Raw genomic sequence first — 50,257 nt, 5'->3', positions numbered from 1 at the left:
GCACCACGCTGAAGACCTACTCCAACGTGGACGCCGCGGCCGGCTACCAGCAGCGCACCTTCGACCTCTCGTCCTACGCGGGCCAGACGGTCACCGTGAAGTTCAACGGCGTCGAGGACTCCTCGCTGCAGACGAGCTTCGTGATCGACGACACCTCCCTCCAGACCAGCTGACGCTTCGTCGCCACCGGCGCTGACGCCGCCGCTGACGCCGCTGCGCAGTCCGGCCCCGGGGCTCCGTGCCTCCGGGGCCGGACTGCGCGGCACGTTGAGCAGACCCGTCCAGCGGTCGGGGATCGGAACGGTGTCTATTCTGTCGGAATGATCAATTCGACAGAGGCGATAAAGCTCGTGATCTTCGACTGCGACGGGGTCCTCGTCGACAGCGAGGTCATAGCCACCCGCGTCCAGGTGCGGCTGGGCGCGGAGCTGGGCTGGCCGGTGACCGAGGCCGAGGTCATCGAGCGGTTCATCGGCCGCTCCCAGGCCTCGATCGAGGAACTGCTCGTCGGACAGGTCGGACCCGAGAAGACCGCCATCTGGTGGAAGCGCTTCGAGGAACTCCACGCCGAGGCCGTGGACGCCGGCCTGACCCCGGTCGACGGCCTGCCCGAGGCACTGGCCGCGCTCACCGTCCCCACCTGCGTGGCCTCCAGCGGCTCGCACGAGAAGATGCGCCACACCCTCGGCCGGACCGGCCTCTACGACCACTTCGCCGGCCGGATCTTCAGCGCCACCGAGGTCGAGCGCGGCAAGCCCGCCCCCGACCTGTTCCTGCACGCCGCCCGGACGATGGGCGTCCACCCGTCCGCCTGCCTCGTCGTCGAGGACAGCCGGCCCGGCGTCGAGGCCGCCCGCGCCGCCGGAATGCGCTCGCTCGGCTACGCCGGCGGTCTCACCCCGGCGGAGCGCCTGGTCGGGCCGGGCACCTGCGTCTTCGACGACATGCGCCGGCTGCCGGAGCTCATCGCCGGGGGCGGCCGGGAGTAACCCGGGGCGGCCGGGGGGTGGGGTGCTCGGGGCGGCGCGGGGAGTGGGTGGCTCGGGGCCGTAACCCCGTTGCGTTCGGTGCTCCGGCGCTGGCAAGGTCATGCCCCATGCCCACCTTCACCGCGCCCGACGGCACCGACCTGGCCTACCACCTCACCGGGGAGGGCGACGGTGCCCCCGTCCTCTGCCTGCCCGGCGGGCCGATGCAGGACTCCGCCTACCTCGGCGACCTCGGCGGCCTGGCCGCCCACCGGCGGCTGGTCCGGCTCGACCTGCGCGGCACCGGGCGCTCCGCCGTCCCGGCCGACCCCGGCAGCTACCGCTGTGACCGGCAGACCGCCGACGTCGAGGCGCTGCGCGAGCACCTCGGGCTGGAGCGGATCGACCTGCTCACCCACTCCGGCGGCGCGAGCCTCGCCCTGCGCTACGCCGAGCGCCACCCGGAGCGGATCGCCCGCCTCGCGCTGATCACCCCGGGGGTGTTCGCGCTCGGCATCGACGTCCCCGGCCAGGACCGGCGGGACGCCGCGCTGCTGCGCAAGGACGAGCCGTGGTTCGCCGAGGCCTTCGCCGCGCTGGAGGAGATCACCGCCGGGCGCCCCTCGGCCGCCGCCTGGCAGGCCATCGCGCCCTTCGGGTACGGCCGCTGGGACGACACCGCGCGCGCCCACCTGGCCGCCGCCGACCACCAGCGCAACGCCGAGGCCGCCGCCGCGTACGGCGCCGAGGGCGCGTTCGACCCGGCGGCGACCCGGGCGGCGCTCGCCCGGCTGGCGGCGCCGGTGCTGGTCCTGGCGGGGGAGTGCGACCTCAACTCGCCCGTCCCGGCGATGGCGGAGGTGGCCGCGCTGTTCCCGCACGCCGAACTCGCCGTTCAGCCGGGCGCCGCGCACTTCCCGTGGCTCGACGACGCGGAGCGCTTCACGGCGGTGGTCGGGGCGTTCCTGCGGGCCGGGCAGGGCGGTTGACGGGCGGGGCGGTTCGACGGGCAGGGCGGTTGACGCTGGTGGCGCGGTTGAGGGGTGGGCGCCCGCGATAAATCCCGGCGGCCTCGGCGCTCGTTCCGCGACAATGGCCGACATGGATGAGGTCGAGGTCGTCGTCGCCCATTCCGAGCGCGCGACCCTGCGCGTCGGCGACGTGTTCCTGAAGGTGGACGCCGATCAGGCGCGCATCGACGTCGAGATCGAGGCGATGGCCCTCGCGCCGGTCCCGACTCCGGAGGTCCTGTGGCGCAAGCCGCCCGTGCTCGCGCTCGCCGCGCTCCCGGGGACGACCCTCGGGCGCCTCGGCGGGCCGTCGACCGGGTCACCGGCGGCGTGGGCCGCGGCCGGCGCCGCCATCCGGAAGCTGCACGACGCGCCGCTGCCGCCCCGGCCCGGGCGGGCCGGCCGGAGCATCGCCGCGCTGGCGGCGGAACTCGACGCCGAGTGCGAGGTGCTCGTGACGAACGGCCTCCTGCCCGCCGACCTGGTCACCCGCAACCGCGAGGTCGCCGAGGCCGCGCTCCGGCCGTGGACTCCGGTGTTCACGCACGGCGACCTCCAGATCGCGCACGTCTTCGTCGACGGCGGCGAGGTCACCGGCATCATCGACTGGTCCGAGGCGGGCCGGGGTGATGCCCTGTACGACCTGGCCACCTTCACGCTCGGACACGAGGAGCACCTCGACGACGTCGTCGCCGGCTACGGCACCGACATCGACCTCGACGTGATCCACGCGTGGTGGTCGCTGCGAAGCCTGCTGGCGGTTCGCTGGCTGAGCGAGCACGGCTTCGACCCGTTCGCGCCGGGCTGCGAGGTCGACGTGCTGAGAGCCCGGATGTGAGTCCTCGGGCCTGGCCGGCTCCTCAGGCCTCGTCGGCGGGCAGCCGCCACTCGTACGGGAAGAGGTCCCGGTCCCACTGCGGCGAGGCGGCGGTGAGCGCGGCGACGGCCTCGGGCGTGCGAAGGAGGCAGCGGTGGCGCAGCAGTTCGCGCCGCTCGGCCGGGGTCAGCAGCCGCTCCTCGGGGCTCAGGTTGCCGGGGTGGTCGGGGTGCAGGTCGGGGCGGCCGTCGACGGCGCCGGTCTCGGCCACGTTCAGCAGGTCGCCGTCGGCCGTGCGGTAGTCGAGCCGCAGGTCGGTGCGCCACTGCGAGTTGCTCCCCCAGCCGTGGGAGAGGTCGAGGGCGGGCCGGTGGGCGCGGCGGTGCGTCCAGTACAGCGGCGAGCGGTCGGCCACCCCGCGCTCGGCGTGCGCGGCGCCGGCGCGGACCCGGACCCCGGCCCGGCCGAACAGCAGCCCGCCGAGCATCAGGCCGGGCCACCGCACCCCGGCGAGCCGGATCGGCGCGTGCCGGTCCTCGTCCTGCTCGACCTCGACGATCTCGTGCAGGAAGGGGTCGAAGCGCTCGTCCCCCTCGCGCTCCTCGTGCTCCAGGTCCTCGACGCCCTCCTCGAACGGCGTCATCCCGAGTGCGCCGAACAGCGCCGCGTACCCGGGCACGTCCGTGAGCAGCAGGTGGTCGCCGACCCGGCGCAGCGCGTACAGCTCCCGGAGCAGCAGCTGCCCGTCCTCCTCGACCCACCACGGCTGGTGCACCCCGGCGACGGCGATCCGCTCGCGGTACCCGGCCCGCCCGGCCCGCTCCAGCCACGGCGCGACGACCGCCTGGTACGGCCGTTGTCCGTCGTGGTCGAGCAGCGCCTCGTACAGCGCGCGGGCGTTCGTCGTCTCCGTCATGGCCGCAGCCTACGGTCCGACCCGGACGGGTCCGAGGTTTTACCGAACGGTCGACCAACGAGGGGTGCGGTTCGGATAGCGTCCGAGGCATTCACTGATCACGACGTGCGGGCGCCTCCTGGGCGGACCGCTGGGGAGGCGTGTGCGATGGGCCTGGTCGATGTGTCCGGGACGGCGGCGGAGCTGCCGGAGGCCTGGAAGTCCCTGGTGCTGGGGCGGGTCGGGACGGCGGCGGTGAAGGTGCTGCGGATGGACGGTCGCTCGTTGGCGCCCGAGCTGCACGGGACGGCCGAGGTGCTGTTCGTCCTCGACGGGCGGCTCGAACTGCTCGCCGGCGGGGCGGCGGTGACGGTACGGGCGGGCGAGCTGTACCGGGTGGGTGCCGGGGTGCCGCACGCGGTGCGGACGGGGAGCCGGGGGACGCTGGTCATCGTGGAGGTGCCGGAGGCTTCGGCGGAGGGTGAGTGATCGATACGATCGTTGTATGACCGCAGACGACCGCCTTCGCGTTGCCGAACGACTCTACGAGCAGGCCGTGTTCGGCGGCGACGACGGCGCGCTGGCCGAGTCCGACCGCTGCCTCGACGCCGTCGAGGCCGACCTGGCGCTGGCCCGGGGTCGGGTGATCCACGCCCGCTTCCTGGCCGAGAAGGCGCCGGCAGACGGGGAGTTGGAGCTCTTCGAGCGGGCCGACGCGCTGTACGAGCGGCTCGCGGACGTCCGGGGGCGCGGCGAGGCGCAGTTCTGGATCGGCGCGTACCACCAGGTCGTCGGCGGCGACGGGGGAGCGGCTCGCCCGGCCTTCGAGCGTTCGCTCGAACTCGCCGACCAGGCGGGGGACTTGCTGACCGCCTCGTACGCCCTGCGGCACCTCGGCATCCACGATCACCAGGCCGGTCGGCTCCCCGAGGCCCGCGCCCGGCTGGAGGAATCGACGCGGCTGCGGCGGGAGTTGGGCTTCGACGCCGGTGCCGCGGCCAACCTGATCGGGCTTGCCTACCTCGCCGCGCAGCAGGAGCGGCACCAGGATGCGGTCGAACTGCTGGGTGAGGCCGAGGAGTTGGCCGTTGGTGCGGAGGCGGGTGGGGTGCTCGGCTGGATCGCCGGGGCCCGGCGGGACCTCGGGATCGGGTGAGGAGACCGGCGTCGCGTTCACGACGACGAGCCGCCCGCGTCGGGGTGCTGCGCGGGCGGCCCACCAGCGCGGCGGTTCAGGAGTAGCGGGCCAGGCCCTCGGCGAGGGGGCCGAACAGCAGGCCCCAGTTGCCCGGGAGCGCGGCGACCGCGGCGGTGAGGTAGCCGCGGACGACCGTCCACTCGTCGGGGTGGTGGAGCGGGCCGTGGGTGATGATCGCGTCCAGGCAGTCGTCGACCGAGTCGGCGAATTCCTCCTCGTCCGGCTCGGCGTAGTTGAGGCGCTCGCAGGCCTGCGCGACCTCGGCGGGCAGGTCGGTCTCCTCGTCGAGGTCGGTGGCCGCGTCGAGGAGGTAGAGCAGATGGCTGTCCGGATCCGGGAGTTCGTCGCGCAGCTCCTCGGTGGTGAACTGCCGCTCGGCGTCGTCGTCGACCAGGTCCGAGCTGTCGACCGCCTCGGCGACCAGGGCCGCCCAGTACGCCGGGTCGTGCGGGCCGTCGCTCTGGCGCAGGTGGGCGGCGGCGAACGCGGCCATCGCGGCCGGGTCGTCGATCAGGGGTGAGACGACCAGGTCGCTGCGGTGGTCGAAGCCGAAGAAGTAGCGGCGCCCGTCGAGCATGAGCGACTCGATGGCGGCGACATGGCCGACCCGCCCGGGCAACGGCTCGTACGAGGTGGCGAATTCGGTGGTCATGGGGACGACCGTAGCGGGGGCCACTGACAAGGACCGCTGACGAGGACCGCTGACGAGCCCGCCCGGCCGGGCCCACCGGGCGGCTCCCACCCGCGACTTCGAGGTGCTTCGAGCTACTTCGACGAGGCCCGCACCGCGGCGCCGGCGGATGCGACGTCGAGGTCCACGATCATCTCGTTCCCCTCCCAGCGGCCGTTCCGCTGGATCGCCAGGCCGATGAGCGCCAGCTCGGCCGCGCGGTCGTGCAACACGTGCTGCTCGTGCGTCTCCTCGCCGCTCCCGTCCAACTCCCAGCGGTCCCAGGCCGCCAGGGCCGCCTGGGCCAGCCGCCTCGGCAGCCGGACGGTGATCGGCCCGACCTGGGCGCCGACCCGCCCGCCGATCGCGGCCAGCGCCTTCGAGTCCTTCCGGAGCCGGGTGTCCCTCGCCGTTTGATCGCTCACGCGGCCGAGGCTATCCGGCGGCCCGGGATCGTGCCGGTGCGCCGGGTCGGGGCCTGCTCGGCGGGTCGGGGGCTTGCTCGGTGGGGCGGAGCCTGCTCGACGGGGGCAGGGCGATCTCGGCGGCGTCGGCGAGCCGGAGCGGAAGTCGAACGCCGGCGCCCGTCCGCCCCTCAGGCTTTCGGCCGGGCCGCGCGGGCCATGACGAGGAGGAAGAGCCCACAGCCCACGACCAGGAGCCAGCCGGGCCGGGAGGCGTGCGCGATCCCGTCCGGGGTGGCGTGTCCGACCAGGCCGCCGGCCAGGGCGATGCCGATCGCGGCGCCGAACTGCCGTGCGGTGGAGGTGATCGCGCCGGCCACCCCGGCCCGGGCGGGCGGCAGGCCGCTGACGGCGGTGTTGGTGATCGGCGCGTTGGCGAAGCCGACGCCGATGCCGAGGAGCAGGTAGGCGACGAGCAGCAGGGGCACCGGGGTGTGCGGATCCAGCGCGAGGAGGCAGAGACCGCCCGCCGTGATGAAGCCGCCGGCCAGGAGCAGCGGCAGTCGTGCTCCGGTCCGGGCGACCATCCGGCCGGACCACGGCGCGCAGACGGTGGCCCCGACGGCCATCGGCAGCGTCGCGACCCCGGCGGCCAGCGGCGTGAACCCCCGGGTGTGTTGCAGGTAGAGGGTGTTGGTCAGCAGCGTCAGGTTCAGGGCGACGAAGACCGCCACGGCGCCCAGGGCGGCGCCGCTGAACGTTCGGCTCCGAAAGAGCTTCAGGTCCATCAGCGGCTCGGCCCGGCGGGACTCGACCCGCACGAACCCGGCCGTCGCCACGGCCGCCAGGCCGTAGCAGGCCAGTGCCGCGGGCGAGGCCCAGCCGATGCGCGGCCCTTCGATGAGGACGCCGACGCAGACCCCGACCACGACCGTCAGCAGCAGCTGCCCCGGCAGGTCGAGCCGCCGGGCCCGTTGCCCCCGGGACGCGGGGACGAACAAAGCGCTCAGCACCAGGGCCAGCAGGACGACCGGCGCGTTGACCCAGAACAGCGACCGCCAGCCGAAGGCCGCGACCAGCGCGCCGCCGGTGACCGGCCCCACGGCCATGCTGAGCCCGAAGACCGCCGCCCAGACGCCGATCGCCTGGGCCCGCTCGCGCGGATCGGGCATCGCGTTCACCACGATCGCCAGCGCCACCGGGCTGAGCATCGAGGCGCCGATCCCCTGGACGGCACGGGCCGCCACCAGGGCGCCGGCCGAGGACGCCAACGCGCAGACCAGCGAGGCCGAGCCGAACACCACCAGTCCGCACTGGAACACCCGCCGGCGCCCGAAGCGGTCGGCCAGCGCGCCGGAGGAGATCAGCAGCGCGGCCAGGACGACGGTGTAGCCGTCCACGGTCCACTCCAGGCTGCGGATCCCCACGCCCAGACCGCTGCCGATCGCGGGCAGCCCCACGTTGACGATGGTGGTGTCCAGGCCCACCAGGAACATGCTCAGACAGCAGACGGCCAGGACCGTCCACCGTCTGCGGGCGCTCAGCTCGGACTGAGCCGGGGACACCGGGGGTGCCGTCGTCGTTGCCGTGGTCATGGTCGGCCTCTCGGGTCGGGGAGTGGATGCCCGGCCAGATTCGGCCCCGGGCGGCGCCCCCGACCAGCGTTCTTGCGGAAACCGCAAAGAGCGCCCGATCGGCGTGCACACTGGGCACGTGGACCCGGAACTGCGACAGATCCTCGACGACATCGGCCCTCGACTGCGCGCCCTGCGCCATGACCGGGGGCTCACCCTGGAGACCCTCTCGGCCGCCACCGGCATCTCCGTGAGCACGCTGTCCCGGCTGGAGGCGGGCCTGCGGCGCCCGACCCTGGACCTGCTCATCCCGATCGCCAGGGCGCACCGCGTCGCCCTCGACCAGCTGGTGGCCGCGCCCGCCACCGGCGACCCCCGCGTGCACCTGACGCCACTGCGCAAGGACGACCACAGCGTCCTCGTGCCCCTGACCCAGTACCCGGGCCGGGTACAGGTGTTCAAACACGTCCTCGCTCCGCGCGAGCCCAGGCTGGTGACCCACGAGGGCTACGAGTGGCTCTACGTCCTCGCCGGCGAACTGCGCCTCCTGCTCGGCCCGCAGGAGTGCATCCTCCGCCCCGGCGAGGTGGCCGAGTTCGACACCAGGCAGCCGCACTGGTTCGGCCCGGCGGGCACGAGCGCGGTGGAGATCCTCCACCTCTTCGGCCCGCACGGCGACCAGGCCGTCGTCCGCGCCACACCGTCGGCCCCAGCTCCCCCGCCGGAGGCGGCGGGCCGGTGAGCAGGTCGCAGCGCAACGATATCGACGTCCACCGCTGGAGCACTAGCCTGTGCAGGTGACCGGGACCTGGGACGCACAACAGCTGATCGCCGACGGATTCGCGCACGTCCGTGCCGAGTTGGCCTGGTGGGACGGCCCGTGGCGCGGGCTCGTCGAGCTCGGCGGGGTGCCGCACTACTTCGAGCGCCCCGACCTCGACGCCGACCGGTACCTCGTGTGGCCGGTGCCGGCGGATGTGCTCGCGCTGGAGTGCGAGCAGTGGGCGATCTTCGCCGACTGGTACCGGCGTGCGGACGCCGGAGGGCTGGAACCCCACCCCGGTCAGGGCGGCGTCGACGCCCGGTACGACGAACTGAACGCCCTGCTGGCCCCGTACCGGGACGCCCCGGCCGATGCGCGGCAGCTGGCCGCCGAGTGGCGTTCCGATGGTGGGGCCCGCTACCGGGCCGACGGGGCCGACTACTGGGTCCGGTGGCAGGCGTGACCCCCGCCGCCGGTGTGGCCCCGGGCAGACTTCTGACCGGGGAAGAAATCGCACTGCTCCGCCGCGCCCTGCTGGAATGGGGCGGCCCGGCCCGGTGCAGCGACCAGCTCGCCGTCGGCATGGGCTTCCCGGGCGGCGCGCAGGACCTGCTCGACCAGTGCGCACGGCTGCGCGACGCGCTCCGCGACGACGCCCCGCTCGCCCCCGAGGACTGGGCGCGCACCCTGCTCGCCGTCGAGATCGTCTTCGTCAGCGACCTCGCCGGCTCCGGCGTCGAATGGTCGACGACCACCGGCCGCGACGACGCGGCGACCATCCGGACCCTGCGCGCCGTCCAGCGGAAGCTCGCCAGGACGGTCTGCCCGTTCTACGGGCGGACCCCTGGTCCCTGACCCCCGGGCTTCACCCAGGTCAGCGAGTACCGCCGCAGCACGTGCCGCCGGTACCGCACCCCGGGCAGCAGCCGCCGCGCGGCCGCCCGGACCTCGGCGTAGCTCATCCGCGCCTCGGCCACCGGCATCCCCTCCGGACCACCCGCCCGCCGCAGCACCTTCACCGCCCGTACCAGCGGCGCCGCCGCGACCAGCAGCGCCCAGTCCGCCACCGACTGCTCCCGCGCCAGTCCGACCACCACCAGCACGCCCCCGGGTCGCAGCAGCTCCCGCATCCGGACCAGCGCGGGCTCGAAGTCCAGGTGGTGGATCGCGGTCACCGAGCAGACGAAGTCGAAGCCCCCGACCGGCAGTCGGGCGTCCTCGACGGCGAGGAAGTCCCCTTCGACGAACTCCGGCCCGGCCGCGCCCCCGGCCCGCTCCCGCGCCGCCGCGATCATCACCGGCGAGGCGTCCACCCCCAGCACCCGCCCGGCCCGCGCCGCCAGCTTCCACGCCAACAGCCCGTCCCCGCAGCCGACATCCAGCGCCGCCCGACACCCGGCCGGCACCGCCCGCAGGATCCCGCGGTGCCGCGCCACATTGGTGTTCCAGTACGGCCTCGTCTCGGATCGGTACATGGGGCCTCCCGGGAACCCTGATGATGCGCTCGATGCCGCCGGTGCGGCGGGCCCACCAAGGCTTCCATGTGATCTGCATCACGTGCGACGCGGGGTCGGGGTCGGGTTCCGGGCCTCGCGCGGAGTCAGCTTCTCATCCCCTCATGAGACTTGACGAAAGGTCGTGGATCCCGGACCGCAAGCGCACCATGACGGACCGTCAGATCGCCGAGTGCCTCCCACTCCGTCCGGGGATAGGATCGCTTCACCTCCCGGCGGGCCGGTTGCTCTGGCCAGGTACCCGGCGACGGGGCCGCGTGAACCGACGGACGGTTCGCAGGTCACAGGGAGGGAGCTTCACCATGGACGGCGACGACCAGGTGGAGCGCCGCGACGACTCGCTCGCCGTGGCGACGCAGGAACTGGCCGAGGAGACTCGGCGGCTGGGCGAGGAGACCAGGAAGGCCCGGTGGTCGACCTGGTTCCTCGTGGGGGTGACCGGCGTGCTCGCGGTGCCCACCGCGGTCCTCGCCGCCCACGAGGCCGGCATCCTGTCGTAGCCCCGGACAAGCGAAAAGCCCGGTGGGGACCGGGCCTTCGCGGTGCAGGACGCGAGGGCCGTTTCTGCTGCCAGGCGGGGGCGGCCCTTCGTGTCGTCCCCACGCTAGCAGCCGAGTTCACCCCGCGCCCGCGTGTCGGCTCCGTCGGCCGCGCATCGGGCGTGACCGGCACTGTCGCCGCGGCCCGCCCGACCGAACCGCTGACGGTACGTCATATTCCACTGGAATGCCGGGTGCGCAGCGAGCGGCGCAGGCCAGGGAGTGGACGTACCGGCTGGCGGAACTCGGCGACGCCGACGCCTGTGCCGACGTGGGGCGCGACATTCGACAGAAGGCCGAGTTCCGGTACCTGCACGGAGCGCGGAAGGCGGACTGCGTCGGCGAGCTGGAGGAGGCGCTGGAATGGTTCCGGAGGGCGTACGAGGCCGACTGGGAGAGCGCTGTGAAGGACGTCGCCGAGGTCCTCTGCGAGCTGGAGCGCTACGAGGAGGCCGTTCCCTTCCTCGAACAGGCCGTTGAGATCGGCGAGCGGGACGGCGACTTCGTTCACGAGCTGAAGTCGAACCTGAAGTCGGCGCGGAACCACGTGGCGCGGCAGGAGAAGCGGGCCGCCCGGAGTCAGGCCGGTGCACCGAAGCCGTCATGGTGGCGCCGCGGCGGCTGAGGCCGGTCGGCGGTCGACTGCTCCTGCGAACCGTCGGGGCAGCTCCAGGCTTGGAATCCATGATCGTTCTCCGGCACACTGTCCGTCATGACACGGGGGCGCAAGAGTTCGATCATCGGTGGGGCGTTCGGCCTCGCATTCGTCGCGATGAACGCGGGCGCGATCGCGCCGCTCGCCGTCCCGCTGCGGCTGCTCGCGGTGGCCGCGTTCGTCGGCCTGTTCTTCACCCCGGTGCGCGAGGTGGACAGCACGGAGGTTGCCGATGGCGCTGGAGGCACGCTCTTCGGGCGGCGCTACTGGCTCGTGGTGGCCGCCGAGGCGGCGGGCGCGGTGGGCGGCATCCTTGCCCTGAAGTGGGTGTTCGACGCCCCGGAGCTGACGGTGGCCTGGATCGCCCTCGTCGTCGGGCTGCACTTCTTCGCCCTCGGGGCCGTCTGGCGGCAGGCCTCGCTGCACGTGCTCGCCGCCGCGATGTCGGTCTGCGGCGCCGCCGGCCTGATCCTGGGCGCGGTCGGCGTCGGCACCCCGGTCGTGGCGGCCGTGGCCGGCATCGCCCCGGGCGTGCTGCTGCTCGCCTCCGTCTGGTGGTCCGTCCTCGGGGCGTCGCGGGCCCGCGCCACCGCCGGCCGCTGACCGGCGTGGGCGCGGTGGGCCGCCCCCTGCCGCACGATCTCGCCGCCACCGTCCGGGCCGGGCTCGGGCGGGGGGTGGACGGGGCCGAGCGGTTGCGCGGAGGCAGCAAGAAGGGCGTCTACCGGCTGCGGCTGGACGACGGCTCGACCGTCGTGGCGTACGTCTGGGCCGAGGCCGAGGACTACTGGCCGCAGGCGGTGCGGGGAGCGGACGACGCCGACCCGCTGTCGCACTCCTCCGGGCTGCGGCTCTTCGAGGCGGCCCACCGGCGGCTGACCGCGCTGGGAGTCCGGACGCCCCGGCTGTACGAGGTGTCGAGGAGCGGCGACGGTGACGGCGACCGCGGCGCGGACGTGGCGCTGGTCGAGGACGTGCCCGGGCCGAACCTGGAGGCGCTGCTCGACGCCGACCCGGCCGCCGCGCGGCGGCCGTTGGAGCGGCTCGCCGAGGTGCTGGACACCCTGCGGAGCGACACCGGACCCGGCGTCGGCAAGGTCGCCCTGCTGGACGAGCACGTGAACGGGCACCAGGTTCAGCACGTGGACGAGCACGCCCCTGCCCGGACCGCCGAAGCGCTCGTCCTCGCCCGGGCCCTCGCCGACCTGGACGAGGCCGCCGCCCGGGACACCCGGATGGCGGCCGCGCGCGACCGGCTGGCGGAGCGGCTGCACGAGCGCGTCGAGCGGGTGCCCCGGCGCGCCCGCCACGGCCTCGTCCACGGCGAACTCGGGCCCGACCACGTGCTGGTGGGCGCGGACGGCGAGCCGGTGCTGATCGACATCGAGGGCCTGATGCGGTTCGACGTCGAGTGGGAGCACGCCTTCCTCCGGATCCGCTTCGGTACGCATTACGAGCTCCTGCGCCCGCGCGGGCTCGACGAACACCGCCTGGCCCTCTACGACCTGGCGATGCGCCTGTCCCTGGTGGCGGGCCCGCTGCGGCTGCTGGACGGCGGCTTCCCGGACCGCGCCGGGATGCTGGCGATCGTCGAGCACAACCTCCGGGCGGCCCTCGCCGCGGCGGCGACCGCCTGGCGTGATCCGAAAGGCGCGCCCTCGCCGCTCAGCCGTGCCGCGGCACCCGGTGCTGCCACTCCCGGGTGAACACGACCGATCCGGCCTCCAGTGCCCGCACCTGCACGATGCTGAGGAAGTGCCCGGCGTCGCAGCGGAGTTGGGTGCGGGTCTGGACGGTGACGTCCCAGCCCAGGTCGGGCCGTTCGAGCCGGACGGTGTGGTCGGTGCGGGCCTGGGCGCTGAGCGGGGCGTCGGTGAGGATGCGGTAGGCGGTGACGGTGTGCTCGTCGCGGACCAGGCCGTCGGGCTGGGTGCGGGTGCCGTCCGTGGCGGGGGTGAGTTCGGTGCGCCACTCGTGCCGCCCGAGGTCGTGCACGGTGAGGCGCTCGGGCCGGGCGGTGAGCGGTTCGGTGAGGTGGACGGCGAGCGGGTCGGGCAGCGCCGGGGTCTCGAAGGTGACGGGCGCGGCGCCGATGTCGGCGGCGAGGTGGCGCACCGGCAGGGTGAGGGTGGAGCGGGACGGGTCGAGGGCGTAGCCGGTGGGGTCGGGGGCGGGCCAGACCCAGGGCCAGTAGACGGAGGAGAGGGCGAGGCGCAGCCGGTGCCCGGCCGGGACGGTGTGGGCGCAGGCGGCGAGTTCGACGGTGACGTCCGTCCCGTCGGCGACCAGCACGCCCCGGGTGATCAGGGCGGAGGTGCCGTCCGGGCCGACCGCGCAGAGCCGGGCGGTGAGCTGGGCGGGCGGCCCGTCGTCGCCGCGCAGCCGGAGCCGGACGGACGGGGCGCCGAGCAGTTCGACGGGTTCGGGCAGCGGCTGGGAGTCGAAGCAGACCGAGCGGCCGTCCTCCTCGCGCTGGTCGGGCGGCTGGTCGGCGGGGCGGCCGAGCGGGACGTAGGCGCCGGCGTTGAGGCCGGTGTGCTGGGGGGAGCGGACCGGGACGTACCGGTCGTCGGCGGCGGTGCCGGCGGTGCGCAGCGGTCCGTCGAGGCCGTAGTGGATGTCGCGGACGTCGGGGGAGGGCCAGACCTCCTCGCCGGCCCAGCGGGTGCCGATCCAGCTGCGCAGGGCGGGTTCCTTGAGGATGCCGGTGTCGATGTCGCGCAGCCAGTGGTCCCACCAGCGCAGGGTCTCGGGGAGGACGTCCTCGGGCAGGCCGTGCGGCCAGGGGCCGAGCAGGGCGCGGGCGGGGGCGGAGGTGGCGAGCAGGCGCAGCACGAAGGAGCAGGACGGGTCGCCCCAGCCGGCGATGGCGAGGACGGGGGCGGAGACCGGGACGGTGGTGTCGCCGGGGGCGAGCCAGGTGTCGGCGGGCGGTTCGAGGGATTCCAGCCGGGCGAGCCAGTGGGCGCGCCAGGCGTCGCCGACGTGCCGCGGGTCCGGCGGGAGGGCGGCGCCGGCGACGAGGGCGGTGAGCCGGGTGTGCAGGTCGTCGGCGAGGACGGCGCCGCCGAGGCGGTGGCCGCCTTCGGGGCAGGCGGTGACGACGGCGCCGACGGTGCCGTTGGTGCGGGCGGCGAGCTGGAGGGCGGTGGTGCCGGCGGCGCCGACGCCGAGCAGGCCGACCCGGCCGCTGCACCAGGGGCGGCGGGAGATCCAGTCGACGACGGCGGCGCCGTCCGCGAGTTCCTGGTCGCTGCCGGGGGCGACGGGCAGGCCGAAGGAGTTGCCGTGGCCGCGGGTGTCGACCCGGACGGCGGCGTAGCCGTGGCCCGCGTACCAGGGGTGGCGGCGGGCGTCCTCGGCGGCGGTCCAGTCGCTGAGCCGGCCGGCCGAGTACTCCAGCAGGGCGGGCACGGGCTCGTCGCTGACCGGGCGCCACAGCCGGGCGTACAGCGCGGTGCCGTCGGGCAGCGGGATGCGGACGTCCTCGCGGGTGGTGTGGAAGGGGTACGACGGCATGGCCGCTCCCATCGGGTCCCGGGCCGGTGAGCGTCGACGGGCCCGCGGCGCGCACGGGGAGGGGCGCGCCGCGGGCGTCGGCATTCCGACCCTAGGGGAGGAACGGCCGCATTTCCTGGTGAGAGCGTCCTGACGGGAGAGCCGGGCCGGTCAGGCCTTGCTGAGCCAGGCGGTGGCGTTGAGCGCGAGGGCGGCGTCGGTGCCGGCCGGGTCGTCCCACCCGTCGAACAGGGTGTTGCCGGTCTGGCCGGTGCCGTCGTCGACGGTGGAGCTGTCGCCCCAGACGGCGACGCGGCCGTTGCCGAAGGTGCTGGTGACGAAGAACGCGCCGGTGTTGCCGCTGGAGCCGGTGCGGTAGACGAGGCCCTTGACGGACGGGTTGTCGGCGGGCTTGAGGGTGAAGGTGGTGCCGTTGCGCAGGATCGAGCCGGTGACGGTGCCGAACGGGCCGTGCAGGACCGGGTCGGTGGGGGCGTTGACGGCCCGCGGGTTGTCGGTGGTGATGTTGAGCAGGTCGACGGAGAACCCGAAGGGGTCCTTGTTGTTCACCCCGTTGTTGGTCATCAGGTCGTTGATGATCGCGGGGGAGTCCCAGCCGTCGTTGTTGCGGTCGCTGCGGGTGTGGTCGGAGATGAGGAAGAGCCCGCCGCCGTTCTGCACGAAGTGCATCAGCGCGGCCTTCTCGCTCGGGCTGAAGCGGACGTTGGGCTCGGGGACGACGAAGGTGTCGAAGTTGGCGAGGTCGAGGGCGGCGCCGGTGCCGAAGCTGATGGTGGAGCCGGCCGGGAGGGTCTTGAGGCTGTACTGGCCGGTCTTCTGGAGGGCGACGCCCCACGCGGAGAGCGCGCCGGTCCAGCTCTTCTCGGTGCTGGGGGCGGGGTTCTGGACGAGCGGGTCGGGCTGGCTGGTGCTGATGATCCAGTCGGCGTTGCCGGCGGTCTCGGCCTTGCTGTTGTCGAACAGCACCCGGTGCGGGGTGGTGCCCGCGGTGACGGCCCGGGTGGCGGTGGGGGCGGCCTTCGCGGTCGGGGCGGCCTTCGCCGTGGTGGCGGCGGTCGCGGTGGGGACGAGGCCGGTGGTGAGGCCGGTGCTGACGAGTAAGGCGGCGGCGAGGGCCGTCGCCGTTCTGATGGGAAGCATTGCCGTTCCTCCGTGGGGAGTTGAGGTGTCGGCGCCCGAGTATCCGCGCGTAGAACGGAGTATCCGCGCGGAACGGGGTCACTGAAAGGCCCCGGAGGTTACGAGGTCCTGTCCAGTTCATGGTGGCGCGCGACAGGCGGGGAGACCAATCAGTAATTGCACACAACTTGCAACTACGCGGGGTGAGGCGGAAAGATGGCCCGGCTCCACCAGCACCCGCTCCACCAGCACCACCGAAAGGACCCGACGATGACCGGCCCCCGCTGGCGCGACCGCCTCACCCGTGAGGAGTGGATGCGCCTGGCCGGCATGGGCGGCTTCATCCTCGCCCTGCACGTGATCGGCTGGTTCACCCTGCTCGCGCTCGTCGCGCCCGAGCACTACGACGTCGGCGGCCAGGTGTTCGGCGCGGGCATGGGCCTGACCGCCTACACGCTCGGCATGCGGCACGCCTTCGACGCCGACCACATCGCCGCGATCGACAACACCACCCGCAAGCTGATGGGCCAGGGCAAGCGGCCGCTCTCGGTCGGCTTCTGGTTCTCGCTGGGCCACTCCTCGATCGTCTTCGGCCTCTGCGCGCTGCTGGCCTTCGGCATCAAGTCGCTCGCCGGGCAGGTGGAGGCGGACGACTCGACCCTGCACGAGGCCACCGGACTGATCGGCGTCGCCGTCTCCGGGACGTTCCTGCTGCTGCTCGGCCTGATCAACCTGGGCGCGTTCAACGGCATCCTCAAGGTGTTCCGCCGGATGCGCGAGGGCGAGTACGACGAGGCCGAGCTGGAGCGCCAGCTGGAGCGGCGCGGACTGATGAACCGCATCCTCGGCCGGGTGACCAGGGCCGTCACCAAGCCCTGGCACATGTACCCGGTGGGCCTGCTGTTCGGCCTCGGCTTCGACACCGCCACCGAGGTGTCCCTGCTGGTGCTGGCGGGCGGCGCGGCGGCGTTCTCGCTGCCCTGGTACGCGCTGCTCACGCTGCCGGTCCTGTTCGCGGCCGGGATGAGCCTGCTGGACACCATCGACGGCTCGTTCATGAACTTCGCGTACGAGTGGGCGTTCTCCAAGCCGGTCCGCAAGATCTACTACAACCTGACCGTCACCGGCCTGTCGGTGCTGGTGGCGCTGGTCATCGGCGCGATCGAGCTGATCGGCCTGCTCGGCGAGAAGCTGGACATCACCAGCGGCCCGATCGCCTGGATCGGCGGGCTGGACCTCAACTTCGTCGGCTACGCGATCGTCGGCCTGTTCGTGCTCACCTGGGCCGGGGCGATCGCCTACTGGAAGTACGGCAAGGTCGAGGAGAAGTGGTCGGCGGGGCTGGCCGCGGCGGCCGCCGAGTCGGAGTGAGCCGGCTCTGAGCAATGGCAAACCGGAGGGCGGTGACCGGGGTCTGGTCACCGCCCTCCGGCGTTCTCGTGGCTACCGGCTACCGGCTACCGGCTACCGCAGCGCGGCGAGCACCGCGTCCGCCATCACCTGCTCACCGGTCGCGTTCGGGTGGAACGGTACCGCCGGCGAGCCGGGCAGCGCGCCCTCGATCCAGCGGTCGTCCGAGCAGACGTCGTGACCCAGGGTCGGCGTCGCGGTGTCGACGTACGTGGCGCCGTTCGCCGCGGCGGTCGACTTCAGCATCGCGTTGAGCTTGCCGAGGACGCCGTGCATGTACTCGACGTCGCCCGGGGTGACGGGCTGGCGCAGCACGCAGCTGCTGCCGTCGGCGGGCAGCACCGACGGGTAGCCGACCAGCAGGATCCTGGCGTTCGGCGCCTTGGCGTGGATGCGGTGCAGGGTGTCGGTGATCTGCGGCGCGATGGTGGTGGTGATCCGCTCGGCCAGGTCGTCGTTGCCGTACTGCCAGGACCAGGTGCTCCAGTCCCAGTAGCCGTGGTGGTAGACGTCCTTGCAGGGCGTGCCGAGCGGGTTGACGACCGCGCCGGCGATGCAGGTGGCGACCAGTTCGCCGAGGCCGAGGTCGCTGGCCGCGAGGTCGTTGCCGCCGATCCCGAGGGTGACCAGGTCGGTGTCGGACGTGACGGCGTCCAGCTGCGGGTCGTTGACCCGGATGAACGCGTCGTACTGCGGCTGCGTCATCGCCTTGACCTTGGCCGCGGCGCAGGTGACGTCGGTGTACGCGGCGGCCTTGAGGGCGCCGGCGACCAGGTGACCGTAGTTCTGGTCCGAGCGCAGGCAGAGGCCGGCGTACTGACCGGGGACGCCCGCGCCGGCGGCGTAGGAGTCGCCGAGCGCCACGTAGTGCCGGGGGGCCGGGGTGGCGGCCTGGGCGGTGGTGGAGGTGAGCGCGAGGGCGGCGCCGAGGGCGACCGCCGCGAGCGCGGTGGACTTGCCGAATTCCCTGGTGGTGCGGGACGCGGTGCGGGATTTCCTGGTGGTGGTACGGAGTTTCCGGGCAGGGCGGAGCACGGTTCCTCCTGGGGGAGAGAAACGACGGGTGGGGGTCGTACCAGCCGGGCCACAGCTACTCGCAGGTAAGTTACTGCGAGGTTTCGCGCCCGTCCATGCTTCGGGCGGAAATTCCCGAAATTCCGTCAGGTGGTATTTCGAATTTCGCTCCACCGCGTATCGGAGATATTTCCGAAACGCCGTGGAGCGGAATTGCCGTCGTCGCTTGTTACCGGCCGGTTGACTGCTCGTCACCGCAGGCCGCAGTATCGGGCGCACAGCGACGGCGTCCCCGTACCGCCGTCCGCCCCGCCGCGACGGAGGACTGCGCATGGCCCTGGACGCCGACGTCATCGTCATCGGAGCAGGGCTCGCCGGCCTCGCCGCCACCGCCGAACTCACCGACGCCGGACGGAAGGTGATCCTGCTCGACCAGGAACCGGCCGCCTCCCTCGGCGGCCAGGCGCACTGGTCCTTCGGCGGCCTCTTCCTGGTCGACTCGCCCGAACAGCGCCGGATGCGGATCCGCGACTCGCACGCGCTGGCCTGGCAGGACTGGCTCGGCACGGCCGGCTTCGACCGGCCCGAGGACGCCTGGCCGCGCCGCTGGGCCGAGGCCTACGTCGACTTCGCGGCCGGGGAGAAGCGTTCCTGGCTGCGCGGCATGGGCGTGCGGTTCTTCCCCGTCGTCGGCTGGGCCGAGCGCGGCGGCCTCCTCGCCGACGGGCCCGGCAACTCGGTGCCGCGCTTCCACATCACCTGGGGCACCGGCCCCGGGCTGCTCGCACCCTTCGTCCGCCGGGTCCGGGCCGCCGCCGACCGCGGACTGGTCGACCTGCGCTTCCGGCACCGGGTCACCGGCCTGGCCGCCACCGCGGGCGTCACCGACACCGTCACCGGCGAGGTGCTGGTGCCCAGCACGGTCGCGCGCGGCGAGGCCAGCTCGCGCGAGGTCGCCGGACGCTTCGAACTGCGCGCCCAGGCCGTGGTCGTCACCTCCGGCGGCATCGGCGGCAACCACGACCTGGTCCGCAAGGCCTGGCCCGCCCGGCTCGGCACCCCGCCCGCCAAACTGCTCTCCGGCGTCCCCGCGCACGTCGACGGGCTGATGCTGGACATCACCGGCGCCGCCGGAGCCAGCCTGATCAACGGCGACCGGATGTGGCACTACACCGAGGGCATCGAGAACTGGGACCCGATCTGGGCCCGGCACGGCATCCGCATCCTGCCCGGCCCCTCCTCGCTCTGGCTGGACGCGCGCGGCAACCGGCTGCCCGTCCCGCTCTTCCCCGGCTTCGACACCCTCGGCACCCTCGACCACATCATGTCCACCGGCCACGACCACACCTGGTTCGTACTCAACCAGCGCATCATCGAGAAGGAGTTCACCCTCTCCGGCTCCGAACAGAACCCCGACCTGACCGGCAAGTCCGTGCGCGGCGTGCTCGGCCGGGCCCTGCCCGGCGCCCCCGGTCCCGTCCGGTCCCACCTGCGGCACGGGCCCGACTTCGTCGTCGCGAGCACCCTGGCCGACCTCGCCCGCGGCATGAACGGCAAGACCGGCCAGGCGCTGATCGACCCGGACGAACTGCGCCGCACCGTCGAGGCCCGCGACCGCCAGCTCGCCAACCCCTTCGCCAAGGACCTCCAGGTCACCGCCATCCACGGCGCCCGCCGCTACCTCGGCGACAAGCTGATCCGCACCGCCGCCCCGCACCGCATCCTCGACCCGGCCGCCGCCCCGCTGATCGCCGTCCGGCTCAACATCCTCACCCGCAAGTCCCTCGGCGGCCTGGAGACCGACCTGGCCGGCCGGGTGCTGCGCCCCGACGGCGAGCCGCTGCCCGGCGTCTACGCGGCCGGCGAGGCCGCCGGCTTCGGCGGCGGGGGCGTGCACGGCTACCGCTCGCTGGAGGGCACCTTCCTCGGCGGCTGCCTCTTCTCCGGCCGCACCGCGGGCCGCGCGGCGGCCCGGGCGGTGGCCTGACGCCGGTCGCCCGAGGCCGGGACGGGCCGTCGGCGGGCGAGGCGGACGGCGGCGAGGACCAGGCCCGCGCCGAGGATGAGGTCGACGAGCGCGGTGACCAACTTGCCCGGCAGCGGGTGCGTGTCCGCGTGCGGCCAGACCACCCGCTCGCCGACCTTCGCCAGGTCGACGGTCCCCTGCCGGTCCCCGAGGAAGCGGCGGGAGTCGACGGCGGTGTCGCGCCGGTCGCCCAGTAGGAAGGCGCGGCCCGGCGGCACGGTGACGTCGAAGTCCAGGGGGTCGGCGCCCGAGGCGTAGGGCTCGTCCAGGGGCCGCCCGTTGAGGACGAGGCGGCCGTGGTCGGAGACGAGATGGTCGCCGCCGATGGCGATGACGCGCTCGACGGCCGGGCCCCGGACCGTCCACGGGGAGTCGACCAGATAGACCTCGCCGCGCTGCACGTCCGCCGCCTGCACCCGGTCGGTGATGACGTGCTCGCCCGGCTCCACCCCGCCCGCCATCGCCGCGTCCGCGACGGAGCGCGGCGAGTAGCCGGTGAGGACGACCGCGAGTCCGAGCGCGGCCGACAACGCTCCGCCCACCCCGCAGGTCCAGGCCGACACCTTCCGCAGTCGGGTCCTCATCGCTCGTCGGTGAGGCCCAGCCGCAGGTGTTCGACGTGGTGGCCGGCCTGGTCGAGGAGGGCCGCCACGTGGTCGTTCTGTAGGGAGCAGACCACCGAGCGGCCGCGGCGTTCGCCGACGACCAGGCGCATCCGCGGTACGGCGTCGTCGGTGGTCGGATGTCCCATGGGGGCATCCTACGGACCGTCCGGGACGCCGGGCACCCGCAGGTCGCCGGTGACCGGCCCGGTACGCTGCGCGTGCAGAGCATGTCCCTGACCAGGAGGAGTTCCAGAGCCGATGAGCGAGCGGAGCGAGCGGGCCATCAGGAGGTGGGCATGGGCGAATGCCCCTGCTGAGCGAAGCGAGGCGGGCGCATGAGCCGCCGAGACCGTGACCGTGCGCAGACCGCCGGCTCCCCGGTGACCGTCACCGTCTGCCGCGGCTGCTGCTGCGGCACGGAGCAGAAGCACCCGGGCGTCGACCACGCCGGGCAGTACGAGCGGCTGCGGCAGGCCGTCGGGTCGGCGGGCCGGGTCCGCGCGGTGAAGTGCCTGGACGTGTGCACCCAGTCCAACGTGGTCGTGGTCGGCCCGTCCAGCGCGGGGCGCGCGGCGGGCGGCCGGCCGGTCTGGCTGGGCTTCGTCCTGGCCGACGACATGATCGACGAGATAGCCGACTGGGTGCACGCGGGCGGCCCCGGCCTCGCCGAGCCGCCGGGGCTGCTGGACCTTCAGCTGATCTCGGTCTCCCGTCGGGTCCGCGAGGCCCTGCCCGAGTAGTCGACCGTCGGGTGGGCCGGGGGCGAGAAGGACCCCCGGCCCGCCCGGGGGACCAGGCGGAGCGCCCCGACTACCATGACCGGTGGTTCCGAGCGGTTCCGCCCAGGGAGGGACGAGGATGACGACGGTCTGCCGTATCTGCGCGGGCACCGGCCGGACCGCCGGCCTCAGCTGCCGGACCTGCCAGGGCACCGGCACCACCGAGGTGGGCGGCGGGGGCGGCAACTGCTTCCTCTGCGACGGCACCGGCGTGTACGTCCGCTACCGGGTGGACGCGGCCGGCGCCAAGCACGCCTACCGGGACGAGATCTGCCGCACCTGCGACGGCACCGGCAACCGGGCCGCCGGGCAGTGGGACGAGCCGTAGGGCTGACCGGCCGGTCGTCGACGGGCACTCAGGTCGGCGGACCGGCGGGGACCATGATCCGGCGTCGGAGCTGATGTGACCATGCTCTTTACTTTTTGTTGATCGAACATTGGTGTTCGAATGGTCGGCGCGCTGCGGCTCGTTCACCGCGCGTCCGTGTGCGGTCAACTCACCACTGAGAGAGTCCCGCGCATGGATATCCCTCACATGGGCGTGCCGGCCAAGCTCGCCGACCGCATGAGCATGGCCGAGCAGCACGAGTACCTGCGGGCCCGTTTCTCCCGCCGCCGGATGCTGCGCGCCGGCGCCGTGACCGTCGGTGCCGTCGCCGTCGGCGGTGCGCTGGGCAGCGGTACCGCCGTGGCGGCGCCGAAGGCCCCGCAGCTGCTGACGGGTGGTACGGCGGACGGCATCGACGGCGCGCTGGTCGCGCCGATCGGGCGTCACCTCCAGTTCGGCCCCGAGCCGGACACCCAGTTCCGCATCTCCTGGCAGGTCCCGGCGCCGGTCAAGAAGCCCTTCCTGCGCTTCGGCAAGCACCCGTGGGAGCTCAGCCACAAGGTCGAGGCCGAGGTCCGCGCCCTGCACACCCCGGCGCTCACCCCGACCAGCCAGCCGGTCGACCAGTACTACCTGCACGTCGCGCTGGAGGACCTGCACCCCGACACCACCTACTACTACGGTGTCGGCCACGAGGGCTTCGACCCGGCCTCCCAGCAGGCGATCTCCACGCTGAACACCTTCCGCACCGCGCCGTCCCGCGACCACCGCTGGGGCAAGGTCTACGAGCCGTTCACCTTCACCGCCTTCGGTGACCAGGGCGTCAGCCAGAAGGCCGCGTCCAACGACCACATCATCCTGGCCCAGAACCCGTCCTTCCACCTGCACGCCGGCGACATCTGCTACGCCGACCCGGCCGGCTCCGGCACCGACCCGGACAAGGCCCGTTACGACGCCAAGACCTGGGACTCGTTCCTGGTGCAGACCGAGACCGTCGCCGCCAAGGTGCCGTGGATGGTCTCCTACGGCAACCACGACATCGAGGCCTGGTACTCGCCCAACGGCTACGGCGGCGACAACGCCCGCTTCTACCTGCCCGACAACGGGCCGGACCCGCGCGTCGTCCCGGGCGTCTACACCTTCCGCTACAAGAACGTCGGCGTCATCTCCCTCGACGCCAACGACGTCTCGTACGAGATCCCGGCCAACCTCGGCATCTCGGCGGGCAAGCAGACCAAGTGGCTCGACCGCACCCTCAAGGACCTGCGCGGCGACGAGACCATCGACTTCATCGTGGTCTTCTTCCACCACTGCGCCTTCTCCACCACCGTGGCGCACGCCTCCGAGGGCGGCGTCCGCGAGTCCTGGGTGCCGCTGTTCGAGAAGTACCGGGTCGACCTGGTCGTCAACGGCCACAACCACGTGTACGAGCGCACCGACGCGATCCTCGGCAACAAGGTCTCGAAGCAGGTGCCGATCGGCGCCACCGTCGAGCCCGCCAAGGACGGCGTGGTGTACGTGACGGCGGGTGCGGCCGGCCGCAGCCTCTACAAGTTCGACCAGCCCGACACCTACGAGGGCAACGAGCACCGCGTCGACGAGGTGAAGACCTACTACTACGGCAAGGGCGGCGTGAAGGTCTCCGAGACCGTCGAGTGGTCCCGGGTCCGCTTCACCGACTACTCCTTCATCAAGGTCGACGTCACCCCGGCCCACCTGGGCCAGAAGTCGTCCATGAAGGTGACCGCGATGGCCGAGAACGGCAAGCAGGTCGACCACTTCACCATCGTCCGCGAGGTCGGCGAGGGCTGGGACTCCGGCCGCGACGACGACGGCGAGGGCGGCGGCTGGGGCTGGTAACAGCCTCCGATGTGCTGATCGGGCCCCGGCGTCGAGCGTTGTGCTCGGCGCCGGGGCCGTGCCGTGCCGGTGCGGCTCAGCGCCGGGGCCCGTACATGATCACCGCGACCCCGGCCAGGCAGACCAGCGCGCCGACCACGTCGTAGCGGGTCGGCCGGAAGCCGTCCACCAGGACGCCCCACAGCAGCGAGCCCGCCACGAACACCCCGCCGTACGCGGCCAGCACCCGGCCGAAGTGCGAGTCCGGCTGGAGCGCGGCGACGAAGCCGTACCCGCCGAGCACCACCACCCCCAGGCCGGCCAGCCACCACGGCCGTTGCTCGCGCACGCTCTGCCAGACCAGCCAGCAGCCGCCGATCTCGGCGAGGGCGGCGAGGGCGAACAGGGAGACGGAGCGCAGGACGGTCATGGCTGTTCAGACTAGGTCCTGCTAGCTCTGCCGGTACGTCGCCAGGAAACGCCCGATCCGGTTGATCGCGGTCTCCAGGTCGTCGGCGCGCGGCAGCGTGACGAAGCGGAAGTGGTCCGGGCGGGGCCAGTTGAAGCCGGTGCCCTGAACGACGTGGATCTTCTCGCGGAGCAGCAGGTCCAGCACGAACTGCTCGTCGTCGACGATCCGGTGGACGGCCGGGTCGAGCTTCGCGAAGGCGTACAGGGCGCCCTTGGGCTTGACGCAGCTGACGCCCGGGATCTCGTTGAGGGCCTTCACGGCGATGTCGCGCTGCTCGGTGAGCCGGCCGCCGGGCAGGACGAGGTCGTTGATGGACTGGTGGCCGCCGAGCGCGGCCTGCACGGCGTACTGGGCGGGCACGTTGGGGCACAGCCGCATGCCGGAGAGCATGGTCAGGCCCTCCAGGTAGTCGGTCGCGTGCTGCTTGGGCCCGGAGACGACCAGCCAGCCGCTGCGGAAGCCGGCCACCCGGTAGGACTTGGAGAGGCCGTTGAACGTGAGGGTGAGCACGTCGTCGGCGAGGGCGGCGAGGCAGTGGTGCTCGGCGCCGTCGTAGAGGATCTTGTCGTAGATCTCGTCGGCCAGGACCATCAGGTGGTGGCGGCGGGCGAGGTCGAGGATGCCCTCCAGGAGCTCCTTCGGGTAGACCGCGCCGGTCGGGTTGTTGGGGTTGATCACCACGATGGCCTTGGTGCGGGCGGTGACCTTGGCCGCGATGTCGTCGAGGTCGGGGTACCAGTCCGCCTCCTCGTCGCACAGGTAGTGCACGGCCTTGCCGCCGGCCAGCCGCACCGCCGCCGTCCACAGCGGGTAGTCCGGCATCGGGACGAGCACCTCGTCGCCGTCGTCGACCAGCGCGGTGACGGCCATCTGGATCAGCTCGGAGACGCCGTTGCCGAGGTAGACGTCGTTGACGTCGACGCCGCTCACGCCGCGCTGCTGGTAGTACTGCACCACCGCGCGGCGGGCCGGCAGGATGCCGCGCGAGTCGCTGTAGCCGTGCGCCTTGGGGAGATTGCGGATGATGTCCTGGATGATCTCCTCCGGCGCGTCGAAGCCGAACGGCGCCGGGTTGCCGGTGTTCAGCCGCAGCACGCTGTGCCCAGCCTCCTCCAGGGCGTTGGCCTGGTCGACCACCGGCCCGCGAATCTCGTAGCACACGTCATTCAGCTTGCTGGACTGCCGAAACTCCATCGCGGCCTCCCGACCGTCACCACCCGCATCGTTGCTTCCGCTTTGTTCTACCAAGTGAGCACTTGGAAAGTCCAACCTCTTGGCTATGCTGATCCACATGTCACGCCGAAGCTACGACCAGTACTGCGCCGTCGCCCGCGCCCTCGACGCGGTGGGGGAGCGCTGGAGCCTCCTGATCGTCCGTGAACTCCTCGGCGGCCCCCGCCGCTACACCGACCTGCACGCCGACCTGCCGGGCGTCTCCACCGACATCCTCGCCGCCCGGCTCAAGCAGCTGGAGGGCGAAGGCCTCGTCCTGCGCCGCCGGCTCGAACGGCCCGCCAACGCCACGGTCTACGAGCTCACCGAACGCGGCCGCGAACTCCGCCCCGTCATCGAGGCCCTGGGGGAGTGGGGCCTGCCCGCGCTCGGCGAGCAGCGGCCCACCGACGCCGTCCGCGAGCACTGGTTCACGATGCGGAAAGCAGGCGACACGGCGGCCGTCGGCGGCTAAGGTCCGCCGGATGACCACCCATCAGCTCGGCCATCAGCCCGCGCATCAGTTCACTCACCAGCTCGCCCAGGTGAACATCTCCCGGATGCTCGAACCCCTCGACAGCCCGCTGCTCGCCGACTTCGTCGCCGCCCTCGGACCGGTCAACGCCCTCGCCGACGCCGCCGACGGCTTCGTCTGGCGGCTCCAGGAGAGCGAGGGCTACGCGACCGGCTTCCGGATTTTCGACGACGAGTGGCTACTGGTGAACCTCTCGGTCTGGCGGGACGCCGAGTCCCTCGACGCCTTCGTCTACAGCCCGGACCACCGGGACGTCATGAAGCGGCGCCGCGAGTGGTTCGCCAGGCCGGTGGAGGCGATGGTCGCGCTCTGGTGGGTCCCGGCCGGACACCGGCCCACCCCGCAGGAGGCCCAGGAACGGCTCGTCCTGCTGCGGGAGAAGGGGCCCACCGCGGGCGCCTTCACCCGGCGTGAGTCGTTCGCCCCGCCGGTCGCCCCGCCGGCCGGCTGACCTTTGCGGAGGGCGGGGGCGTGGAGGCGGTCGTACCGGCACACGTACGATCGTTGCCGTGACCACCACCCACCCCAGCCACGCCAGTTGCGCCGATGACGGCAGTTACGCCGGTAACGCCGGTTACGCGGGCTACGCCAGTTACGTCGCCATCGGGGACTCCTTCACCGAGGGCATGTGCGACGAGCTGCTGCCCGACGGCCACTACCGCGGCTGGGCCGACCGGGTCGCCACCGCCCTGGCCGCCGAACTGCCCGCGGACGGCTTCCGGTACGCCAACCTCGCCGTCCGCGGCAAGCTCATCGGCCAGATCCACGACGAGCAACTGGCCGCCGCCACCGCCATGGGCCCCGAACTCGTCACCCTCGCCGGCGGCCTCAACGACGTGCTGCGCCCCGGCTGCGACATCGCCCAGGTGGAACGGCTGCTCGGCCGCTGCGCCGACGAACTGCGCGCCGCCGGCGCCACCGTGGTCATGTTCACCAGCACCGACCCCACCCGCCGCCTCGCCGGCAGCGCCCGGCTGCTTCCCGCGATCCTGCGGATGAAGGCCTTCGTCCACGAGCTCGGCCAGGACGACGGCATCCACGTCGTCGACCTCTTCGCCGCCCCCTGCTTCGACGACCGCCGCCTCTGGGCCGAGGACCGCCTGCACCTGTCGCCCGAGGGCCACCGCCGGGTCGCCGCGGGCGTGCTGGAGGCCCTCGGCCGCCCGGCCGGCTTCGACTGGCGCGCCCCGCTGCCGCCCGCCGCCCCGCCCGGCCCGGTCGACCGGCTGCGCTCCGACGCCCGCTGGCTGCGCACCCACCTCGGCCCGTGGATCGGCCGCCGCCTCACCGGGCGCTCCTCCGGCGACGGCCGCCCGCCGAAGCGGGCGGAGCTGCTGCCGTTCCGCTAGACCGCTGTGCGGGGTTCTGGGCGGGACTCTTCCCGGGCTTCTTCCTCGGGCTCTTCCCGGGTTTCGAGGACCAGGCTCGCCATCGGGGCGTGGGTGGTCCAGCCGAGCGCCGTGTAGAGCGCGCGGCCGGCCGTGGTGCCGACCAGCACGCCCGTGTCGGCGCCCGCCTCGCGTGCGGAGTTCTGGAGCGTCCGCATCACCAGGGCGCCCAGCCCCCGGCGGCGGTGCCCGGGCGTGGTGACGATCTGGTCCGGGACGGCGACGGCACCCGCCAGACCCGCCTGGCCGCGGGCGGCGAGATGCCCGGCGTCGGTGCGGACCAGCACCCGGACGATCCCGCCGCGCGTCCAGGTGGTGACGCGGTAGCCGGCCGGTGGCCGGAGTCCGTCGGGCCGCTCGCCCGTGAGCGGGACGGTCATCAGGAACCCGGGCACGTCCAGCCGCCACTCCGGGCCCAGCCAGGGCCGGACGGTGTCGCCCTCGGCGAACAGCTTCAGCCAGGTGGTCGGCGCGGTGGTGGCCCCGGCGATCCTGCGGACGTCCGCCTCGGTCGGCTCCGGCAGCACGTGCCGGCCGACCTCGCTGGGCAGGCCGACGTCGATGCTCCAGCCCCAGGGCCGGTCCACGGGCTCGGCGGCGCCGCGCGAGACGGTCCAGCCGGCGATCCACATCCGGACGAGTTCGTTGATGGTGGCGTCCTGCACTCGGTGAACCCCCGTAATAGGTGCTGATCAGGTTGACACCTTACGTGTAGGGGAGGGGGCGTGGCCAGGGGCGCAGTAGGCTAGCCGGGTTCAACGCACCGGAACGACCCGGTGCCCAGCTGGTGGAAGGACCCCGGACCGTGCGTGAGACCGAGTCGCCGCAGAACCCCACGGCGAACGCCGCGCCGGACGCCACGGCGAACGCTGCGCCGGATGTCGCGCCGACCGAACTCCGCTCCGACTGCACCAGCTGCTTCGGCCTCTGCTGCGTCGCGCTGCCGTTCGCCGCCACCGCCGACTTCGCCGTCGACAAGGCCGCCGGCACCCCGTGCCGGAACCTCCAGACCGACTTCACCTGCGGCATCCACGAGCGCCTGCGCGACCGGGGCTTCCAGGGCTGCACCGTCTACGACTGCTTCGGCGCCGGGCAGCGGGTCTCCCAGGTCACCTTCGGCGGCCGCAGCTGGCGCGAGGAACCCGCGAGCGCCAAGCCCATGTTCGACGTGTTCCCGGTGGTCCGGCAGCTCCACGAGCTGCTCTGGTACCTCACCGAGGCGCTCACCTACGCCCCCGCCCGCCCGGTCCACGCCGAACTGCGGCAGGCCCTCGACGCCACCGACCGGCTCGCCGGGGGCACCCCCGAGGAGATCCTCGCCGTCGACGTCCCCGCCCACCGCCAGCGCGTCAGCGACCTGCTGCTCCGCGCCAGCGAACTCGTCCGCGCCGCCGTCCCGCGCCGCCGCGAACACCGCGGCGCCGACCTCTTCGGCGCCCGCCTGCGCGGCGCCGACCTGCGTGGCGCCAACCTGCGCGGAGCCCTGCTCGTCGCCGCCGACCTCAGCGGCGCCGACCTGCGGCTCGCCGACCTCATCGGCGCCGACCTGCGCGACACCAACCTCGCGGGCGCCGACCTCACCGAAGCCCTCTTCCTCACCCAGGCCCAGCTCAACGCCGCCCGCGGCGACGCCACCACCCGCCTGCCCGCCACCCTCACCCGCCCCGGCCACTGGCCCGCCACGGCCACCGCTCCGGGCAACGCTCCGGCCCAGGCCCCGGCCCGCGGCGCTGCCAAGCGTCGTACGGGCAGGCCACGCCGGCGTTAGGGCTTCATCAGCGCACCACGCGGAGTTCGGGGAGCGGGAGCCGCCAGCCGCCGGTCAGGCGGATCAGCGCCCGGCGGGCCCGCTCCCGGATCTCGGTCCAGCCCGGGTCGCCGTCCAGTGCGTCCTGCGACCACCGCGGCGCGTTGCCCGGGCCGCTCATGGCGCTCAGCACCGCGTCGATCGCCCGCAGGTCGGCCATGACCTCGTCGTCCCCGAGGTGGTTTCCCGCCACCAGCCGATGCGCGTGCTCGAAGTCCAGGGCGAGTTCGTCGGTCGGTACGTCGTACCGGTCCACCCACGCCCGCTGGTCCGCCGCGCCGGCCGCCAGCGCCGCCAGGCACTGCGTCAACAGCCGTAGCCGTCGGCCGCGTTCGCCGTCAGGATCCACCATGAGCCGATCGTGCCACGCTACTGCCACAGGTCGGCACCGTCGCGCCCGCTCGGGTCCGTCGTCAGGAGGTCCTCGTGGAGGCCGGAGAGCCGGCGACCGGTCGGTGACCCGTCCGCGCCGGACTCCAGGACGAGCCAGCCGCCGTCCACACCGCCCGCGTTCACGTTCCCGCCCTCGTCGAGCTCGTCCACCGTGGCGAAGACGGCCTCGTAGGCGACCGCCCGAGCCAGCAGGACCAGGTCGCCCCGGTCGGCCCCCGCGGCCAGCAGCCGCCGTGCCGCCGGCACCTGGTCCAGCGCCCCCTGGGCGGCCCAGCCGTCGACCGCTCCGTGCCAGAGGGTGCGGAGCAGGGTGAAGCGCGCCAGCTCCGGACGGTCCTCGTCGATCTCCGACCGCGCCCGGCCCGCCGCGTCGGTCGCGCCGAGCGCCTCGAACCGGGCCCGGAGCGACTCCGCCGCCGCCCGTTTCGAGGGTTCGAGCCCGGACGCCCACGACTGCCATGCGGTCTCGATCTCGTCCATCGCACCATGATGGCCGACCGGCCGTTGCCGACTGCTGCGGGCCGCTGCCGGGCCTACTGCGCGGGGCGGACGAGGAGGCCGTGGAGCAGCTGGCGGACGTGCGCGGGGGCCTGGGCCGGGTCGAGGGGCTGGTGGCCGACCAGGAGGCGGTACCAGAACAGTCCGAAGAGCTGGTCGGTGGTGGCGTCCAGGTCGGTGGCGGCGGGGAGTTCGCCGCGGTGCACGCCCCGGGTGAGCATGGCGAGGACGACGGCGCGCCGGCTGTTCACCCACTCCTGGAAGGGGGCGGCGAAGGCCGGGTCGAGCTGGGCCTCCGCCATGAGGCCGCGCAGGGTCCTGACCCGGACGGGGTGTGCGGTGACGCCGTACAGGGCGGTGGCGAAGGCGGTCAGGTCGCCGGTGAGCGAGCCGGTGTCGGGTTCGGGCATCCGCTGTTCGACGGCGGTGCGGTAGGCGTCCATGACGAGGGTCGCCTTCGACTTCCACCACCGGTAGATGGTGCTCTTCGCGACGTCTGCGCGGGCGGCGACCCGTTCGATGGTGACGGCCTGGTAGCCGAGTTCCTCGACGAGTTCGATCGTGGCGGCGAGGACGGCGTCGTGGGCGTCCTGGCTGCGGATCCGGCCACCGGTGCGGCGGCCTTGGGTTTCTCCGGTGGGCACCCGGTCACGGTAGCAGCGTGCTATCGTGAATCGAAACGCGACGGATCGTTTTGATTTAGGGGAGTGGATCGATCATGAGCGAGATCGTGGTGTCGCACGGCTACGGCGCGAGCGACGACAGCGTCTGGTTCCCGTACCTGACCGAACGGCTCGCGGCCCTCGGGCACCGCGTCACCGTGCCCCGCCTGCCGGACACCGGCACCCCGCGGCTGGAGCCCTGGCGCAAGGCCTACGGCGAGGCCGTCCGGGCGGCCGGCCCGGCCGGGTCCACCGTGCTGGTCGGGCACAGCATCGGCGGGGTGAACGTGCTGCGCTTCCTGGAGCAGCACGACCCCGAGGCGAACGGGGTGTTCGCGGGCGTGCTGCTGGTGTCGGCCTCCGCCCACGAGGTCGGCTACGACGAACTCGCCGAGTTCTTCGAGGGCGGCTTCGACTGGGAGCGGATCCGCCGCACGGCCCGCCACTTCCGGGTCCTCCAGGCCATCGACGACCCGGTCAACCAGCCCGACCCGACCGAACACGTCCGGCTGTTCGTCAACGGCCTCGCCGCGACAGCCGTGGTCACCCCGACCGGCGGCCACTTCGGAGCCACCCCGGACGACCACATCGAGGTACCGGAGGCCGTCCGGCTGATCACCGACCTCCTGACCGCCTGACCACCGGGGCCGCTCGGGCCGCAATGCCGTTGCTTTGGGCGGTCGCTGCGGTCGCCGTGCTGCGGGCGGACTTCGGCTTCCTCGAGCCGTGCCAGCGGCCGACCGCGGCCCTGTCCACCCCGGAGACCAGCCGCTGGTCGCGGCGGCGTGCATCACCTTGCGCAGGGCGGGGTGGACGGTCCGGAGTTGTCAACGGGCGTCCAAGGCGCCTCAACGACGTGAACGACGTAACGCCATCGCTGGTCGCTTGTCTGTTGTTGAGGACCGATCGCCTGGTCCTCGACAACATGACGCGACAGGAGGTGGCACGGCCTACGTCCTGCCCTTGCGCGCGCCAGGGGGGCCGCGAACGTGGACCGTGGTGGACTGCGCCTACAGGACGGTCGAGCCGCTGGAGGCGCGGCCGACCGCCCCCGCTACGTCCTACTTCTCCTCCGGCTCCCAGGCGCGGAGCAGGTCGAGCAGCCCTGCGTCCCCGTCCACGCGCAAGGACTCGGCCTGGATGCGGTCGTACAAGTAGAGGACCAACTCACTGGCCGTGCCATGGACGGAGGCGCCGGCTGCCTCCGACTCCTCGCCGGTCGCGGCGGTGGGCGCCGGGATGCGGGCGGAGCGTGCGCCGTCGCCGTCGACCGTGAGGCGCCAGGAGCGGCCCTCGGCGGAGTGGAAGTCGAAGGCGGTGGGCTTGTGCGGCCAGGCACTCGGCGTTCCGCAGACGGTGAACAGGAACTCCTCCACACCGTCGAGTGCCACCTCGACCGGCAGCGGCTGCGCAGCGCCCCCGGCGAGCTGGGCGTCGTACGTGTGCACCGCGGTCTCCTGGGCCCGGTGCCGCGCGACACCGCCGGAGGTTTGCGGTGACTGCGACGCGGGCCACCACGTCCAGCAACCGCTCTCCGGGCCTGCCTCGCGCAGGGCGTCCAGCAGGAGCTGCGTCGACGCGGCCAGCCAGGCCAGCAGGGCCTCACGCTCCCGCGGCACTTCCAGAGCGGCGCGTGCAGCGGCGGCCTCGGCCGGGGGAGCATCGGCAGGCCCCGCGCCGACGATGGCGGCCCAGAAGCGGTCTCCCCCACCGAGGTGCTTCACCAGATCGAACAGCGTCCACCCGGGGCAGGTCGTCACCTGAGCGTCGAGACCGGGCGCGGCGGCGACCGTGGCGCGGAAGGCGGTCGACCGTTCATCGATCAGTCGCAGCATGTCAGGAAACTCGAGATTCTTTTCCACGGCGGATGTCTATCACCGTGCTCCGGTGATCGGACAGCGATTTTCACAGTCGCCGCCGGTCGGCCGTCGCGGACGTCCTCGCCTCCCACCGCCCGCCTGAAGCAACGGCATTGCCGCTTGGGCTGACCTGGGTCGCCTGGGCCGCTCGGACCGTGCGGCCGCGTCGTCGCCTGGCCGCCTGGCCGCCTGGCCGCCTGGCCAACTGTCCGGCCTGCGCGCAACGGGGCCCAGATCGCCCGCCACCCGTTGCCCCGCACGGCCGCCCGGCGCGCAGCCTCGGGCGTGCGTGCTGCTGCCATCGCCTCACCCTGACGGCCTGCGGCCTGCGGCCTGCGACCGCGCCCCTTCGTGTGGGAGGTCGGGCCCGCCGACTTCCCACGCGAGGGTTCTTCACCGGTGACCGTGGTTGGGACGCCTCGTGATGCTCCGTGAGAGGTCTACCGGCAGAGGCCCATGGCGATGTCGTCGAAGTCGGGGAACTCCGGGGTGGCCTGGTCGATCACGGATGCGGTCGGCTGTCGGCGCTCGGGGCGAAGTGTTCGGCGACGGCGGTTCATTCAGGGCGGACGGTTTGCCGGGTGGGTGCGATCAGTCGGAGCGCGCTGCTTTCCATATCCACGAGGTTCGGCGGGGAAGGCCGTCCAGTTCCTGGCGGCCGGTGCACCAGAGAAGCACCTGGACGGGGTCTCCAGGAGGGGCGTCGGGGAACAAACGACCGAGCACGGCCGCGCACAGCGGTGCGGGCGGCTGCCAGTCCACGGCCAGTCCCCGCGTGATGTCGTGTGTGTGCAGCAGGGCTTCGGCGACGCCCATTGCTGCGAAGCCCTCGGGATCACAGGGACCCCAGTGCCAGGCCCGCGAGGTCGGACCGGCTGTGGCCAGTACGCAGCTGAGGAGGCGGCCGCAGGCGGTGACCGTCTGGAGCACCTCGGCCGGGGAGGCAGTGGGGCGGACGTTCAGGTCGAACGGGAGGTAGGAGTCGGCGGGACGTGCTGCCACCTGCCCCGCGTAGGCCAGCAGGTCGTGCCCGATGTGCGCCGCCGTCTCCCAGCAGCTCCACTTCAACGGACCTGCCGGCACCGTCCAGTCCTTGTCGGCATGCGGTCCGAGTACCTGTAGCAACTCGGCCAAGGCCGTGTCGACGTCCCGATGGTCCATGCGGGGCTCCTCATGAGGTTCGTGCCGTGCAAGTGGGCTGTGCTCGTGGCGTCCTTCACGCGCTCGGGTTCCGGGTCGCCCTGCCCACGCGGTTGACCCCATCCTGCATAACTTCCAAACACGGCCTCGGTGGACATGAAGGCGCCGAAGGGGATGGCCAGTACGGCGGCGAGTGCGGTGGGGAGGCGGTGGCCACTGGTGGTGGGCGCGCGGGCAGGCTGGTGATCACGACTGTCGCTCGTGCCTTTGCGTGGGAAGTCGGGGCCGCCGACTTCCCACGCCACGGCGGGGGCTCAGGAGGTGAGGAGGTGGGCGCGGAGGGTTTCGATCTGGGTGGGGTCGAGGGCGAGGGTGTGGGTGAGGTAGGCGTCGACGGAGCCGTGGCGGGTGGTGAGGTCGGCGAGGGCGAGGCGGATGACCGTTTCGGGGGCGCGGCCGTAGCCGGGCCAGCGGAGGGTGCGGCCGGGGTGGGCGGCGTGCCATTCGGCGATGAAGTGCGGGGTGGCGAGTTCGGTGAGGGCGAAGTCGGCGGCGATGTCGTCCTCGGGGACGCCGAGGAGGGTGAGGACGAGGGCGGCGATGAGCCCGGTGCGGTCCTTGCCGGAGGCGCAGTGGAAGACCAGCGGCTCCTCGGCGGCGGTGATCAGGTCGAGGGCCTGGCGGATCTCCTTCACACCGTCCTCGGCGACCTCGGCGAAGCGGTCGGCGAGGTAGCGCCAGGGGTCGAGCTCCGGGTCGATCTCGGCCTGGTCGTAGGGGCGGTGCTCGATCGACAGGTTGTGGTACGCGAGGCCGTCGTAGTCGGGCACCCGGCCCTTGGCGGCGATCTCCCAGGGGTAGCGGAGGTCGATCACGGTCCGTATGCCGAGGGCCTGGAGCCGTTCGAGGTCGGCGGGCGAGTCGATCTTGCCGAGGGAGTCGGAGCGGTAGAGCCGGCCCCAGCGGACCGTGCGTCCCTCGGCGGTGCGGTAGCCGCCCAGGTCGCGGAAGTTGTGCAGCCGGTCGAAGGCGATGTGACGCGTCGTCATGCGCGCACTCTAGCCATCGGGGCAAGATCATGACCCAGGCATGATATTGACCAATGAAGAAACTTTACCGAGTTCAGCTATGCTGGTTGGTGTTCGGACTTCAACGGCAGGTGCGTGGCGAGACGAGGCGAGGCGTGATGGCGGAGATCGACGGCGAGCTGGTGCGGGAACGGGCCCATGTCGAGCGGTGCCGGGCGGCGCTGGCCGCGCAGGTCGAGGACGCCGCGTACCAGGTGGTGGCGGGGGAGGACGTCTCCGGGGACGGCGCGAGCGCCGAGGCCCTCGGCCGCTACCTGCGCACCCGGGCGCGGCGGCTGGCGGACCTGCCGGACAGTCCGGCGTTCTTCGGCCGCCTCGACTTCGGCGACACCCCGGAGGCCGGCGACCACCGCGGCCAGCGGTACTACATCGGCCGTCGCCGGATCTCCGAGGACCCGACCGTGCCCCCGCTGGTGGTCGACTGGCGGGCCCCGGTCGCCCGGGCCTTCTACCGGGCGAGCGCCCGCGACCCGTACGGCCTGGCGGGCCGCCGCCGGTTCGGCTGGGCACCCGGCGGCCCCGGTACGCCCGAGGACCTCACCGGCCTGGAGGACGAACGGCTGGACCGGGCGCCCGTCGGCGGCCCGGACGGCCCCGACGGCCTCGGCGGCCCAGACGATCCCGGTGGCCTCCTCGCCGCCGAGATCGAACGCCCCCGGACCGGCCCGATGCGCGACATCGTCGCCACCATCCAGCCCGAGCAGGACGAGCTGGTGCGCGGCGAGCTGACCGTGTCGGTGTGCGTGCAGGGCGCGCCCGGCAGTGGCAAGACCGCCGTCGGCCTGCACCGCGCCGCGTACCTGCTCTACAGCCACCCGCAACGGATCCAGCGCGGCGGCCTGCTGGTCATCGGCCCCAACCGGACCTTCCTGCGCTACATCGCCGAGGTCCTGCCCGCCCTCGGCGAGATCGACGTCGCCCAGTGCACGGTGGAGGAACTGGTCGCCGCCCACCCGGTCCGCGCGCAGGACACCGAGCGCGCCGCCGCCGTCAAGCAGGACGCCCGGATGGCCGCCGTCCTGGCCCGCGCCCTGGACGCCCGGATCCGGGTGTCCGGTGCCGAGCCGCTGGCCGTCCCCGAGGGCTCGTACCGCTGGCGCGTCCCGGGCGAGGTGCTGGACCGGCTGGCCGCCGAGGTGCGCGGCCGGGGCGTGCCGTACGCGGTCGGCCGGGAGACCCTGCGGACCAGGGTGGTGGCGGCGCTCCAGGAGCAGGCCGAGCGGCGGTCGGACGTGAAGAGCGCGGCCTGGCGGGCGAAGGTCGGCCGCAGCCGCCCGGTGAAGGACTTCCTGGACGCCGCCTGGCCGGCCGCCCAGCCCGCCCAGGTGGTGGCCGAACTCCTTGCCGACCCGGCGGAGTTGGCGCGCGCCGCGGACGGTCTGCTGGACGCCGCGGAGCAGGCGGCGATCCGCTGGGGCCGGCCGCCGCGCTCGTGGAGGAGCGCCGCCTGGTCTCCGCACGACCTGATGCTGTTGGACGAGGTCGCCGGCCTGATCGAGCGGCCGCCCGGCTTCGGCCACGTCGTCGTCGACGAGGCCCAGGACCTCTCGCCGATGCAGTGCCGCGCGATCGCCCGCCGCAGCGGCTTCGGCTCGCTCACCGTCCTCGGCGACCTCGCCCAGGCCACCACCCCCTGGGCGGCCCGCAGTTGGCCGGAGCAGCTGGTCCACCTCGGCAAGCCGCAGGCTGTCGTGGTCCCGCTGACCACCGGCTTCCGGGTGCCGGCGGCGGTGACCGCGCTGGCCAACCGGGTGCTGGCGGCGCTCGATGTGGACGTGCCGCCGGCCGTCTCGCTGCGCCGGGACGGTGAGGCGACGATCAGCCGGTCCGATGATGTGGTCGCAACGGTGCGGCGCGCGCTGGCGCGGGAGGGCTCGGTCGCGGTGATCGCCTCGGACGGCGGGGCGGCTCGCGCGGCCGACGCCCTGGCGGCGGCCGGCATCCCGGTCGCCCCCGCTGACCAGCCGGACGCGGCCGCCCGGGTCACCGTCCTGCCGGCCACCCTCGCCAAGGGGCTTGAGTACGACCATGTGATCGTCCTGGAACCCGCCGCCATCGTCGAAGCCGAACCACGCGGCCTGCACCGTCTCTACGTCGTCCTCACCCGCGCCGTCTCCCGCCTCGACGTCCTGCACACCCGCCCGCTGCCGTCGGCCCTGGTCGGCTGAAGTGCTTCCCCGGCTGTGAGCATGACGATCCGCCAATCACACCCTCTAGAGTGACCGGCATGACTGGCGCAGCCGGAGAGCGTGTGGGTGGGCGGTACCGACTGGTCGAGGCGGTCGGTCGCGGGGGAATGGGACGCGTCTGGCGCGGGCACGACGAGATGCTCGACCGCGAGGTGGCGGTCAAGGAGGTGCTGCTGTCACCCGACGCGGATCCGGCGTTGCGCGCCGAGCTGATCGCCCGCACCGAGCGCGAGGCGCGGGCGGCGGCCCGGCTGCGGCACCCGGGCATCGTGACCGTGCACGACGTCGTGCACCACGGGGGCGTGCCGTGGATCGTGATGGAGTTCATCGCCGGACCGTCGCTCGCCCAGCTCATCCGGACCGAGGGGCGCCTCGGCTGGCAGCGGGCCGCCGACCTCGGCGCCGAGATCGCGGACGCCCTCGCACACGCGCACGCCGCCGGCGTCGTGCACCGCGACCTCAAGCCCGACAACGTGCTGCTGGCCGGGAACCGCGTGGTCATCACCGACTTCGGCATCGCCCGGCTGCTCGACGCCACCCAGCACCTGACCGGCACCCACGCCGTCATCGGCACCCCGCAGTTCATGCCCCCGGAGCAGTTGGAGGGCCGACGGGTCGAGGCCCCGGCGGACCTGTGGGCGCTCGGCGCGACCCTGTACGCGGCCGTCGAGGGGCGCCCGCCGTTCGACGGGACGACGCTGACGGCGGTCATCACGGCCGTCCTGACCCGGCCGGCACCCCCGCCGGCGCACGCCGGTCCGCTGGCGGCGCTCCTCGACGAACTGCTCGCGAAGGACGCCGCGCGGCGCCCCGGCGCGCAGGAGACGGCCGGGCGGCTGCGGGCCGCGCGGGCGGGCGGGCCGGCCCTGGCGGCCCAGGCGGCTCAGGCGGCTCAGGCGGCCCAGGCGGAGCCCGGGGCCGTGGTGCGCACGCCGACGGTGCGGGCGGAGCCCGCGCCCGAGCCCGTGCCCTCGTTCGATGCCGCCCCCACCGCGCCGGCTGCCGCCCCCACCGCGCCCGCCGCCCCCGCGGGTAGGCCGAGCCGCCGCCGCGTCCTGATCGGCTCCCTGGCGGCCCTCGCCGCGGTCTCCGGCGCCGCCGCCGCGGTGCGCGTGCTAGGTGACGGCGGGGACGGCCACGGCTCCCCGGCGTGGACCGCGCTCAACGGCTCGGACAGCGAGGTCACCTCGCTCGCCTACAGCCCCGACGGGAAGCTCCTGGCCGGGGGTGGCAAGGACGGCACCGTGAAGCTCTGGGACACCGGCACCGGGAAGGTCACCGCCACCCTCGGCACGAAGTCCGTCGGGCCCGGCGAGGTGCGGAAGCTGATGTTCGGCCCGGACGGGAAGACCCTCGTCGCCGGCACCACCGGCGAACTGCCCACCACCCGGATCTGGGACCTGGCCAGTGCCGGCACGATCTGGGAGACCTCCGCGGGGACCCTGCTGGCGGTCAGCCCGGACGCCCGGACGATCGCCACCATGGCCGTCGACGAACTCATCCTGTGGGACACCGTCACCCACGCCCGCACGGCGACCGCCTCCGGCGCGCGGGGCTGGGCGACCTCCGCCGCGTTCAGCCCGGACGGGAAGAGCCTTGCCATCGGCAGTGGCAGCGACAAGCACCTGCGCCTGTGGACCCCGGGCTCCGGCGCGCAGCCGGTCGTCCTGCGGACCCGCGACCTCGAGGTGGAGTCGGTGGCCTTCACCGTCGACGGGAAGTACGTCCTCTCCGCCAACCAGGGGAAGGACGGGCTCCAGCGGACGTTCGCCGACCCGAGCGCGCCCGGCACCGGCGGGCTGGGCGGCGGCAGCGCCAGCCTCGTGGTGGTGAGCCCGGACGGCAGCACGGTCGCCACCGTGGCCGCGGACGCCTCCATCACCAGGCTGCACCTGTGGTCCCTGGCGCCCGCCGCCGTCACCGCCACGCTGGACCTGATCGACGAGGACCGCTTCCTCGTGATCCCCCCGCCGGTGGCCTTCAGCCCCGACGGTCGGAAGGTCGCGGCCGGTGGCGACGGCAACCGCGTGCGCGTCTGGTCGCTGCCGGTTCCGACGCCCCGGAGCTGAGCGTCACCGTTGGGCCCAGCCTCAGTGCGGGCGGGGCCTCAGCGCCGGCCGGGGCGGTGCCGGTGGTCGGCGTAGCCGGCGGTGAGCAGTTCGAAGGCCTGGGTGGCGTTGGTGACGGCCTCGAAGTGGACCTCGTCGGCGGTCTGGCCGTCCGTCAGGATGCGGTGCAGGTTGTGCTCGGCGAGGACGCGCAGGGTGGCGGTGAGCTGCGCAGCGAGGAGGGGCGCGGTGAGGGCTCGTGGCGGCGGGAGGTCCGGGATCTCGCGCAGGGCGTCGGCGAGGGAGTTCTCGGCGCGGGACAGGTACTCGGCGGCCCGGGCGGTCAGGCTCGGGGTGCTGTACAGCAGGGTGTTGAAGGCCAGCACCTGTGGGTGGTCGTTGAGCCCGGTGATGGGGTCGCGCCGGGCGAGGCCGTCCAGGAAGTCCCGGTGCAGGGCCTCCAGCACCGACTCGCCGGCGGCCCGGGCGCGGACCACGTTCGCCGCCTGGTCCTGGTGGTCGGCGAAACGGTGGACGACCAGGTCCTCCTTGGTGGGGAAGTAGCTGAACAGCGTCGGCTTGGACACCTCGGCGGCCGCGGCGACGTCCGCCACCGAGACCTTGTCGAAGCCGTGCTCCAGGAAGAGCGCGATCGCGGCCTCGCTGATCGCCCGCCGCGTCCGCTCCTTCTTGCGCTCCCGCAGTCCGCTCATGGGGTCAGGCTAGCAGGAACACCTGGCTCGGGCAGGTTTCTGACCTGGTCAGATTTTTCTGGCCCGCTCACGATCTGGCCCTCTTCCGGGTGTTGCGGTTGTCGTACTGGTTGATCCGGTCGCCGATGCGGACGTTCTCCACCTGGAGCGCGAACTCGGCGTGCGGGTTGTCGATCGCCTCCATGATCAGCCCGATGAGCTGGTTGATCTGCCCGAGGTCGCGGCTCACCACCGCCGTGTCCGAGGAACTGGACGTCTCGATGACCAGCTCGTACAGCGGCCGCAACCGCAGTCGCCTGACCATCCGGTACAGGCTGATCAGGGACAGCGTGATCAGGGCGGCCGCCGGGACGGCGGCGGACGAGGCGTGCGGCGAGCCCTTCGTCAGCAGGTTGAGGAGGACGGCGAGGAACAGCAACCCCGCCATCTGCCGGACGAATCGGAGGACGACGCGCGAGCGCCCGGGCGGTATCAGCTCGAACCGCCGCGCCCGGGCGATGTTGTGGAGGGGGTAGGCGTCGCCGCCCACCCACAGCACCCGCCGGCTGACGCTGATGTCGACGAGCTTGCTCCTGCGCGCCAAGTGAGGTCCCCCCTACCGCTGGTGGCGGCAAGAACCATAGCTCGAACCCGGTCGGCGCGCGCCTCAGACGCTGCGGTCGGCGAGGACCTCGCGGACGACGTGCCGGGCGTTGGCGGTCAGGCCCGGGTTGGTGTGGCGGTAGTAGGGGATGGTGACCAGGGCGATGGAGAAGGCCCAGGCGCGGCCGCGGGCCCACATCGCGTCGTCGGCGTCGAGGCCGGCCCGGAAGACGGGGCGGACGGCGGCGGGGAGCAGGTTCCAGGCGGCGATCAGGTCGGCGGTCGGGTCGCCGACGCCCATGAGGCCGAAGTCGATGACGGCACCGAGCCGGCCGGCTCTGGAGAGCAGCAGGTTCCCGGGGGTGAGGTCGCCGTGCATCCAGGTGGGCGGCCCGTCGTACTCGGGCAGGCGAAGTGCCTTGTCCCACAGCGCGGTTGCGGCCCCGGCGTCGATCGCCCCGGCGAGCTGGGCGATGGCCGCGCGGGTGGCGCCGTCACGGGAGGAGAGCGGGACGCTGCGGTGGGCGGCGGGGCCGCCGGTGGGGTCGACGGCACGCAGTGCGGTGACGAACCCGGCCAGGTCGCGGGCCAGCCCCTCGGGGGCGGCGAGTGCGCCGACGGCGGGGTTCACGCCGTCGAGCCAGCGGACCACCGACCACTCCCACGGGTAGCCGGCGGCCGGTCGCCCGAGGGCGACCGGGGCGGGGATCGGCAGCGGCAACTGCGGTGCGAGCCGGGGCAGCCAGTGGCCCTCCCGGCCGACGTCCCCGGCGGCCCACTCCATCCTGGGCATCCGGACGGCGAGTTCGGGGCCGAGCCGGAACATCGCGTTGTCCGTCCCGGTGGAGGCGACCGGTGTGACCGGCAGGCCGACCCACTGCGGGAACTGGGCGGATATCAACCGCCGCACCAGGGCCGCGTCGATGTCCAGTTCGTCGGGGTGCATCCGGACGGCTGCGCACATGCCCGGCAGCGTACAGCGAGGTCCGGCCGCTGACAGCCGGTTTTCCCAACTGTCAGAACCAATAAGCTGACGACATGGTGATCACTCAGCAGACGGCAGGGGAGCGACGGGCGTTGCGGACGGCGCTCGGGGTGCTCGCGCTGCTGGCGGTGCTCACGGGGGTGGGGCGGTTCAGCGGCCGCTCGGGCGGGCTGCTGGTGCTGAGCGAGTGGTTCGACCGGCCGCTGCTGATGGTGAGCCTGGCGCTGCCGGTGCTGCTCGTGGTGCTGTACTGCGTCACCTGGCGCGCCTGGATCCGGGTGGTCCTGGGCATCGGCGTGCTGCTGACCGCGCTGGGGACGGTGCCGCTCTGGCTGTTCTTCGACCACGATCCGTACGTCACCAGGACCGAGGTGGCGCCCGGGCGGGCGGACCGGCAGATCGTCGAGGCGGAGTACGGCGCCTTCCTGCGCGAGAACCGGGACGTCTACCTCGACCAGGGCGCCGGCCTGACCACCCGGCGCTGGCGGCTGGTGCACGCGACCCCCGCCTTCGGGGGCGCGTTCCGGGTCGCCTGGGTCGGAGCGGACCGGGTCCGGCTGGAATTCCCCGGCGGCCGGACGGAGCTGATCGAGCTCGCCGCCGACGGCCGCCCCAGCAGCTCGTTCACGCTGGGGTGACCGGCGTCAGCCCAGGGTGACCCGGACGCCGACCGTCCCGCCCTTGCCGGAGCGCAGCACGTTCACGGTCAGCGCGACGGCGCACACCAGCCCGTACTTGCGGCGCAGCAGCCGGCGGTAGGCGGGGGCCCGCGGGAAGTCGAGCACGGCGGTGGCCGGCACCTGCTCGCCGAGCAGGTTGCCACGGATGTCGCTCGGCCCGACCAGGACGTCGGACCGGTTGCGCAGCCGCTTGACCTTGCCCGTCGCCGTCAGGGTGGTGAAGACCAGCGCGTCGCCGTCCCGCACCACCCAGACCGGGGTGGGCACGCCGGTGCCGTCCTTCCGGAAGGTCGTGAACAGCAGGTACTTGGCGGCGGCGAGCCGGTCCAGCTCGGCCGACCGCGCGGCGTCCAGCGAAGGGGAGGAGTCCATGCGCGCCAGCGTAGGAGCCCACAACTGGGCGGCGCTTGAGTCCTCTTGGGGCCTCCGCGGCCGCCCCGCGAACCGGGGGCCGGCCACGCCACGCCCGGCCCCCGCGGGTACGGCCGGGAGCTGTCCCCGGCACCTGCCAGAATGCAGGGCGTACGGAGAACGCACTGAAGGAGAAGGTGACCGGCTTCGTGACCACGTCAGCCGAACAGGTGGCCCGGCAGGCCCAGCAGGCGATCGAACGGAAGATCGCCGAGGAGCTGGGCGTCCGCGAGGGGCAGGTGAAGGCTGCCGTCGAACTGCTCGACGGCGGCGCGACCGTCCCCTTCGTGGCGCGCTACCGCAAGGAGGTCACCGGCTCCCTCGACGACGCCCAGCTGCGCGCCCTGGAGGAGCGGCTGCGCTACCTGCGCGAGCTGGAGGAGCGCCGGAGCGCCGTCCTGGAGTCGATCGAGGCCCAGGGCAAGCTGGACGACGAACTGCGCGCCCGGATCCTGGCCGCCGACTCCAAGGCGCGGCTGGAGGACATCTACCTGCCGTTCAAGCCGAAGCGGCGCACCAAGGCGCAGATCGCCCGCGAGGCCGGGCTGGAGCCGCTGGCCGACACCCTGCTCGCCGACCCGACGCAGGACCCGGCCGCGCTGGCCGCCCGGTACCTCAACGAGTCGGTCGCGGACGGCGCGGCCGCCCTGGAGGGCGCCCGGGCGATCCTGGTCGAGCGCTTCGGTGAGGACGCCGACCTGGTCGGCTCGCTGCGCGAGCGGATGTGGACGCGCGGCCGCGTGGTCGCCACCGTGCGCGAGGGCAAGGAGCAGGACGGCGCCAAGTTCGCCGACTACTTCGACTTCGCCGAGCCGTACACCCGGCTCCCCTCGCACCGCATCCTGGCGATGCTGCGCGGCGAGAAGGAGGAGGTGCTGGACCTCGAACTCTCCCCCTACGAGGGCGAGTCCGAGGGCGACCTGCCGGGCGAGAACGACTACGAGCAGCGGATCGCCGCCCGCTTCGGCGTGGCCGACCGCGGCCGCCCGGCCGACAGGTGGCTGGGCGACACCGTCCGCTGGGCCTGGCGCACCCGCATCCTGGTCCGGCTCGGCATCGACCTGCGGTCCCGGCTGCGCGCCGAGGCCGAGGACGAGGCGGTCCGGGTGTTCGCCGCCAACCTGCGCGACCTGCTGCTCGCCGCCCCGGCCGGCACCCGCGCCACCATGGGCCTGGACCCGGGCTTCCGCACCGGGGTGAAGGTCGCCGTGGTCGACGCCACCGGCAAGGTCGTCGCGTACGACACGATCTACCCGCACCAGCCCGCCAACAAGTGGGACGCCGCGCTCGCCACCCTGGCGGCGCTGGCGAAGAAGCACGACGTCGACCTGGTCGCGATCGGCAACGGCACCGCCTCCCGGGAGACCGACAAGCTCGCCGAGGACCTGCTCAAGCGCCACCCGGAGCTGAAGCTCACCAAGGCGATGGTCAGCGAGGCCGGCGCCTCCGTCTACTCGGCCTCCGCGTACGCCTCGCAGGAACTGCCGGAGCTGGACGTGTCGATCCGTGGCGCGGTCTCGATCGCCCGCCGGCTCCAGGACCCGCTGGCCGAACTGGTCAAGATCGACCCGAAGTCGATCGGTGTCGGTCAGTACCAGCACGACCTCAGCGAGGTGAAGCTCTCCCGCTCGCTGGACGCCGTGGTCGAGGACTGCGTGAACGCCGTCGGCGTGGACGTCAACACGGCCTCCGCCCCGCTGCTGACCCGCGTCTCCGGCATCACCGGCACGCTCGCCGACAACATCGTCGCCCACCGCGACGCCAACGGCCCGTTCCGCACCCGCCGGCAGCTCAAGGACGTCGCCCGGCTCGGCCCGAAGGCCTTCGAGCAGTGCGCGGGCTTCCTGCGCATCCCCGGCGGCGACGACCCGCTGGACGCCTCCAGCGTGCACCCCGAGGCGTACCCGGTGGTGCGCCGGATCCTCGCCGCCACCGGCGGGGAGCTGCGCGGGCTGATCGGCAACGGCGAACGCCTGCGCGCCCTGCGCCCGGGGGACTTCGCCGACGACACCTTCGGCATCCCGACCGTCACCGACATCCTCGGCGAGCTGGACAAGCCGGGCCGCGACCCGCGCCCGGCGTTCCGCACCGCGACCTTCAAGGAGGGAGTCGACAAGATCGGCGACCTGGAGGTCGGCATGGTGCTGGAGGGCGTGGTGACCAACGTCGCCGCGTTCGGCGCCTTCGTCGACGTGGGCGTCCACCAGGACGGGCTGGTGCACGTCTCCGCGCTGTCGCGGAACTTCGTCAAGGACCCGCGCGAGGTGGTCAAGCCCGGCGACATCGTCAAGGTGCGGGTCGTCTCGGTGGACGTGCCGCGCAAGCGGATCGGGCTGACCCTGCGGCTGGACGACGAGGTCGGCCGCGAGCGGGGCGAGCGCGGCGGTGACCGGGGTGACCGGGGCGGCGAGCGCGGGGACCGGCAGAGCCGCCCGCCGCGCCAGGACCGGGGCCAGGAGCGGGGTGGTCAGGACCGACGCGGTGGCCAGGACCGCCGGGGCCAGGGCGGTACCGGCGGCGGTGCGCCGCTGGGCAACGGCGCCATGGCGGACGCGTTGCGCCGGGCGGGCCTGACGGGCGGCTCCGGCGGCTCCGGCGACGGCGGCCCGGGGGAGCGGCGCTCGGGCGACCGGCGCTCCGGGCGGCGCTGAGCCCCGCGCACGGAGCTCCTGCGCACGGACGAGCGGCTGGCGGGGTCGGTGGGAAGTGATTCCACCGGCCCCGTGCCCCGGGAGGGACCTGGCGGGAACGGATCAGCCGAGCCCCGCCCGGCGCCGCAGCTCCACCGCCAGCCCGATCAGCTCGCCCCACCACGCGTCGTGCCCGGTCAGCAGCAGCCGCCGCGCCTCCGCCGGGGACACCGCCCGCACCTCGACGACCTGCTCGCCGTCGGCCGGGTTGGTCGGCGTCGAGTCCACCGCGACCTCCGCCCAGCCCCACAGCCAGGCCTTCTCGGGGTGCGGCTGCCACGGCCGGTACGGCGTCGGGTCGTCCGTGCGGCAGCGGTGCGCGCCCAACCAGCCCGGCTCGCCGAGCAGTCGGGCGCCGGCCTCCTCGCGCAGCTCCCGCTCCAGGCAGTCTTCGACGGTCTCGTCCTTCTCCCGGGTGCCGCCGGGCAGGAACCAGTGGTCCCGGTCGTCGCGGCAGAGCACCACCCGTCCGTCGGTGAAGCCCACCAGGTGGATGTTGCTCACCAGTTCGTCCGGCGGCAGCTCCGTCGAGAACAGCGCGTCGTACCTCCCCCAGGCCCAGTACTGCGGCGCGTGCAACGCCGGGAACAGCGCGGCCAGTTCGGCGGCTCTCGCGGAGGTGTCGGTCCGGTCCGTGGTATCGGTCATTCGGTGATCGTAGTGCCGGCGGGGAAACGGCGGGGGGCGCCCTGATGGACGAGAGCGATGTCCGAGGTGGCGATGGCGCGGGGCCGGCGGCGGCCCGCGCCGACCGGTTCGGAGACCCAACTGCCCAGCGAGATCTCGGCGGTGATGCCCGGTCCGAAACCGGCGAGCAGCCCGGGCGTGCCGTCCGGGACGCCGTCCGCGAAGAGCCGGGCGAGGGCGTCGAAGACCACCGCGCTGGCGATGTTGCCGCGTTCGGTGAGCGTCGCGCGGCTGTACCGGAAGGTGGCCGGGTCCAGGTCGAGGAAGTGGCAGAGGTCGTCGAGGATGCGCGGGCCGCCGGCGTGCACGATGTAGAAGCCGAGTCCGGAGACGTCCCAGCCGTGCTCGGCGGCCAGACCGCGCAGGGCCGGCGCGAGCATCTCCATCGTGCCGGGCACCCGCCGGTCCAGCTGGAAGTGGAAGCCGGTGTCCCGGACCCCGTACGAGATCCAGCTCTCGGTACCCGGGACGAGGTGGGAGCCGTTGCGCTCGATGTGCACGCCGCTGCCGCCGTGCCCGCGCATCACCACCGCCGCCACCGCGTCCCCGAACAGGCCGTTGGAGAGCAGCGAACCGACGCCGAGGTCGGTCGGCTGGTAGCAGAGCGAGCAGAACTCGCAGGCGACGATCAGCACGTTGGCGCCCGGGTAGGCGCGGCAGAAGTCGTGCGCGCGGTTGACGGCGGCGCCGCCCGCCGCGCAGCCGAGTTGGGCGATGGGCACCTGGCGGGTGTCGGAGCGGAAGCCCATGGTGTTGATCAGCCAGGCCGTCATCGAGGGCATCATGAAGCCGGTGCAGGAGACGTAGACGATCAGGTCGATGTCCCGGGCGGCGAGGTCCGCGTACCGCAGTGCGCGCTCGACCACCTCGGGGACGCGCCGCTTCGCCTCGCGCTCGTACACGGTGTTGCGGGCGGTGAAGCCCGGGTGTCGCAGGGTCTGCTCGATCGGTTGGACCAGGTGTCGCGTCCGTACCCCGGTGTTCTCGATCAGCCTTAGGGCGAGCGGGAGTTGGGGGTGGCCGGCGTGCATCGCGCGGGCCAGGTCGAGGGTCTGGTCGAGGGTGATGACGTGCTCGGGCACGGCGATCGCGGGACGGCAGAGTGTGGCCATGGTGGTGGGTCTCCCCCTGGGTGCCCCGGTGCGGGGCCTGCTGCTTGTTGCGGATGCGTCGGACGGTCGCCGGCCGGAGGGCGGCGCGGGGAGGTCACCAGGCGACGGGCAGGGTGCGCGGGTAGCGCCAGATCGAGCCCGACCGCCAGTCCAGCTCGGACGGCGGGACGGCGAGGCGCAGCCCCGGGAAGCGCCGCAGCAGGGTGCCGATGGCGACCTGGAGCTCCATCCGGGCCAGGTGCGCGCCGAGGCAGTGGTGCTGGCCGTGGCCGAAGGCCATGTGGGTGGGCGCGCCCCGGTCGAGGTCGAGCTCGTCCGGCCGCTCGTACACCGCGGGATCCCGGTTGGCGGTCAGGTAGGAGACGTGCACGGCCTCGCCGGCCCGGATCAGCACGCCGCCCAGCTCGACGTCCTCGACGGCGACCCGGGCGATGCCCACGCCCTGGCGGAACGGGATGAAGCGCAGCAACTCCTCCAGGCCGCGCGGCAGCAGGTCGGGCTGGGCGCGCAGTTTGGCGAGCTGCTCGGGGTGGGTGAGCAGGGTGTAGGTGATGTTGCCGAGCTGGTAGGTGCTGGTGTCGTGGCCGGTGACCAGCAGGACCATCGCCATGACGGCCAACTCCTGGTCGTCCAGCAGCTCGTCGCCGTCGCGGGCGGTGGCGAGGGAGCTGATCAGGTCCTCGCCGGGCGCGCGGCGGCGGGCGGCGGTCAGCTCGGTGAAGTAGGCGCGCAGGGCGGCCTTGGCCTGCTCCTGGCCGCCCCGGCTGTCCGGGCCCATCGCCATCATCGCGACGGCGTGGCCGCGCAGTTCGGCGCGGTCCGGCTCGGGGATGTCGAGCAGCTCGCAGATGGTGGTGAGCGGGAGCCGGCTGGAGAGGAAGTGCATCAGGTCGGCGGGGGAGCCGTGTTCGGCCATCTCGTCGAGGTAGCCGTCGACGATGCGCTGCGTCGCCGGGCGCATCCGCTCGACCTGGCGGTTGGTGAAGCCCTGGGCGACCAGCCGGCGCAGCCGGTTGTGGGCCGGCGGGTCCATCAGGTTGATCGCCTCGGCCTGGGCGATCGGGGCGGGCGTCATCCGGGGCAGGTCGCGCCCGATGCCGGCGGCGCGGCTGAACCGGCGGTCGGTGGTGACCACCCGCACGTCCTCGTAGCGGGTGGCCAGCCAGGCCTCGCCCGCACCGTGCGGCAGGCGGATCCTGGCGACCGGGGCCTCGGTGAGGAGCCGCTTGAGGAGGGGGTCGAACTCCAGGCCTTCGGTGTGGTTGAAGGGGCAGTCCCACACGGGGGCGGAGGTGGTCACGGGCTGTTCCAAACACCTTGGTAATGCCGCCCGGACGGGTCTTCTCGTTCGGGCGCGGACATGCAGATGTTCCCCCACGGGTCGGCGGAAATGTGAATCCGGGGGAGAGTTAACTCGAACGAATGAGATGAATGATTGTCTTGTGAATATGGGGAGTTGAGGAATCGGGGCGGTGGGGATTCCGGCGCGGGGCGCGCCGCGTGAGCCGGTGCGATCAGCCGCCCCCGCCGGGTGCGACGAGCCCGGTCTCGTACGCGAGGACGACGGCCTGCGCCCGGTCGCGCAGGTCGAGCTTGGCGAAGATCCGGGCGACGTGCGTCTTCACCGTGGATTCGCTGAGGGTGAGCCGGCCCGCGAGTTCGGCGTTGGAGAGCCCGCGTCCGAGCAGGGTCAGGACTTCGACCTCGCGCGGGGTGAGCGGGCCGAGGTCGCGGTGCAGGGGCGGGCCGTCGCTGCCGGGGGCGGGCCTGGGGGCACCGGCGGCGAAGCGTTCGACCAGGCGGCGGGTGATGGAGGGGGCGAGCAGGGCGTCGCCGGTGTCGACGAGGCGGACGGCGGCGGCGAGGTGCGCGGAGGTGACGTCCTTGAGGAGGAAGCCGCTGGCCCCGGCGGCGAGGGCGGCGTACACGTAGTGGTCGAGGTCGAAGGTGGTCAGCATGATCACCCGGCAGCCGGGCGCCTGGGCGAGGATCCGGCGGGCGGCTTCCAGGCCGTCCATCACGGGCATGCGGATGTCGAGCAGGGCGACGTCGGGCCGGTGGCGGACGGCGGCGGCGACCGCCTCGGCCCCGTCGGAGGCCTCGGCGACGACGTCGATGCCGCGGGCGGTGAGGATCATGCGGAAGCCGGTGCGGACCAGCTCCTGGTCGTCGGCGATCACCACCCGGGGGCGGCGCTCGGCCCCGGTGTCCGCGTCCGGAAGCGCGACGGCCCCCGTCACGGCCGGTCCAGCGGGATGCGGGCACGGACCCGGTAGCCGCCGCCGAGCCGGCGCCGGGCGTCGAGGTCGCCGCCGTACACGGCGACGCGTTCGCGCAGCCCGAGCAGCCCGCGGCCGGTGCCGTCGGCCTTCGGTCCGTTGCCGTCGGCGGCTCGTCCGTCTGCTGCCGCAGCCCGCTGTGGAGCCGCGGTGGCGGGAGCGCCGGGCGACACCAGGACGCTCGGCCCGCTGTTCAGCACCTCCACCCGCAGGTAGTGGTCCGCGTACCGCACCGTCACTTCCGCCGTCACCCCGTCCCCGTGTTTGAGCGCGTTGGTCAGCGCCTCCTGGATGATCCGGTAGGCCGTCACGTCGATGCCGCCGGGCAGTGGGCGTGGCTCGCCGGAGATCCGGACCTCCACCGGGAGCCCGGCGAAGGCGAACCGGTCGATCAGTGTGCTGAGCCGGCTCAGGCTCGGCTGCGGCGCGAACCCGGTCACCTCGTCCAGGCCTGCCGTCGTCCCGTCCAGCGGTTCGGGAGCACCGGAGGCCCGGCCGCCGTCGTCCGAGCCGTCGGCGGCCGGGGCCAGCAGCCCGAGCAGGTGCCGCAGTTCGGTCATCGCGTCGCGCCCGGCGCCCTCGACGGCGCTCATCGCCGCCGCCGCCTCCTCGGGCATGGTGGCCAGCACCTCGCGCGCGGCCCCGGCCTGGACCACCATCAGGCTCACGTTGTGGCTGACGATGTCGTGCAACTCGGCGGCGATGCGGGACCGTTCGGCGTCCACGGCGGTCCGGGCGGCGCTCTCCCGCTCCCGTTCCAGCAGCCAGCCGCGCTCCCCGACGGCGGCCCGGTACCGGCGCCGCGACCGTGCGAACGCCACGCCCAGCCAGCCCGCGACGAGCCACCCGACGGCGGCGCACGCCCCCGCGGCCACCGCGACGCTCTCCCCGTCCAACCCCGTCCCCCGCCTGCCCGTTCACGCCGTGCTTGCTGTTCACGGCGGGCTCGCCGCTCGCGCCGTGCTCGCCGTTCGCGCCGTGCGCGACTTGCTGGCCGCGCTCGACTTGCTCGCCGTACTTCTGACGCCAGCTTGGCAGGTCAGGACTTGATCCACATCATCCGGGGGTGCCGCCCGCCTACATCCCCGGTACTACGGCCCGGGGCGGTTACACCCGGGGTGGGACGCGGCGGCCGTCCGGCGGCTCCTACCGTCGTCTGTCATGAGCAACATGAGGAACGA

At 73.4% G+C, this 50,257-nt stretch carries 51 protein-coding genes and 4 pseudogenes (1 of these 55 running past the window's edge); 27 read left to right on the top strand and 28 right to left on the bottom strand.

Features of this window, described 5'->3' with window-relative positions; translation table 11 throughout:
* The first annotated feature begins 320 nt into the window (after positions 1 to 320).
* From ABTY15_RS18230 to ABTY15_RS18220, 3 genes are all read left to right on the top strand, one after another.
* The gene (locus ABTY15_RS18230) at positions 321 to 989 is read left to right on the top strand and encodes an HAD family hydrolase (RefSeq protein ID WP_350590142.1); all 669 of its coding nucleotides are present in this window, start codon (positions 321 to 323) and stop codon (positions 987 to 989) included.
* 107 nt (positions 990 to 1,096) lie between these two features.
* On the top strand, positions 1,097 to 1,957 hold the full coding sequence (locus ABTY15_RS18225) for an alpha/beta fold hydrolase (RefSeq protein ID WP_350590135.1): 861 nt from the start codon (positions 1,097 to 1,099) through the stop codon (positions 1,955 to 1,957).
* Between the two features lie 112 nt (positions 1,958 to 2,069).
* The gene (locus tag ABTY15_RS18220) at positions 2,070 to 2,816 is read left to right on the top strand and encodes a phosphotransferase family protein (RefSeq protein ID WP_350590129.1); all 747 of its coding nucleotides are present in this window, start codon (positions 2,070 to 2,072) and stop codon (positions 2,814 to 2,816) included.
* A 22-nt stretch (positions 2,817 to 2,838) separates the two neighbouring features.
* On the opposite strand, the gene ABTY15_RS18215 is transcribed toward ABTY15_RS18220, so the two are convergent.
* Positions 2,839 to 3,711, bottom strand: a complete 873-nt coding sequence (locus ABTY15_RS18215; RefSeq protein WP_350590119.1) for a hypothetical protein — start codon at positions 3,709 to 3,711, stop codon at positions 2,839 to 2,841.
* A 147-nt stretch (positions 3,712 to 3,858) separates the two neighbouring features.
* On the opposite strand from ABTY15_RS18215, the gene ABTY15_RS18210 reads away from it, so the two are divergent.
* A complete protein-coding gene (locus ABTY15_RS18210) occupies positions 3,859 to 4,179 on the top strand; it encodes a cupin domain-containing protein (RefSeq protein ID WP_350590115.1) in 321 nt (106 codons plus the stop codon).
* 16 nt (positions 4,180 to 4,195) lie between these two features.
* Positions 4,196 to 4,846, top strand: coding sequence for a tetratricopeptide repeat protein (locus ABTY15_RS18205; RefSeq protein ID WP_350590111.1), 651 nt, complete (start codon positions 4,196 to 4,198; stop codon positions 4,844 to 4,846).
* 76 nt (positions 4,847 to 4,922) lie between these two features.
* Here ABTY15_RS18205 and ABTY15_RS18200 read toward each other — a convergent pair whose 3' ends face one another.
* From ABTY15_RS18200 to ABTY15_RS18190, 3 genes are all read right to left on the bottom strand, one after another.
* Positions 4,923 to 5,540, bottom strand: a complete 618-nt coding sequence (locus tag ABTY15_RS18200; protein WP_350590104.1) for a hypothetical protein — start codon at positions 5,538 to 5,540, stop codon at positions 4,923 to 4,925.
* A gap of 113 nt (positions 5,541 to 5,653) precedes the next feature.
* On the bottom strand, positions 5,654 to 5,983 hold the full coding sequence (locus tag ABTY15_RS18195) for a hypothetical protein (protein WP_350590096.1): 330 nt from the start codon (positions 5,981 to 5,983) through the stop codon (positions 5,654 to 5,656).
* 170 nt (positions 5,984 to 6,153) lie between these two features.
* Positions 6,154 to 7,557 (bottom strand): MFS transporter, encoded by a 1,404-nt coding sequence (locus ABTY15_RS18190; protein WP_350590091.1) that lies wholly within the window; start codon positions 7,555 to 7,557, stop codon positions 6,154 to 6,156.
* Between the two features lie 118 nt (positions 7,558 to 7,675).
* Here ABTY15_RS18190 and ABTY15_RS18185 point away from each other — a divergent pair, with 118 nt between their 5' ends.
* The 3 genes from ABTY15_RS18185 to ABTY15_RS18175 are packed head-to-tail and all read left to right on the top strand — an operon-like array spanning position 7,676 to position 9,154.
* Positions 7,676 to 8,278 carry a helix-turn-helix domain-containing protein gene (locus ABTY15_RS18185; RefSeq protein WP_350590084.1) on the top strand — a complete coding sequence of 201 codons (603 nt, stop codon included), beginning with the start codon at positions 7,676 to 7,678 and terminating at the stop codon, positions 8,276 to 8,278.
* A 55-nt stretch (positions 8,279 to 8,333) separates the two neighbouring features.
* Positions 8,334 to 8,762, top strand: a complete 429-nt coding sequence (locus ABTY15_RS18180) for a hypothetical protein (protein ID WP_350590083.1) — start codon at positions 8,334 to 8,336, stop codon at positions 8,760 to 8,762.
* Positions 8,759 to 9,154 (top strand): hypothetical protein, encoded by a 396-nt coding sequence (locus tag ABTY15_RS18175; protein WP_350590079.1) that lies wholly within the window; start codon positions 8,759 to 8,761, stop codon positions 9,152 to 9,154. The genes ABTY15_RS18180 and ABTY15_RS18175 overlap by 4 nt, the downstream gene beginning before the upstream one ends.
* On the opposite strand, the gene ABTY15_RS18170 is transcribed toward ABTY15_RS18175, so the two are convergent.
* Complete coding sequence (locus tag ABTY15_RS18170) at positions 9,130 to 9,774, bottom strand: class I SAM-dependent methyltransferase (protein WP_350590076.1); 645 nt, start codon at positions 9,772 to 9,774, stop codon at positions 9,130 to 9,132. The genes ABTY15_RS18175 and ABTY15_RS18170 overlap by 25 nt on opposite strands.
* A gap of 341 nt (positions 9,775 to 10,115) precedes the next feature.
* Between ABTY15_RS18170 and ABTY15_RS18165 the strand changes: the two genes are divergently transcribed.
* The 4 genes from ABTY15_RS18165 (at position 10,116) to ABTY15_RS18150 (ending at position 12,713) form a co-directional block, all read left to right on the top strand.
* The gene (locus tag ABTY15_RS18165) at positions 10,116 to 10,313 is read left to right on the top strand and encodes a hypothetical protein (RefSeq protein WP_350590072.1); all 198 of its coding nucleotides are present in this window, start codon (positions 10,116 to 10,118) and stop codon (positions 10,311 to 10,313) included.
* A gap of 226 nt (positions 10,314 to 10,539) precedes the next feature.
* Positions 10,540 to 10,977 (top strand): tetratricopeptide repeat protein, encoded by a 438-nt coding sequence (locus ABTY15_RS18160; RefSeq protein WP_350590069.1) that lies wholly within the window; start codon positions 10,540 to 10,542, stop codon positions 10,975 to 10,977.
* 87 nt (positions 10,978 to 11,064) lie between these two features.
* Positions 11,065 to 11,610, top strand: a complete 546-nt coding sequence (locus tag ABTY15_RS18155) for a hypothetical protein (RefSeq protein ID WP_350590065.1) — start codon at positions 11,065 to 11,067, stop codon at positions 11,608 to 11,610.
* 14 nt (positions 11,611 to 11,624) lie between these two features.
* Complete coding sequence (locus ABTY15_RS18150) at positions 11,625 to 12,713, top strand: phosphotransferase (RefSeq protein WP_502893529.1); 1,089 nt, start codon at positions 11,625 to 11,627, stop codon at positions 12,711 to 12,713.
* On the opposite strand, the gene ABTY15_RS18145 is transcribed toward ABTY15_RS18150, so the two are convergent.
* Complete coding sequence (locus ABTY15_RS18145) at positions 12,673 to 14,526, bottom strand: CocE/NonD family hydrolase (RefSeq protein ID WP_350590054.1); 1,854 nt, start codon at positions 14,524 to 14,526, stop codon at positions 12,673 to 12,675. The genes ABTY15_RS18150 and ABTY15_RS18145 overlap by 41 nt on opposite strands.
* 153 nt (positions 14,527 to 14,679) lie before the next feature.
* Positions 14,680 to 15,666 (bottom strand): annotated as a pseudogene (locus ABTY15_RS18140) (hydrolase); the annotation flags it as partial.
* A gap of 249 nt (positions 15,667 to 15,915) precedes the next feature.
* Between ABTY15_RS18140 and nicT the strand changes: the two are divergent.
* Positions 15,916 to 17,016: a Nickel transporter NicT gene (gene nicT, locus ABTY15_RS18135; protein WP_350590044.1), complete on the top strand. Its 1,101-nt coding sequence runs from the start codon at positions 15,916 to 15,918 to the stop codon at positions 17,014 to 17,016.
* A gap of 93 nt (positions 17,017 to 17,109) precedes the next feature.
* Here nicT and ABTY15_RS18130 read toward each other — a convergent pair whose 3' ends face one another.
* Positions 17,110 to 18,090 (bottom strand): SGNH/GDSL hydrolase family protein, encoded by a 981-nt coding sequence (locus ABTY15_RS18130; protein ID WP_350590039.1) that lies wholly within the window; start codon positions 18,088 to 18,090, stop codon positions 17,110 to 17,112.
* A 310-nt stretch (positions 18,091 to 18,400) separates the two neighbouring features.
* Here ABTY15_RS18130 and ABTY15_RS18125 point away from each other — a divergent pair, with 310 nt between their 5' ends.
* Positions 18,401 to 20,056 (top strand): FAD-binding dehydrogenase, encoded by a 1,656-nt coding sequence (locus tag ABTY15_RS18125; RefSeq protein WP_350590035.1) that lies wholly within the window; start codon positions 18,401 to 18,403, stop codon positions 20,054 to 20,056.
* Here ABTY15_RS18125 and lepB read toward each other — a convergent pair.
* Positions 19,969 to 20,679, bottom strand: coding sequence for a signal peptidase I (lepB, locus tag ABTY15_RS18120; protein ID WP_350590026.1), 711 nt, complete (start codon positions 20,677 to 20,679; stop codon positions 19,969 to 19,971). The genes ABTY15_RS18125 and lepB overlap by 88 nt on opposite strands.
* Positions 20,676 to 20,804: pseudogene (locus ABTY15_RS18115) on the bottom strand (transcriptional regulator); the annotation flags it as partial. The gene lepB and the pseudogene ABTY15_RS18115, both read right to left, overlap by 4 nt.
* A gap of 231 nt (positions 20,805 to 21,035) precedes the next feature.
* Between ABTY15_RS18115 and ABTY15_RS18110 the strand changes: the two are divergent.
* From ABTY15_RS18110 to ABTY15_RS18100, 3 genes are all read left to right on the top strand, one after another.
* Positions 21,036 to 21,440, top strand: coding sequence for a (2Fe-2S) ferredoxin domain-containing protein (locus ABTY15_RS18110; RefSeq protein WP_350590015.1), 405 nt, complete (start codon positions 21,036 to 21,038; stop codon positions 21,438 to 21,440).
* 118 nt (positions 21,441 to 21,558) lie between these two features.
* On the top strand, positions 21,559 to 21,807 hold the full coding sequence (locus ABTY15_RS18105; protein WP_350590010.1) for a hypothetical protein: 249 nt from the start codon (positions 21,559 to 21,561) through the stop codon (positions 21,805 to 21,807).
* Between the two features lie 192 nt (positions 21,808 to 21,999).
* The gene (locus ABTY15_RS18100) at positions 22,000 to 23,667 is read left to right on the top strand and encodes a purple acid phosphatase family protein (protein ID WP_350590003.1); all 1,668 of its coding nucleotides are present in this window, start codon (positions 22,000 to 22,002) and stop codon (positions 23,665 to 23,667) included.
* Between the two features lie 76 nt (positions 23,668 to 23,743).
* Here ABTY15_RS18100 and ABTY15_RS18095 read toward each other — a convergent pair whose 3' ends face one another.
* Positions 23,744 to 24,076, bottom strand: coding sequence for a YnfA family protein (locus ABTY15_RS18095; RefSeq protein ID WP_350589998.1), 333 nt, complete (start codon positions 24,074 to 24,076; stop codon positions 23,744 to 23,746).
* A gap of 21 nt (positions 24,077 to 24,097) precedes the next feature.
* A complete protein-coding gene (locus tag ABTY15_RS18090; RefSeq protein WP_350589993.1) occupies positions 24,098 to 25,312 on the bottom strand; it encodes a pyridoxal phosphate-dependent aminotransferase in 1,215 nt (404 codons plus the stop codon).
* Between the two features lie 97 nt (positions 25,313 to 25,409).
* Between ABTY15_RS18090 and ABTY15_RS18085 the strand changes: the two are divergent.
* The 3 genes and pseudogenes from ABTY15_RS18085 to ABTY15_RS18075 form a co-directional block, all read left to right on the top strand.
* Positions 25,410 to 25,769 (top strand): annotated as a pseudogene (locus ABTY15_RS18085) (winged helix-turn-helix transcriptional regulator); the annotation flags it as partial.
* Positions 25,770 to 25,815: 46 nt separating this feature from the next.
* On the top strand, positions 25,816 to 26,316 hold the full coding sequence (locus ABTY15_RS18080; protein ID WP_350589982.1) for a DUF3291 domain-containing protein: 501 nt from the start codon (positions 25,816 to 25,818) through the stop codon (positions 26,314 to 26,316).
* A gap of 175 nt (positions 26,317 to 26,491) precedes the next feature.
* Positions 26,492 to 27,214 carry an SGNH/GDSL hydrolase family protein gene (locus ABTY15_RS18075; protein ID WP_502893528.1) on the top strand — a complete coding sequence of 241 codons (723 nt, stop codon included), beginning with the start codon at positions 26,492 to 26,494 and terminating at the stop codon, positions 27,212 to 27,214.
* Here ABTY15_RS18075 and ABTY15_RS18070 read toward each other — a convergent pair.
* On the bottom strand, positions 27,211 to 27,918 hold the full coding sequence (locus ABTY15_RS18070; RefSeq protein WP_350589980.1) for a GNAT family N-acetyltransferase: 708 nt from the start codon (positions 27,916 to 27,918) through the stop codon (positions 27,211 to 27,213). The genes ABTY15_RS18075 and ABTY15_RS18070 overlap by 4 nt on opposite strands.
* 140 nt (positions 27,919 to 28,058) lie before the next feature.
* On the opposite strand from ABTY15_RS18070, the gene ABTY15_RS18065 reads away from it, so the two are divergent.
* On the top strand, positions 28,059 to 29,021 hold the full coding sequence (locus ABTY15_RS18065) for a pentapeptide repeat-containing protein (RefSeq protein WP_350589976.1): 963 nt from the start codon (positions 28,059 to 28,061) through the stop codon (positions 29,019 to 29,021).
* A gap of 7 nt (positions 29,022 to 29,028) precedes the next feature.
* On the opposite strand, the gene ABTY15_RS18060 is transcribed toward ABTY15_RS18065, so the two are convergent.
* From ABTY15_RS18060 to ABTY15_RS18050, 3 genes are read right to left on the bottom strand one after another with little or no spacing between them, the layout of a single operon-like run.
* A complete protein-coding gene (locus tag ABTY15_RS18060) occupies positions 29,029 to 29,412 on the bottom strand; it encodes a hypothetical protein (RefSeq protein ID WP_350589970.1) in 384 nt (127 codons plus the stop codon).
* Positions 29,413 to 29,429: 17 nt separating this feature from the next.
* The gene (locus ABTY15_RS18055) at positions 29,430 to 29,933 is read right to left on the bottom strand and encodes a hypothetical protein (protein ID WP_350589966.1); all 504 of its coding nucleotides are present in this window, start codon (positions 29,931 to 29,933) and stop codon (positions 29,430 to 29,432) included.
* 53 nt (positions 29,934 to 29,986) lie between these two features.
* Positions 29,987 to 30,595 (bottom strand): TetR/AcrR family transcriptional regulator, encoded by a 609-nt coding sequence (locus ABTY15_RS18050; RefSeq protein WP_350589962.1) that lies wholly within the window; start codon positions 30,593 to 30,595, stop codon positions 29,987 to 29,989.
* A 74-nt stretch (positions 30,596 to 30,669) separates the two neighbouring features.
* Here ABTY15_RS18050 and ABTY15_RS18045 point away from each other — a divergent pair, with 74 nt between their 5' ends.
* Positions 30,670 to 31,251 (top strand): RBBP9/YdeN family alpha/beta hydrolase, encoded by a 582-nt coding sequence (locus ABTY15_RS18045; RefSeq protein ID WP_350589957.1) that lies wholly within the window; start codon positions 30,670 to 30,672, stop codon positions 31,249 to 31,251.
* 423 nt (positions 31,252 to 31,674) lie between these two features.
* On the opposite strand, the gene ABTY15_RS18040 is transcribed toward ABTY15_RS18045, so the two are convergent.
* The 3 genes from ABTY15_RS18040 to ABTY15_RS18030 all read right to left on the bottom strand — a co-directional run bounded on the left by ABTY15_RS18040 (position 31,675) and on the right by ABTY15_RS18030 (position 34,661).
* Entirely contained in the window at positions 31,675 to 32,448 is a 774-nt protein-coding gene (locus ABTY15_RS18040) for a maleylpyruvate isomerase family mycothiol-dependent enzyme (RefSeq protein ID WP_350589950.1), read from the bottom strand.
* A 615-nt stretch (positions 32,449 to 33,063) separates the two neighbouring features.
* Positions 33,064 to 33,633 (bottom strand): DinB family protein, encoded by a 570-nt coding sequence (locus ABTY15_RS18035; protein WP_350589946.1) that lies wholly within the window; start codon positions 33,631 to 33,633, stop codon positions 33,064 to 33,066.
* Positions 33,634 to 33,926: 293 nt separating this feature from the next.
* Positions 33,927 to 34,661, bottom strand: a complete 735-nt coding sequence (locus ABTY15_RS18030; protein WP_350589943.1) for a tyrosine-protein phosphatase — start codon at positions 34,659 to 34,661, stop codon at positions 33,927 to 33,929.
* Positions 34,662 to 34,798: 137 nt separating this feature from the next.
* Between ABTY15_RS18030 and ABTY15_RS18025 the strand changes: the two genes are divergently transcribed.
* Positions 34,799 to 36,868, top strand: a complete 2,070-nt coding sequence (locus ABTY15_RS18025; RefSeq protein ID WP_350589930.1) for a HelD family protein — start codon at positions 34,799 to 34,801, stop codon at positions 36,866 to 36,868.
* A gap of 59 nt (positions 36,869 to 36,927) precedes the next feature.
* On the top strand, positions 36,928 to 38,958 hold the full coding sequence (locus ABTY15_RS18020; protein ID WP_350589925.1) for a protein kinase domain-containing protein: 2,031 nt from the start codon (positions 36,928 to 36,930) through the stop codon (positions 38,956 to 38,958).
* Positions 38,959 to 38,996: 38 nt separating this feature from the next.
* Here the strand turns inward: ABTY15_RS18020 and ABTY15_RS18015 are convergent, their stop codons facing one another.
* The 3 genes from ABTY15_RS18015 to ABTY15_RS18005 form a co-directional block, all read right to left on the bottom strand.
* Complete coding sequence (locus tag ABTY15_RS18015) at positions 38,997 to 39,650, bottom strand: TetR family transcriptional regulator (RefSeq protein WP_350589915.1); 654 nt, start codon at positions 39,648 to 39,650, stop codon at positions 38,997 to 38,999.
* Between the two features lie 67 nt (positions 39,651 to 39,717).
* Positions 39,718 to 40,233, bottom strand: coding sequence for a DUF6232 family protein (locus ABTY15_RS18010; protein ID WP_350589907.1), 516 nt, complete (start codon positions 40,231 to 40,233; stop codon positions 39,718 to 39,720).
* Positions 40,234 to 40,296: 63 nt separating this feature from the next.
* Complete coding sequence (locus tag ABTY15_RS18005; protein ID WP_350589904.1) at positions 40,297 to 41,196, bottom strand: aminoglycoside phosphotransferase family protein; 900 nt, start codon at positions 41,194 to 41,196, stop codon at positions 40,297 to 40,299.
* A gap of 74 nt (positions 41,197 to 41,270) precedes the next feature.
* Here ABTY15_RS18005 and ABTY15_RS18000 point away from each other — a divergent pair, with 74 nt between their 5' ends.
* Positions 41,271 to 41,855 carry a hypothetical protein gene (locus ABTY15_RS18000; RefSeq protein ID WP_350589898.1) on the top strand — a complete coding sequence of 195 codons (585 nt, stop codon included), beginning with the start codon at positions 41,271 to 41,273 and terminating at the stop codon, positions 41,853 to 41,855.
* 6 nt (positions 41,856 to 41,861) lie between these two features.
* Here ABTY15_RS18000 and ABTY15_RS17995 read toward each other — a convergent pair whose 3' ends face one another.
* Positions 41,862 to 42,269 (bottom strand): PPOX class F420-dependent oxidoreductase, encoded by a 408-nt coding sequence (locus ABTY15_RS17995; RefSeq protein ID WP_350589893.1) that lies wholly within the window; start codon positions 42,267 to 42,269, stop codon positions 41,862 to 41,864.
* Between the two features lie 188 nt (positions 42,270 to 42,457).
* On the opposite strand from ABTY15_RS17995, the gene ABTY15_RS17990 reads away from it, so the two are divergent.
* The gene (locus ABTY15_RS17990; RefSeq protein ID WP_350589883.1) at positions 42,458 to 44,959 is read left to right on the top strand and encodes a Tex family protein; all 2,502 of its coding nucleotides are present in this window, start codon (positions 42,458 to 42,460) and stop codon (positions 44,957 to 44,959) included.
* A 102-nt stretch (positions 44,960 to 45,061) separates the two neighbouring features.
* Here the strand turns inward: ABTY15_RS17990 and ABTY15_RS17985 are convergent, their stop codons facing one another.
* From ABTY15_RS17985 to ABTY15_RS17965, 5 genes are all read right to left on the bottom strand, one after another.
* A complete protein-coding gene (locus tag ABTY15_RS17985) occupies positions 45,062 to 45,646 on the bottom strand; it encodes an NUDIX hydrolase (RefSeq protein WP_350589873.1) in 585 nt (194 codons plus the stop codon).
* Positions 45,643 to 46,797, bottom strand: coding sequence for a type III polyketide synthase (locus ABTY15_RS17980; protein ID WP_350589867.1), 1,155 nt, complete (start codon positions 46,795 to 46,797; stop codon positions 45,643 to 45,645). The genes ABTY15_RS17985 and ABTY15_RS17980 overlap by 4 nt, the downstream gene beginning before the upstream one ends.
* A 94-nt stretch (positions 46,798 to 46,891) precedes the next feature.
* A complete protein-coding gene (locus ABTY15_RS17975; RefSeq protein WP_350589862.1) occupies positions 46,892 to 48,097 on the bottom strand; it encodes a cytochrome P450 in 1,206 nt (401 codons plus the stop codon).
* A 214-nt stretch (positions 48,098 to 48,311) separates the two neighbouring features.
* Positions 48,312 to 49,037 carry a response regulator gene (locus tag ABTY15_RS17970; RefSeq protein WP_350589854.1) on the bottom strand — a complete coding sequence of 242 codons (726 nt, stop codon included), beginning with the start codon at positions 49,035 to 49,037 and terminating at the stop codon, positions 48,312 to 48,314.
* Complete coding sequence (locus tag ABTY15_RS17965; protein WP_350589853.1) at positions 49,034 to 49,972, bottom strand: sensor histidine kinase; 939 nt, start codon at positions 49,970 to 49,972, stop codon at positions 49,034 to 49,036. The genes ABTY15_RS17970 and ABTY15_RS17965 overlap by 4 nt, the downstream gene beginning before the upstream one ends.
* Positions 49,973 to 50,246: 274 nt before the next feature.
* Here ABTY15_RS17965 and ABTY15_RS17960 point away from each other — a divergent pair.
* Positions 50,247 to 50,257, top strand: a pseudogene (locus ABTY15_RS17960) (ABC transporter ATP-binding protein); its annotated part runs 703 nt beyond the window's last position; the annotation flags it as partial.

Source organism: Kitasatospora sp. NPDC097643 (genome assembly GCF_040302625.1).
GTDB lineage: Bacteria > Actinomycetota > Actinomycetes > Streptomycetales > Streptomycetaceae > Kitasatospora.
The sequence above is the reverse complement of the archived record's forward strand: the minus strand, read 5'-3'. Positions and strand labels throughout refer to the sequence as shown.

Coding starts and splice junctions, on each gene's coding strand:
- ABTY15_RS18155 (WP_350590065.1), top strand. CDS start 11,065: ATGACACGGGGGCGCAAGAGTTCGATCATCGGTGGGGCGTTCGGCCTC.
- ABTY15_RS17995 (WP_350589893.1), bottom strand. CDS start 42,269: ATGGACTCCTCCCCTTCGCTGGACGCCGCGCGGTCGGCCGAGCTGGAC.
- ABTY15_RS17980 (WP_350589867.1), bottom strand. CDS start 46,797: ATGGCCACACTCTGCCGTCCCGCGATCGCCGTGCCCGAGCACGTCATC.
- ABTY15_RS18090 (WP_350589993.1), bottom strand. CDS start 25,312: ATGGAGTTTCGGCAGTCCAGCAAGCTGAATGACGTGTGCTACGAGATT.
- ABTY15_RS18025 (WP_350589930.1), top strand. CDS start 34,799: ATGGCGGAGATCGACGGCGAGCTGGTGCGGGAACGGGCCCATGTCGAG.
- ABTY15_RS18200 (WP_350590104.1), bottom strand. CDS start 5,540: ATGACCACCGAATTCGCCACCTCGTACGAGCCGTTGCCCGGGCGGGTC.
- ABTY15_RS18040 (WP_350589950.1), bottom strand. CDS start 32,448: ATGCTGCGACTGATCGATGAACGGTCGACCGCCTTCCGCGCCACGGTC.
- nicT (WP_350590044.1), top strand. CDS start 15,916: ATGACCGGCCCCCGCTGGCGCGACCGCCTCACCCGTGAGGAGTGGATG.
- ABTY15_RS18125 (WP_350590035.1), top strand. CDS start 18,401: ATGGCCCTGGACGCCGACGTCATCGTCATCGGAGCAGGGCTCGCCGGC.
- ABTY15_RS18145 (WP_350590054.1), bottom strand. CDS start 14,526: ATGCCGTCGTACCCCTTCCACACCACCCGCGAGGACGTCCGCATCCCG.
- ABTY15_RS18030 (WP_350589943.1), bottom strand. CDS start 34,661: ATGACGACGCGTCACATCGCCTTCGACCGGCTGCACAACTTCCGCGAC.
- ABTY15_RS18105 (WP_350590010.1), top strand. CDS start 21,559: ATGACGACGGTCTGCCGTATCTGCGCGGGCACCGGCCGGACCGCCGGC.
- lepB (WP_350590026.1), bottom strand. CDS start 20,679: ATGAGGACCCGACTGCGGAAGGTGTCGGCCTGGACCTGCGGGGTGGGC.
- ABTY15_RS18015 (WP_350589915.1), bottom strand. CDS start 39,650: ATGAGCGGACTGCGGGAGCGCAAGAAGGAGCGGACGCGGCGGGCGATC.
- ABTY15_RS18165 (WP_350590072.1), top strand. CDS start 10,116: ATGGACGGCGACGACCAGGTGGAGCGCCGCGACGACTCGCTCGCCGTG.
- ABTY15_RS18095 (WP_350589998.1), bottom strand. CDS start 24,076: ATGACCGTCCTGCGCTCCGTCTCCCTGTTCGCCCTCGCCGCCCTCGCC.
- ABTY15_RS18215 (WP_350590119.1), bottom strand. CDS start 3,711: ATGACGGAGACGACGAACGCCCGCGCGCTGTACGAGGCGCTGCTCGAC.
- ABTY15_RS18020 (WP_350589925.1), top strand. CDS start 36,928: ATGACTGGCGCAGCCGGAGAGCGTGTGGGTGGGCGGTACCGACTGGTC.
- ABTY15_RS18160 (WP_350590069.1), top strand. CDS start 10,540: ATGCCGGGTGCGCAGCGAGCGGCGCAGGCCAGGGAGTGGACGTACCGG.
- ABTY15_RS18080 (WP_350589982.1), top strand. CDS start 25,816: ATGACCACCCATCAGCTCGGCCATCAGCCCGCGCATCAGTTCACTCAC.
- ABTY15_RS18170 (WP_350590076.1), bottom strand. CDS start 9,774: ATGTACCGATCCGAGACGAGGCCGTACTGGAACACCAATGTGGCGCGG.
- ABTY15_RS18100 (WP_350590003.1), top strand. CDS start 22,000: ATGGATATCCCTCACATGGGCGTGCCGGCCAAGCTCGCCGACCGCATG.
- ABTY15_RS17985 (WP_350589873.1), bottom strand. CDS start 45,646: ATGACCGATACCACGGACCGGACCGACACCTCCGCGAGAGCCGCCGAA.
- ABTY15_RS18230 (WP_350590142.1), top strand. CDS start 321: ATGATCAATTCGACAGAGGCGATAAAGCTCGTGATCTTCGACTGCGAC.
- ABTY15_RS18190 (WP_350590091.1), bottom strand. CDS start 7,557: ATGACCACGGCAACGACGACGGCACCCCCGGTGTCCCCGGCTCAGTCC.
- ABTY15_RS18110 (WP_350590015.1), top strand. CDS start 21,036: ATGAGCCGCCGAGACCGTGACCGTGCGCAGACCGCCGGCTCCCCGGTG.
- ABTY15_RS18035 (WP_350589946.1), bottom strand. CDS start 33,633: ATGGACCATCGGGACGTCGACACGGCCTTGGCCGAGTTGCTACAGGTA.
- ABTY15_RS18225 (WP_350590135.1), top strand. CDS start 1,097: ATGCCCACCTTCACCGCGCCCGACGGCACCGACCTGGCCTACCACCTC.
- ABTY15_RS18060 (WP_350589970.1), bottom strand. CDS start 29,412: ATGGTGGATCCTGACGGCGAACGCGGCCGACGGCTACGGCTGTTGACG.
- ABTY15_RS18045 (WP_350589957.1), top strand. CDS start 30,670: ATGAGCGAGATCGTGGTGTCGCACGGCTACGGCGCGAGCGACGACAGC.
- ABTY15_RS18005 (WP_350589904.1), bottom strand. CDS start 41,196: ATGTGCGCAGCCGTCCGGATGCACCCCGACGAACTGGACATCGACGCG.
- ABTY15_RS18210 (WP_350590115.1), top strand. CDS start 3,859: ATGGGCCTGGTCGATGTGTCCGGGACGGCGGCGGAGCTGCCGGAGGCC.
- ABTY15_RS18055 (WP_350589966.1), bottom strand. CDS start 29,933: ATGGACGAGATCGAGACCGCATGGCAGTCGTGGGCGTCCGGGCTCGAA.
- ABTY15_RS18000 (WP_350589898.1), top strand. CDS start 41,271: ATGGTGATCACTCAGCAGACGGCAGGGGAGCGACGGGCGTTGCGGACG.
- ABTY15_RS18205 (WP_350590111.1), top strand. CDS start 4,196: ATGACCGCAGACGACCGCCTTCGCGTTGCCGAACGACTCTACGAGCAG.
- ABTY15_RS18220 (WP_350590129.1), top strand. CDS start 2,070: ATGGATGAGGTCGAGGTCGTCGTCGCCCATTCCGAGCGCGCGACCCTG.
- ABTY15_RS18075 (WP_502893528.1), top strand. CDS start 26,492: ATGTGCGACGAGCTGCTGCCCGACGGCCACTACCGCGGCTGGGCCGAC.